General features: G+C 62.5%; 58 protein-coding genes (1 of these 58 running past the window's edge). 23 read left to right on the top strand and 35 right to left on the bottom strand.

Annotation, left to right across the window (positions count from 1 at the left end; all coding sequences use genetic code 11):
- On the bottom strand, positions 1–442 hold the 5' end (the start) of the coding sequence (locus AC57B1_RS16620; RefSeq protein ID WP_496418056.1) for a hypothetical protein. 2237 nt of this gene lie to the left of the window's left edge; 442 of the gene's 2679 nt are visible here — the first part of the coding sequence; it begins with the start codon at positions 440–442; the stop codon falls past the left edge of the window.
- 226 nt (positions 443–668) lie between these two features.
- Between AC57B1_RS16620 and AC57B1_RS16615 the strand changes: the two genes are divergently transcribed.
- Together AC57B1_RS16615 and AC57B1_RS16610 are read left to right on the top strand one after the other, a co-directional pair.
- Positions 669–3953: a hypothetical protein gene (locus AC57B1_RS16615; protein ID WP_496418055.1), complete on the top strand. Its 3285-nt coding sequence runs from the start codon at positions 669–671 to the stop codon at positions 3951–3953.
- Positions 3954–4293: 340 nt separating this feature from the next.
- The gene (locus tag AC57B1_RS16610) at positions 4294–5262 is read left to right on the top strand and encodes a DUF1521 domain-containing protein (RefSeq protein ID WP_496418054.1); all 969 of its coding nucleotides are present in this window, start codon (positions 4294–4296) and stop codon (positions 5260–5262) included.
- 201 nt (positions 5263–5463) lie between these two features.
- Here AC57B1_RS16610 and AC57B1_RS16605 read toward each other — a convergent pair whose 3' ends face one another.
- The 17 genes from AC57B1_RS16605 to sctC are packed head-to-tail and all read right to left on the bottom strand — an operon-like array spanning position 5464 to position 19653.
- Complete coding sequence (locus tag AC57B1_RS16605) at positions 5464–5883, bottom strand: hypothetical protein (RefSeq protein WP_496418053.1); 420 nt, start codon at positions 5881–5883, stop codon at positions 5464–5466.
- Complete coding sequence (locus AC57B1_RS16600; RefSeq protein ID WP_496418052.1) at positions 5880–7199, bottom strand: FliI/YscN family ATPase; 1320 nt, start codon at positions 7197–7199, stop codon at positions 5880–5882. The genes AC57B1_RS16605 and AC57B1_RS16600 overlap by 4 nt, the downstream gene beginning before the upstream one ends.
- 11 nt (positions 7200–7210) lie before the next feature.
- Entirely contained in the window at positions 7211–9289 is a 2079-nt protein-coding gene (locus AC57B1_RS16595) for a flagellar biosynthesis protein FlhA (protein WP_496418051.1), read from the bottom strand.
- 1 nt (position 9290) lies between these two features.
- Entirely contained in the window at positions 9291–10031 is a 741-nt protein-coding gene (locus AC57B1_RS16590) for an EscU/YscU/HrcU family type III secretion system export apparatus switch protein (protein WP_496418050.1), read from the bottom strand.
- Complete coding sequence (locus AC57B1_RS16585) at positions 10028–10750, bottom strand: EscT/YscT/HrcT family type III secretion system export apparatus protein (protein WP_496418049.1); 723 nt, start codon at positions 10748–10750, stop codon at positions 10028–10030. Before AC57B1_RS16585 ends, AC57B1_RS16590 begins: the two co-directional genes overlap by 4 nt.
- Before the next feature lie 2 nt (positions 10751–10752).
- Complete coding sequence (sctS, locus tag AC57B1_RS16580) at positions 10753–11028, bottom strand: type III secretion system export apparatus subunit SctS (RefSeq protein WP_496418048.1); 276 nt, start codon at positions 11026–11028, stop codon at positions 10753–10755.
- Positions 11025–11666: a type III secretion system export apparatus subunit SctR gene (gene sctR, locus AC57B1_RS16575; RefSeq protein WP_496418047.1), complete on the bottom strand. Its 642-nt coding sequence runs from the start codon at positions 11664–11666 to the stop codon at positions 11025–11027. Before sctR ends, sctS begins: the two co-directional genes overlap by 4 nt.
- On the bottom strand, positions 11663–12634 hold the full coding sequence (locus AC57B1_RS16570; protein ID WP_496418046.1) for a FliM/FliN family flagellar motor switch protein: 972 nt from the start codon (positions 12632–12634) through the stop codon (positions 11663–11665). Before AC57B1_RS16570 ends, sctR begins: the two co-directional genes overlap by 4 nt.
- The gene (locus tag AC57B1_RS16565) at positions 12631–13596 is read right to left on the bottom strand and encodes a FliH/SctL family protein (RefSeq protein ID WP_496418045.1); all 966 of its coding nucleotides are present in this window, start codon (positions 13594–13596) and stop codon (positions 12631–12633) included. The genes AC57B1_RS16570 and AC57B1_RS16565 overlap by 4 nt, the downstream gene beginning before the upstream one ends.
- Complete coding sequence (locus AC57B1_RS16560; protein ID WP_091795585.1) at positions 13590–14165, bottom strand: hypothetical protein; 576 nt, start codon at positions 14163–14165, stop codon at positions 13590–13592. The genes AC57B1_RS16565 and AC57B1_RS16560 overlap by 7 nt, the downstream gene beginning before the upstream one ends.
- Positions 14162–15010, bottom strand: coding sequence for a type III secretion system inner membrane ring lipoprotein SctJ (sctJ, locus tag AC57B1_RS16555; RefSeq protein WP_496418044.1), 849 nt, complete (start codon positions 15008–15010; stop codon positions 14162–14164). The genes AC57B1_RS16560 and sctJ overlap by 4 nt, the downstream gene beginning before the upstream one ends.
- Positions 15007–15327, bottom strand: coding sequence for an EscF/YscF/HrpA family type III secretion system needle major subunit (locus AC57B1_RS16550; RefSeq protein WP_496418043.1), 321 nt, complete (start codon positions 15325–15327; stop codon positions 15007–15009). Before AC57B1_RS16550 ends, sctJ begins: the two co-directional genes overlap by 4 nt.
- 1 nt (position 15328) lies before the next feature.
- On the bottom strand, positions 15329–15784 hold the full coding sequence (locus tag AC57B1_RS16545) for a tetratricopeptide repeat protein (protein WP_496418042.1): 456 nt from the start codon (positions 15782–15784) through the stop codon (positions 15329–15331).
- 49 nt (positions 15785–15833) lie between these two features.
- Complete coding sequence (locus tag AC57B1_RS16540) at positions 15834–16262, bottom strand: hypothetical protein (RefSeq protein WP_496418041.1); 429 nt, start codon at positions 16260–16262, stop codon at positions 15834–15836.
- A complete protein-coding gene (locus AC57B1_RS16535) occupies positions 16259–16537 on the bottom strand; it encodes a hypothetical protein (RefSeq protein ID WP_496418040.1) in 279 nt (92 codons plus the stop codon). Before AC57B1_RS16535 ends, AC57B1_RS16540 begins: the two co-directional genes overlap by 4 nt.
- Entirely contained in the window at positions 16515–17609 is a 1095-nt protein-coding gene (locus AC57B1_RS16530; protein WP_496418039.1) for an FHA domain-containing protein, read from the bottom strand. Before AC57B1_RS16530 ends, AC57B1_RS16535 begins: the two co-directional genes overlap by 23 nt.
- Entirely contained in the window at positions 17599–19653 is a 2055-nt protein-coding gene (gene sctC, locus AC57B1_RS16525; RefSeq protein WP_496418038.1) for a type III secretion system outer membrane ring subunit SctC, read from the bottom strand. The genes AC57B1_RS16530 and sctC overlap by 11 nt, the downstream gene beginning before the upstream one ends.
- Positions 19654–20023: 370 nt before the next feature.
- Here sctC and AC57B1_RS16520 point away from each other — a divergent pair, with 370 nt between their 5' ends.
- From AC57B1_RS16520 to AC57B1_RS16470, 11 genes are all read left to right on the top strand, one after another.
- Positions 20024–20467: a ribbon-helix-helix domain-containing protein gene (locus tag AC57B1_RS16520; protein WP_496418037.1), complete on the top strand. Its 444-nt coding sequence runs from the start codon at positions 20024–20026 to the stop codon at positions 20465–20467.
- Between the two features lie 150 nt (positions 20468–20617).
- Positions 20618–21220 carry a hypothetical protein gene (locus tag AC57B1_RS16515; RefSeq protein WP_496418036.1) on the top strand — a complete coding sequence of 201 codons (603 nt, stop codon included), beginning with the start codon at positions 20618–20620 and terminating at the stop codon, positions 21218–21220.
- Positions 21221–21478: 258 nt separating this feature from the next.
- The gene (locus AC57B1_RS16510) at positions 21479–22372 is read left to right on the top strand and encodes a DMT family transporter (protein WP_496418035.1); all 894 of its coding nucleotides are present in this window, start codon (positions 21479–21481) and stop codon (positions 22370–22372) included.
- Positions 22373–22614: 242 nt separating this feature from the next.
- Positions 22615–23226, top strand: a complete 612-nt coding sequence (locus AC57B1_RS16505; RefSeq protein ID WP_496418034.1) for a TIGR00645 family protein — start codon at positions 22615–22617, stop codon at positions 23224–23226.
- 55 nt (positions 23227–23281) lie between these two features.
- Entirely contained in the window at positions 23282–24805 is a 1524-nt protein-coding gene (locus tag AC57B1_RS16500; RefSeq protein ID WP_091795618.1) for a fumarate hydratase, read from the top strand.
- A 183-nt stretch (positions 24806–24988) separates the two neighbouring features.
- Positions 24989–25468, top strand: coding sequence for a bacterioferritin (bfr, locus tag AC57B1_RS16495; protein WP_091795621.1), 480 nt, complete (start codon positions 24989–24991; stop codon positions 25466–25468).
- A gap of 331 nt (positions 25469–25799) precedes the next feature.
- Positions 25800–26687: a glutamate racemase gene (murI, locus tag AC57B1_RS16490; protein ID WP_496418033.1), complete on the top strand. Its 888-nt coding sequence runs from the start codon at positions 25800–25802 to the stop codon at positions 26685–26687.
- 341 nt (positions 26688–27028) lie between these two features.
- Positions 27029–27265, top strand: coding sequence for a (2Fe-2S)-binding protein (locus tag AC57B1_RS16485; RefSeq protein ID WP_091800666.1), 237 nt, complete (start codon positions 27029–27031; stop codon positions 27263–27265).
- 258 nt (positions 27266–27523) lie between these two features.
- On the top strand, positions 27524–28261 hold the full coding sequence (locus AC57B1_RS16480; protein ID WP_408342788.1) for an energy transducer TonB: 738 nt from the start codon (positions 27524–27526) through the stop codon (positions 28259–28261).
- 26 nt (positions 28262–28287) lie between these two features.
- Positions 28288–29019, top strand: a complete 732-nt coding sequence (locus tag AC57B1_RS16475; RefSeq protein ID WP_408296540.1) for a MotA/TolQ/ExbB proton channel family protein — start codon at positions 28288–28290, stop codon at positions 29017–29019.
- 16 nt (positions 29020–29035) lie between these two features.
- Positions 29036–29455: an ExbD/TolR family protein gene (locus AC57B1_RS16470; RefSeq protein WP_091795633.1), complete on the top strand. Its 420-nt coding sequence runs from the start codon at positions 29036–29038 to the stop codon at positions 29453–29455.
- Positions 29456–29555: 100 nt separating this feature from the next.
- Here AC57B1_RS16470 and AC57B1_RS16465 read toward each other — a convergent pair whose 3' ends face one another.
- On the bottom strand, positions 29556–29678 hold the full coding sequence (locus tag AC57B1_RS16465; protein WP_408342786.1) for a hypothetical protein: 123 nt from the start codon (positions 29676–29678) through the stop codon (positions 29556–29558).
- Between the two features lie 130 nt (positions 29679–29808).
- The gene (locus AC57B1_RS16460; protein WP_408342784.1) at positions 29809–30798 is read right to left on the bottom strand and encodes a LysR family transcriptional regulator; all 990 of its coding nucleotides are present in this window, start codon (positions 30796–30798) and stop codon (positions 29809–29811) included.
- 122 nt (positions 30799–30920) lie between these two features.
- Here AC57B1_RS16460 and AC57B1_RS16455 point away from each other — a divergent pair, with 122 nt between their 5' ends.
- From AC57B1_RS16455 to hemP, 4 genes are all read left to right on the top strand, one after another.
- Positions 30921–31799 carry a pirin family protein gene (locus AC57B1_RS16455; protein ID WP_091795639.1) on the top strand — a complete coding sequence of 293 codons (879 nt, stop codon included), beginning with the start codon at positions 30921–30923 and terminating at the stop codon, positions 31797–31799.
- 155 nt (positions 31800–31954) lie between these two features.
- A complete protein-coding gene (locus AC57B1_RS16450; RefSeq protein WP_091795642.1) occupies positions 31955–32353 on the top strand; it encodes an OsmC family protein in 399 nt (132 codons plus the stop codon).
- A 23-nt stretch (positions 32354–32376) separates the two neighbouring features.
- Positions 32377–32859, top strand: coding sequence for an SRPBCC family protein (locus AC57B1_RS16445; RefSeq protein ID WP_091795645.1), 483 nt, complete (start codon positions 32377–32379; stop codon positions 32857–32859).
- Positions 32860–33064: 205 nt separating this feature from the next.
- Positions 33065–33325, top strand: coding sequence for a hemin uptake protein HemP (gene hemP / locus AC57B1_RS16440; RefSeq protein WP_408296532.1), 261 nt, complete (start codon positions 33065–33067; stop codon positions 33323–33325).
- A 334-nt stretch (positions 33326–33659) separates the two neighbouring features.
- Here hemP and AC57B1_RS16435 read toward each other — a convergent pair whose 3' ends face one another.
- From AC57B1_RS16435 to uvrB, 5 genes are all read right to left on the bottom strand, one after another.
- Positions 33660–35066 (bottom strand): 4Fe-4S binding protein, encoded by a 1407-nt coding sequence (locus AC57B1_RS16435; RefSeq protein ID WP_496418032.1) that lies wholly within the window; start codon positions 35064–35066, stop codon positions 33660–33662.
- Positions 35063–35908, bottom strand: coding sequence for an FTR1 family iron permease (locus AC57B1_RS16430; RefSeq protein ID WP_408342782.1), 846 nt, complete (start codon positions 35906–35908; stop codon positions 35063–35065). The genes AC57B1_RS16435 and AC57B1_RS16430 overlap by 4 nt, the downstream gene beginning before the upstream one ends.
- A gap of 77 nt (positions 35909–35985) precedes the next feature.
- Positions 35986–36318: a cupredoxin domain-containing protein gene (locus tag AC57B1_RS16425; RefSeq protein WP_408342780.1), complete on the bottom strand. Its 333-nt coding sequence runs from the start codon at positions 36316–36318 to the stop codon at positions 35986–35988.
- 132 nt (positions 36319–36450) lie between these two features.
- On the bottom strand, positions 36451–36999 hold the full coding sequence (locus tag AC57B1_RS16420) for an iron transporter (RefSeq protein ID WP_091795661.1): 549 nt from the start codon (positions 36997–36999) through the stop codon (positions 36451–36453).
- Positions 37000–37333: 334 nt separating this feature from the next.
- Positions 37334–39427, bottom strand: a complete 2094-nt coding sequence (uvrB, locus tag AC57B1_RS16415) for an excinuclease ABC subunit UvrB (protein WP_408483079.1) — start codon at positions 39425–39427, stop codon at positions 37334–37336.
- 457 nt (positions 39428–39884) lie between these two features.
- On the opposite strand from uvrB, the gene AC57B1_RS16410 reads away from it, so the two are divergent.
- Positions 39885–41084 carry an amino acid aminotransferase gene (locus tag AC57B1_RS16410; protein WP_091795668.1) on the top strand — a complete coding sequence of 400 codons (1200 nt, stop codon included), beginning with the start codon at positions 39885–39887 and terminating at the stop codon, positions 41082–41084.
- Between the two features lie 198 nt (positions 41085–41282).
- On the opposite strand, the gene AC57B1_RS16405 is transcribed toward AC57B1_RS16410, so the two are convergent.
- Both AC57B1_RS16405 and AC57B1_RS16400 read right to left on the bottom strand, forming a co-directional pair.
- Positions 41283–42521 carry a DUF3734 domain-containing protein gene (locus AC57B1_RS16405; RefSeq protein WP_091795671.1) on the bottom strand — a complete coding sequence of 413 codons (1239 nt, stop codon included), beginning with the start codon at positions 42519–42521 and terminating at the stop codon, positions 41283–41285.
- 10 nt (positions 42522–42531) lie between these two features.
- Positions 42532–43329, bottom strand: a complete 798-nt coding sequence (locus AC57B1_RS16400; RefSeq protein ID WP_091795673.1) for a 3-hydroxybutyrate dehydrogenase — start codon at positions 43327–43329, stop codon at positions 42532–42534.
- A 223-nt stretch (positions 43330–43552) separates the two neighbouring features.
- On the opposite strand from AC57B1_RS16400, the gene AC57B1_RS16395 reads away from it, so the two are divergent.
- Positions 43553–44524, top strand: coding sequence for a potassium channel beta subunit family protein (locus AC57B1_RS16395; protein ID WP_496418031.1), 972 nt, complete (start codon positions 43553–43555; stop codon positions 44522–44524).
- Positions 44525–44591: 67 nt separating this feature from the next.
- Here AC57B1_RS16395 and AC57B1_RS16390 read toward each other — a convergent pair whose 3' ends face one another.
- The gene (locus AC57B1_RS16390) at positions 44592–44813 is read right to left on the bottom strand and encodes a hypothetical protein (RefSeq protein WP_496418357.1); all 222 of its coding nucleotides are present in this window, start codon (positions 44811–44813) and stop codon (positions 44592–44594) included.
- On the opposite strand from AC57B1_RS16390, the gene AC57B1_RS16385 reads away from it, so the two are divergent.
- Entirely contained in the window at positions 44742–45587 is an 846-nt protein-coding gene (locus AC57B1_RS16385; RefSeq protein ID WP_408342770.1) for a 23S rRNA (adenine(2030)-N(6))-methyltransferase RlmJ, read from the top strand. The genes AC57B1_RS16390 and AC57B1_RS16385 overlap by 72 nt on opposite strands.
- 115 nt (positions 45588–45702) lie before the next feature.
- Here the strand turns inward: AC57B1_RS16385 and AC57B1_RS16380 are convergent, their stop codons facing one another.
- The 4 genes from AC57B1_RS16380 to cueR form a co-directional block, all read right to left on the bottom strand.
- Positions 45703–46743 (bottom strand): ABC transporter substrate-binding protein, encoded by a 1041-nt coding sequence (locus AC57B1_RS16380; RefSeq protein ID WP_496418030.1) that lies wholly within the window; start codon positions 46741–46743, stop codon positions 45703–45705.
- A 276-nt stretch (positions 46744–47019) separates the two neighbouring features.
- Positions 47020–47379, bottom strand: coding sequence for a hypothetical protein (locus AC57B1_RS16375; protein ID WP_496418029.1), 360 nt, complete (start codon positions 47377–47379; stop codon positions 47020–47022).
- Positions 47380–47606: 227 nt separating this feature from the next.
- A complete protein-coding gene (locus AC57B1_RS16370; RefSeq protein WP_091795685.1) occupies positions 47607–47753 on the bottom strand; it encodes a DUF3563 family protein in 147 nt (48 codons plus the stop codon).
- A 302-nt stretch (positions 47754–48055) separates the two neighbouring features.
- Positions 48056–48478 carry a Cu(I)-responsive transcriptional regulator gene (gene cueR / locus AC57B1_RS16365; RefSeq protein ID WP_408343570.1) on the bottom strand — a complete coding sequence of 141 codons (423 nt, stop codon included), beginning with the start codon at positions 48476–48478 and terminating at the stop codon, positions 48056–48058.
- Between the two features lie 121 nt (positions 48479–48599).
- Between cueR and AC57B1_RS16360 the strand changes: the two genes are divergently transcribed.
- Both AC57B1_RS16360 and AC57B1_RS16355 read left to right on the top strand, forming a co-directional pair.
- Complete coding sequence (locus tag AC57B1_RS16360) at positions 48600–48839, top strand: heavy-metal-associated domain-containing protein (protein WP_496418028.1); 240 nt, start codon at positions 48600–48602, stop codon at positions 48837–48839.
- Positions 48840–48852: 13 nt separating this feature from the next.
- Positions 48853–49773: a dTDP-4-dehydrorhamnose reductase family protein gene (locus tag AC57B1_RS16355; protein WP_408342764.1), complete on the top strand. Its 921-nt coding sequence runs from the start codon at positions 48853–48855 to the stop codon at positions 49771–49773.
- Between the two features lie 114 nt (positions 49774–49887).
- Here the strand turns inward: AC57B1_RS16355 and AC57B1_RS16350 are convergent, their stop codons facing one another.
- From AC57B1_RS16350 to imuA, 3 genes are read right to left on the bottom strand one after another with little or no spacing between them, the layout of a single operon-like run.
- The gene (locus tag AC57B1_RS16350; protein WP_496418027.1) at positions 49888–53472 is read right to left on the bottom strand and encodes an error-prone DNA polymerase; all 3585 of its coding nucleotides are present in this window, start codon (positions 53470–53472) and stop codon (positions 49888–49890) included.
- A gap of 5 nt (positions 53473–53477) precedes the next feature.
- The gene (locus tag AC57B1_RS16345; RefSeq protein WP_496418026.1) at positions 53478–55283 is read right to left on the bottom strand and encodes a Y-family DNA polymerase; all 1806 of its coding nucleotides are present in this window, start codon (positions 55281–55283) and stop codon (positions 53478–53480) included.
- Positions 55183–56022 (bottom strand): translesion DNA synthesis-associated protein ImuA, encoded by an 840-nt coding sequence (gene imuA / locus AC57B1_RS16340; protein ID WP_408342758.1) that lies wholly within the window; start codon positions 56020–56022, stop codon positions 55183–55185. Before imuA ends, AC57B1_RS16345 begins: the two co-directional genes overlap by 101 nt.
- A gap of 347 nt (positions 56023–56369) precedes the next feature.
- Between imuA and AC57B1_RS16335 the strand changes: the two genes are divergently transcribed.
- Complete coding sequence (locus tag AC57B1_RS16335) at positions 56370–56525, top strand: hypothetical protein (RefSeq protein WP_496418025.1); 156 nt, start codon at positions 56370–56372, stop codon at positions 56523–56525.
- The last annotated feature ends 198 nt before the right edge of the window (positions 56526–56723 follow it).

Raw genomic sequence — 56723 nt, 5'->3', positions numbered from 1 at the left:
TCGAGAAATCGATCGCGTAGCCGATCGCATTGCCCAGCGCCTTACCCGCCTGCAATCCGGCAAGGGCTGGGTCCTGTCCACCGTCAGGATTCTGTGTCTTCCCCAAAGAACTGAAGAACCTGCCGAGATTCGACACCATGCCATTGCCCGCATGCCCCATGCGGTTTGCCGAGACCAGGCGGGACGGAAACGAACTGCCTCCCGGCAGCGACGGCCTGTCTTGCAGCGTGTTCAAGGTAGATAGAAGAAGGCCGGTCTTTAAGTTCAGGCTGTTGGAGAACGGCGTCGATACGGTAGGAGAGACCGGGTCGTGCGGGTCGGGCGGTTGGATCGCCGGGAACGGCGGCGTGGCATTTTTATCGGCGGACTTTTCAGTTTGCCGTGGATAGCTAACTGCATATTCGCTATCACGTACGGTACTTCCCATAGTGGACGTCGTCATTTTGATGACCTCTGAATGGAGCGGCACGAGCAATCATTAGGTCACGCCACGTCAGTGCGATGTGGTATCGCGGTACTGCATTCAAATGAGTCACGCCTATCTGAATGCCAGTGCACAATCTATATCCCCTTATGACATGCCACAGGTTCGCCGATGATCTGATGACCACCACGGTGGGCAGATCTTCATCGCGCACCGTTCGTCCACAACTCTTCGAGGTGCGACCATGTCTACCAGTCCGATCAGCAGTTCCGGTCCGCTTGTATCTCCCTATTCGTCCGGCCCGGCCGGCGCTTTCGTACCACCGGTTCCCGATCCGCGTGCCGCGCTGGCGGGACCACCCCTGCAGTCCGCACCGCGTGAGCCCGACAGGCGGGGCGCTCACAAGCCGGTTTCAACACACGCATTGCTGCGGAAGCACGCCGCCAGCCCGACGTTGCAATCATCGGTGACATCGCCGGCCGCGCCGCAGTCGCCCCCAACGTCGGCGGCGCGGTTTGCCGCCGACATGGTCGGTCGATACGATGGCGGCACCCAGTCACGCAACCATGGCGCCGACCTGAAGAGCGCCATGGTCCTGTGGAAGACGGCCAGGCTCGCGATGACCGGCCTGCCGCGCGACGAGGTCCAGGTCAGCCAGGATGAGCAGGAGCTTGCCTCCGCGCTCGCGCAGATGGACCCGGCCACGCGCAAGCAGTTCGAGCAGCGCGCCGAGGCGTTACGCACGGTGCCGCAAGATGGCTATGAAGCGGCAAGCTCCTCGTTGCATCAGGACGTCGACCAGGAAATGCGCCGCGTCGAGTCGGACCCGGTCAGTCGCATGAACGCGGTATTCAATGCGCCGGTCGGCATCGGGTTGCTGGGCGAGGACGGCCAGAAACAGATGGCCGCGTTGCTCAACGAGGCGACGAAGATGAATACGCCGGGCGCCACGCCCACCCAGTGCGAGCAGGCCTATGCGGGAGCCGTTGGGATCAAGTCGCGGATGCAGGATCAGATCCTGCAGAAATCGCAGGACATTCATGCGACCCAGAAGAAGCTCTGGGATGAGTCCACCGCGCGGGTGAACCAGATTCTCGACGACACAGGAAAATACAGGATTCCGAACGACATGGAAAAAGACACGCCGGAGACGCTAAAACTGCCCAGCTCCTCCGACGATCCGCAATGGGACAGGGACACGCGGCTGCCGGCCTATGCAAAGACGTTCCCGTACCAGTCGGTGATGGAGAAACTTCTCTCGCCCGACGGCTACTCGCGACAGGAGCGTAGCCGTTCAACCGCGCGAACGCTCCCGCCCGAAGATCGCACGCGCGATCTGCTCACCTTCCAGCAGGGCATGTCGGAACCGGGCTCGGACATTCACCAGCGCGTCACGAAGCTGGAGCAGCAGGCGCTCTCGACGATGGCCAGTCCCGGCCCCGATCTGGACGCCGGCACGCCGGCCACGACCCTGAGCAGCGTGGCGGCGCATCCGCCGAAGTACGACCAGAACTACGTACAGAACCTCGCGGCCGGCTATCAGGGCGCGCTACAGGACACCGACAAGCAGATCCGTACGATGCTGAGGCAAGACGCTGGCGGTCCTTTGGACAAGGCGCTGTACGCGATCGGCCGGTTCGTCGCGGACCTGTCGCCGATCCCCGGCATGGATTGGTTGGCCACGAAGCTGCTCGATGCCAGCTTCCCCAATCAGGGCGGGCTGACCGGTCAGCAGGTGAGGAACATCGATCTGGGGGCGATGTTCACCGGCTTGCTACTCGGCAGGGGCGAGCCCGAGGCGGGCGAGAGCGCGCTGAAGCCGGTGCTGGGCGGGTCTGGTGAGGGCGCGCTGAAGCTGAAGCCAGGCCCGACGGGCAACCCGTCGCCTACGGTTCAACCGCCAGTGAGCGGCGCGACCGCAGGTCCCGCATTCACGCCAGGCGGCATGCCCGAAGCCTATGCACTCAAGAACATGCCATCTTCGTACAGTCCATCGGCTACGCCGGGCGTGTATGTCGATGCGGCCAACGGCCAGAAATTCATCCTCGCCGACAACCAGGCGTTCGCGGTGAAATACGACAAGGACAACACCACCTACCGGATCTACGACCCCGCCAATCCGACCCGTCCCACCTATCCCGTGCGTCACGATTCAGGGTCCGGGAAGTGGGAAACCCATCGGGATGTTGGGCTGCAAGGGGGCACCCCTATATCGATGGGAACGAAACTAAAAGCCAAAGATTTGCTTTGCGACGGGTGGATGCAGAAGGACGTCGCGACACTATTGGGTATCAGCCCAAACTCTGTCAGTCGCATTCAGAGCTCTTTTATTAATCCGGATCCCTGGACGATGCCGCTGTGCTCAGAACCCTTCCGACAGGAGGTCATTGCCCAACTGAACGCCGGCGCCCCGCGAGAGCAGATCGCGCGCGATAAACATATCCAACCCGAAACCGTCGATTACATCGACCAGCATTATCGCCGGGACAGGCACGCGCCTCAGCAGGCAACCGGCGCCCAACAGCCGACCGCTTCGGCCGCGCCGCACGGACGTGCATCGCCGCAACCGGGCACCTCCACTGGGGGACGAACCGATGTTCCGACTGGCCTGATGAACCCCGTCCAGACGAACATCGGGACCGAGGCCGGGAAGGTGGAAACCCCTCAGGGTCGCAACCTGAAACGCGGTATGACTCTCTCGAATGTGCCGCCGCATATAAGGCTAAAAGCTGAAGCCCTGCTTGAGGATGGGTGGACGATTATGGACACCAGCAATGAAACGGGCATGAGCAGATCCTCCGTCGGCCGGTTGAGTACGAGTACGGACCTCTCGAGCCGCCCGGCGCGGCCGCTCGCTTCCCTTTCAGTCGTAAGTGCGGTCATAAGCCGGCTGGAAGCTGGCATTCCGCGAGAGCAGATAGCACACGATATGCATATCCAACCCGAAACCGTGGATCGCATCGACCAGGACATTCGTTCCCAATATAGGGCGCACCCGTCATTGCTTGCGCAATTCACGCAAGTAGATCCCAGTATCCCACCACCCGAAACTTCGACCGGGTCTGAAGGACCCGCGTCGCCGCAACCGGGCACCTCCACTGGCGGGCACACCGACCGATCGGCAAAACGCCCGCGCGTCGACTCGCCACAACCCTCCGGCCGGGAAGCAATGACATCGGAAGTGCTCAGGCAGGTCGCAGACCAGATTCCGGCTGAACAGATCGCAAAGAACCTGGGCCTGACGCCGGAGGCCATCGACGAGACAATCGAGCGCTATGTGATGGACGAAACCCGGAAGCTGTACGAAGAGTTCCTGACCGAACAGGCTCGTCAGCCCATCGCCGCGGCACACACGCCATTTGTACCGCCCGCCACCCGGCAGGACGTGATCCATCGACTGAACAATGGACAAACGCCGGCCGACATTGCCGCTCATTCCGGTCTGACCGCGCTGCAGGTTGACCAGATCAAGGATCAGTACTTGCACGAGGAGCTCGAGCATTTCAACGCGGATTTACTCAGGCAATAGAACGGAGCGACGCCGGAGCATTGAACGCATTAACCACTGCATCGGCGTCTTCCTGAAATGCATCAACCGAAAACCTTCGACTGAACTGCGGCATCTGACGCGTCCGTCCACGCAATTCGATTCCCTGTGCCAGGCCAGCCGTATCAGCTGAACGGATGGCACTCGCTGCCGATCCGGCGACGCCTGCGCCGCTTGATTGCTCCTGGAATCGAATTAAATCGCTCCGTCCCTCCAGCCATGGCAGTGGGTCGGCCTACATCCACTAACTCACGACGGGCACCTCCTGAACAGGAGCACCATCAGAACAATTTTCATCTCATCGCTCACCCTATAAATAAGTATGCCGAACGACAATTCAATCTCTTTACCATGTCGTACACGGAGCCAATTCCACACCGTCGGCGACGCGGTTCCGTCAATCTGGTCAAGCCGACTTTTTTATTTCCGGAACATCGACATGTCAACAACGACGCAAGCCCACTACAACTCCTTCGCCGTCTATAACAGCGCGAACAATCATTCGCAATTTGCAGCGCAGTCGCAGCGTTTCGGTGCTAACTCGTTCGGCGGCCGCGGCCCGTCGGAACCGATGTCCAGAATGCGGGGCAACTTCTCGCAGACGTCGTTCTCCATGACCAGCCACAACTCGCCGCACGGCTCGAGCAGCACAATCACCGCGCAATCGACGAGCATCGGCCGCGGCTATGGCCAACCGCCCGCACCGGGTTACCATCGCGGCGAGTCGTACAGCCAAAGCGATATGGAAATCAACAGCCGCTCCGTGAAGAATTCGCGCGATTGCGATCGCACGCCGCCGCGCAACGACCGCGATAGGAGTTCATCGCAAGTCAAAGTCGACGGCTTCACCGACGGCAAAACTGGCACCATTCACACCGAGCCCTTCGACTTTAAATTCTCGAAGGCCGACTCGTCGATCTCCATCACCAACAAGCAAACCGGCGTGACGAATAAAATTTGGGGCGACCCGCATTACGATAAGCAGGGCACATTCAATGGCGCCTTGGACTTCAAAATTCCAGGCGGCCACCTCACAGTCGACCCGAAGGCAGCCAAGAACAATTCGAAGGTCTCCTACGCGGACACGGCGACCCTAAGCATGGGAAATAAGACGTACACGATCGGCAACATCAGTCAGGAGAGCAGCGCACCGCTCACCGTGCAGGAGAGCCGCGGCCGCTCCGCACCGCATGGCTACACGCTCGAGGCCACCATGGGCGCCGCCGGCTTTGTCGATCCGCACACCGGCAAAGCGCCGACGCAGGCCGATTTCAACCGCTACGCAGCGTAACTCTCCCGATTCTGGACAATACTCACCGGCGCGGCCGCAGCCCTCCGCCCGGTGAGTGAAGCGTGAGAGCCGGCCCGAGGTCGATTGCCGCCCACCGTGCCAGCGTGGTTCACGCGATGCAAAGAAGCCGGACGTCCTCGAGACAGTCCGGCTGCGTTGCTTCCCGCGATCCGTGGGACCGTCTCGACAATGGCCTTCACGCTATCCGCTTTCACGCAGCCGCATCAAACATTCACGAGCACGCGTATCGGCCTCCTCCTGCCGCACCGTCTCGCGTCGCCAGTTCGTCAACGCTCGCACCACTTCCTCGCATGCTCGCGTATGCGCCGCCTCGGCTTCGGCCAGTTGCCCGCGCAACGCCGGCGTGAGCGCGTCATGCGCACGCAGCGTCGCATGCCACTGCCGGTTTGCGCTCAGATCGCGCCGGCACGACGCCAGCACCCGTAGCCGTTCCTCCACATGCCGGTCGAGCGCGGCGATCCGCTCGGCCACCACACCCGCTGCGCGACGCTCGCTGCGGCGCGCGTCCACCATCTCCCGCAGCCGGCGCTGAACGCGCAAGCGGCGCACGCGCGCGAGCACGCGCCAGAACGCCGCCAGCCTGACAACGCTATGTGTCATAGCGGATGAGCGCCATCGCATAGCGCATGCAACTGCATGCGCGTGTCCTCCCAGCCGCAACGCGTGTCGTACGGCTGACGCAGAAAGCGCTCGATCGCCGCGCGCCGGTCGATGGCCCGGTCCGTCTCCACGTCGTTACCACGCTGGTACTCACCTATCTGCAGCAATAGTTCGACCTCTTCATAGCGCGCGAGCCAGTCGCGCACACGATTCGCTCTCGCCTGATGCGCGGCATCGGCAACGCGCGTCATCAACCGGCTTCGGCTGCGCAGAATATCGATGGCGGGATAGTGACCGGCCGCACCGAGTTTCGACGAAAGCTGGATATGCCCGTCCAGCAGCGAGCGCGCTTCTTCGGCAACCGGATCGGACAGGTCGGCCTCATCCGCGAGCACGGTATAGAACGCGGTGATGCTGCCCTGCGCCGTCACGCCAGCCGATTCGATCAGGCGCGGCAACTGCGCAAACACGCTGGGCGGAAAACCGCCTCGCAGCGGCGGTTCGCCGACCGCCAGCCCGAGCTCGCGCAGCGCGCGCGCATAACGCGTGAGCGAGTCGAACAGCAACAGCACGTTGCGTCCGCTCGCGCGCAGTCCCACCGCGACCTGCGCCGCAAGTTCCGCCGCCTTGATCCGTTCCGCGGCGGGACGATCAGACGTCGCGGCGATCACAATGGTCGACGCGCGCCGCCGCTCGAGGTGGTCGTGGATGAATTCGGCGACTTCGCGCCCGCGTTCGCCGATCAAGGCCACCACGACCGCATCGGTCGATGCGCCGTTGGCGATCATGCCCATGATCGTGCTCTTGCCGCCGCCGGCGGGCGCGAAGATGCCGGTGCGCTGCCCGACGCCGCAGGTCAGCAATCCGTCGACCGCGCGCACGCCGGTAGCAAACGGCGTCGTGATGACCGGCCGTTCGAGCGGATTGAGCGTCGCCCCACTCCCGTCTTGCGCCGCCGCACTGACGAGCGGTGGCGCAGAACCACCATCAAGCGGATTACCCAGACCGTCGACCACGCGGCCGAGCAAACCTGCCGCGTCGAACGTGCCCCATGCCGAGCCGCAACCTTGCACCTCGGTGATATCCGACAGGCCGTTCAAACCGGCAAGCGGCATGACCAATGCGCCATCGTGTGCAAACCCGACCACTTCGCCGTATTGCGCTTCCAGCGTATCGGGCCGCACGAGGCGCACCTTCTCGCCGATCCGCAACGACACACCCACCACCCGCGCGATCACGCCGCGCGCTTCGACCACCCGGCCGCGCAACGTCGGTGCCGACGAGAACACCGGCGCACTCTTCTCCAAAGACGGCATGCCGTTCCCCTTCATGCGGCACCCAGCGTCGCGACAGCCTGGACGCGGTAGACGTCGAGCGGAATCTCTTCGATGGCCAGCACCTCGACGCGCCGGCCGAAGTCCTGCAATAGCCGCGCCAGATGCGGACGCAGAATCGCGTTCGTGACGATCAACGCGATTCCGTCCAGTTCAGCCATGAAAACCCGTTGCGCACGCTCCAGCTCTTCCACGGAAAGCACGCATTGCGGCTCACCGTCGACACCGCTTCTGATCTGCGCCTCCAGCTCGGCCTCCCATGAAGGCTCCAGCACCGCCGCGAAAATCGTCCACGAATCGAGGTCGGCGCGGCCGCGCGCGATCTGCGGACCGAGCTGGATGCGCGCCTGGCGCACCATCCGGTCAATCGTGCGCTCGCCCGCCGGCACGCGCACCACGGCTTCGAGAATCGCGCGCAGATTGCGGATCGCCACGCGTTGCTGGAGCAATTGCCGCAGCACGCTGGCGAGCTGGACGGTGCTCACAGCCTGCGCCGCCTGACCAACCAGCTCACGAAATTCGATCGACAGTTGGTCGAGCAGAAAGCGCGTCTCCTGAGTGCCGAGAAAATCAGCCGCGGAGCGCTCGCACACCTCCGCGAGGTGATCGCATAGCGCCTCGTCCACACTCGCCTTGTGGATCTCGGGATCGTCGATCGAGGCCGCCGTCGCGCTCGGCACCCAGACCGATCTCTCCGCGCGCGGCCGATAGCCCGCAATACCCTCGAATGTGACGCGGTTTGCGTCGCCGCTCACCAGCATATGCGCGTCGACCAGCGTGCCGCTGGCAAACGGCACGTCCTCGATATCCACGACGTAGCGCTCGGGTTCGAGCCGCGCATCGCGCAGCAGCGCGAGACCAGGAAACGGCACGCCGAGGTCGACCATCAGCTTGCGGCGCAAATGTCCGAGCCGCCGGTTCAGCGCCTCGGGCCGCAGTGCATCGAACGCGCTCAGGCCGAGTCGCAAGCGCAGCGCAGCGCTCGTGCCCAACTCGACATCGTCGAGAATACGCGGCACATAGTTGCCGCCGTCGCGCGTCATGCCTGGCATCAGCGCGCGTTGCGAGTTGTTGGCGACCGCGGCGTTGCGCATCAGCGTGATGGCGAGCGCGAGCAGCAGGCCGCCGGCGACCATGAACTGCACATGCGGAAAACCCGGAATCACCGCTAGCGAAACACACGCGACGCCGGCCATGGCCATCGCTTTCGGATGCTCCGCCAGTTGCCTGTAGATATCGCTGCCGAGATGAGCGTCGGCGCCGTCACCGGCACTCACTCTCGTGACGAGAATGCCCGCGGCGACCGAGACGATCAGCGAAGGAATCTGCGACACCAGGCCGTCGCCGACAGTCAGAATCGTGTACGTGTGCAATGCGTCGCCAAACGAAATGCCGCGCTGCGCGATGCCGACCGCCAGTCCACCGACGATATTCACCAGCGCGACGACGAGGCCCGCCACCGCATCGCCCTTGACGAATTTCATCGCGCCGTCGAGCGAGCCGTAGAAATAGGTTTCGCGTTCGAGCGACGCGCGCAGACGGCTCGCCTGCGCAGCCGAGATCACCCCGTTGCGCATGTCGGCGTCGATACTCATCTGCCGCCCCGGAATGCCGTCGAGCGTGAAGCGCGCCGCCACTTCCGCGACGCGGTCTGCGCCCTTCGCCACGACAATGAACTGGATCGCCGCCAGCACCACGAAGACCACGAGCCCGACCGCCACATTGCCGCCCACCACCAGTTCGCCGAACGCGCCGATGATCTGGCCGGCGTGCGCATGGAGCAGGATCATTTTGGTCGAGGCGATGGCCAGCGCGAGACGCAGCAGCGTGGTGATCAGCAACAGCGACGGAAAGCTCGCCAGGTCCGCGGCCTTCGACACATACAACGTAGCGCTCAGCATCGTCAGACCGGAGGCGAAGCTCACGCAGATGAACAGATCGAGTATGAACGGCGGCACTGGCACGATCAGCAGTGCGAGGACCGCCAGAATGCCCACGCCGACGGCAAGGTCTGCGTGACGCGCAAGAAAAGCCGACAGATCGTAGCGGCTGAGGATGGAACGGTTCGACATGTTATTGACCAAGCTCCCGATGAAGCGCTCGACGCCGGCTCTTTATGTAGGGGTCGCCTTCGTCGTCGCGGTATTCGCGTTTGATTTCGTTCTTGTCCATGCGCAGACCGCGCAGCCACAAAAAGCGCTGGATAAAATAGTCGGCAACGCTGGGCACGATCTGCGAGGCGGCCATCAAGGCCAGCAGATGCGAGTGCGACATTGCCGTATTGCCGAGATGGACCGGCAAGGAAAACGTCCATGCCGACGCAAGCTGCCGTAGGCAGGCCTTGATGGCCTCTGCGAACAGAAGCAGCAGGATCGTGAACTGGATGATGGTGAGCACGCTGTCCCACACGAGGCGCAGACTGAAGATCTGCTTCAATCCATTGATCGGGTTCAGCCGCTTGAGGTCGGGCACGACGCGCTTGAATGCCAGCAGGCCGCGCGTTTGCATCAGTTCGGGCACCAACACCGCGAGTGCGCCGACACCGAGCGTCGTCAGCACCGGCGCAATGAAAGCGTAAAGCGCGCCGCCCGTCGACGCGAGCAGATCGCCGAATTCGCGCGATGCGTCCAGCGTCGTCACGTGCACGATCAGGCGGCTGCCGAGTGCGTACAGATGCGGACCCTCGATAAACAGATACAGCCACCAGCACAGGCCACTGAAGGCCACCGTCACATGCGTGCTCTTCGTGATCTGGCCGTCCATCCGCGCGCGGCGGATCCGCTTGGGAGTTGGCGCTTCGGTCTTGTCGCTCATTGCAGATGGATCACATGATCGAAAGCGAGGCGCAACTGCTCGAACAACGCGGGCACGCCGAGCACGGCGGCGAAGGTCAGAACCGCGGCTTTCACGGTGCGCGCGTTCGCAAACGGATTGAGCCGCTTCGCATGCCGTGACATGAGCCCGAATGCTACGTCGACAAGCAACAGGAGGCCGAGCAACGGGCTCGCAAGCCGCACGCCTTCGGTCAGCGTGTCGGGCAGATTGCGCAGCGCCAGTTGCCGGAACACATCGAGCAGGTCGGTGCGCCATTGCCCGGGAGGCCATAGCACCCACGCATCCGTGAAGAAGCCGAACAGCAGCGGCAAGCCCGGACCTGTAAACAGCATCAACGCGGCGAACCGCAGAAACAGTTGTTCGAACAACGCCGCTTCCTGCTGGAAGTGCCGGTCGTACATCGCAGCGCTCCCATAGCCGCCCTGCTGATCGAGTATCGCGCCGGCGGCGCCGGCGGCATGGAAGATCGTGCCAAGCAGCAGGCCGAGCACGGCACCGGTCGCGACTTCGACGATCATCGCCAGCAACAGGTTCGGCGGGCAACCGACCTGCTGCGGCAGCATGGCAACGGCGAACATGATCGGCAGGCGCAACTTGGTTCCTAGCGAGTCGCTCTGGCCGAAGGGGATCATGCGAAGCGCGACGGCCGGCCGGATCGTGCAGAACGCAAAGCCTTCGAGATAAGGGATATATTCCATGCTCAATGCAAGCGCCCTGCCGCGATATAGATGAACACGTGCGCGAGGAAGCGCGCGAGTTCGCGGTTCGCCCATGGCGCGGTGACGATCAGCACGAAGCCGACGCAGATGATCTTCGCGCCATAGGGCAGGCTCTGGTCCTGGATCTGCGTGATCGACTGCAATAGCCCGATCAGCAGGCCGATAACGGTAGCCACGGCGAGCGCGGGCAACGACAACCAGAACACCAGCATCAACGCGTCGCTGGACAAGGTGGGGAGAGACGGCAGGCCGTTCATTTTGCATAGCCGACGATAAGGCTGTGCATGAGCTTCGACATGCCCGACGCCGACACGAACATGAACAGCTTGAGTGGAATCGACACCGTCGTCGGCGAGAGCATCATCATGCCCATCGCACTCAGCACATTGGCGACCACCAGATCCACCACCAGAAATGCGATGTAGAGCAGGAAGCCCGCCTCGAAGCCGCTCGATATCTCGCTGATCATGAATGCCGGAATCAGCAGCTGCAAATCGGTTTCGCGCGCATCGCGCTCCGGATCGATCCGCTTCGCGGCGCTGACGAGAAACTGCCGCTCGTCGGGCCGCGAGTGCTTCAGCATGAAGTCGCCAAGCGGACCGCGCACGGCCCGCACGATTTCGACGGGGCGCGGCATGGATGCCTGGCCGCCTTCGGTATCGAGCGAGGCCTCGATCTTCGACACCGTCGGCGCCATGACCACCAGCGTCGCCGCGAGGGCGAGGCCGGAGATCACGAGATTGCTCGGCGCCTGCTGCACGCCGAGCGCCGAGCGCAGCAACGTCAGTACGATGCTGAATTTCGTGAACGATGTGGTCATCGTGACTGCGATTGGCAAAAGCCCCAGCATGAAAAACAGGAAGATGTTCTGTAGCGGATCGAACTGGTCGTTCATGCCGGCAGATCCTCCTGCGTGAGCCGTGTGACGCGCACGCCGAGCGCACCTTCGATATCGATCAGTTCGCCGCGCGCAAACGGAATGCCCTGGCATAGCAGGGTGACCTTGCGCTCGCGAGCCGGCAGCCGGAACGCGACGATCGACCCTTCGCGCAAATGCGCCAGTTCGGCCACCGACAACGACAACGTACCGAGCACCGCTTCGAAGGCGAAAGTGATCGAGTCGATCGGCAACAGTTCGCTGGTGACTTCGACGGGCGGGGTTTCATCAGTCATGACATGCTCTATCAAGGTGTACTCCTGAGTAAATTTCAAAAGGATCCGGCATGTTCCAATTCGCAATGGCACACGCAGGTAAGTCGAATGACGATCGAACAGCAACGCATCGCCCACCGCGATCCTGCGCAGCCGCGGCAGCGCCAGCCACGGACCGGGCAGGCAAACCGGCAGGCGCACGTACAGGCGGTTCAGCAATGCGTCTCTCGACGGCACGGGCGGTATGCGCAGTCGCAGCCAGGCATCGACCGCCGTGCTGCGTACTGAAAAATGGGCAGCACGGCCGCTCGCCGTATGGGTGACGGCGAGGCCGTATGCGCCCTGCTCCGGCACGGCGTCGAACGCAACGCTGGTCAGGTCGATCGTGAAACCGAACAGACCTTCGAGCGCGCACAGCCAGTCATTCAATGCGTCGGCGACATGCAGGAGCGCAGCCTCGCCGCGTGCGTCGATCACCGAAGGCGCGAGTTCCGGCAGCAGCGCGCCGGCGTCGCACCCGGCGCTGAACGGCGCCTGGCCCCCGAAACCGGACACCCGCAGCGGATAGGACGCGCGGCACGGCTCGAATTGCAGCGTGAAGCGCCGCGTGCCCACCGACACCGCGTGTGGACTGCCGAAGTGGCGAATCGCCAGGTTGGTGCGCTCGACGTCCGCGAGCGCGACCGTTTCCATGTCGTGCCAGAGCGTCACACCGCCTCCCGCACGAATGAACGCCGGACGACACGGACTGAGCGCGGTTTGGGTGGCGATGTCGTTGACGTCGCTGATGTCGCTGATGTCTGCGATGTCTGCGATGTCTGCAATGGCGGCAATGGCGGCGATGCCAGCGACGTCGGCGACGGCGATGGCGATGGCGATGGCGATGGCGATGGCGATGGCGACGGCGACGGCGATGGCGACGGCGACGGCGATGGCGATGGCGACGGCAATATCGCCCACATCGGCGCTGCCAACGGCGCCGCGAGCACGGCCAACGTCTGCCGCACGCCCTGCTCGATCGTGTCGAGCGCCGTACGCCCCGAACCATCGGCGAAGTCATACTCGCGCAGCACCGCCGCCACGCTGTCGCGGATCCCACGCTCCAGCGCCCGCAACTGCACTTTCAAGCCGGCGTCGATCACGCCGGACTCGGTTTCGACGACGCACGAGCGAGCCGGCAGTCCCGCATCGGCGAGCACGCTGCATAGCGGCGCGCCGAGGTCCTGCTCGAGGGCGGCGATCAGGCGCACCGCGTCATCGAACTCGGCCGGTGCCACGCGGACCGACACGAGCCGCTGCGACTGCGCGACCGTGATCGAGCGGCGCAATTGATGCTTCAACGCGGCCGACGGCGGCAGTTCGCCGACAATGTCGCTCACCGCGCCGAGCACGATCTGCGTGAGCCTCTCTTCGAGACGATGGGCGGCGAATGCCACCGCGCTCGTGCGTCCGACATGTTCGCGCAGCGCTGCCGCCGTCCCGGCCGCGTGGCCATGACGCCACGCGCGGCGCTTGAGTTCGCGCACCCGCGTGCCGAGGCGGCGGCGCTCGTGTGCCGCCTCCGCTGCGCGGTCGGCATCGACTGCGCGCAGGCCGTCGAGCGACGCCAGTTCATGCGCGCTCAGATGTCCGTCCGATTCGATGCGCCAGGCACCCAGTCGACATATCAGCATGGATGGGCTCCCATCAGACGGCGCGCCTCGGCGACCAGCTCACGCGCTTCGGCGGAAGATAAATTGCTCACGCGATAACGCGACGCGGTTTCCGACATCTCGCGCGGCAAGCGCAGGCTCCACCAGAATGCATAGCGCGAGTCGGCGGTGGCTTCGAGCGCGAGTGCGAGGCCGACTGCCGTCATGTCGCGCCGGCTGAATAGCGAAGGCGCCGGTTCGACGAGCAGATCGGCAGTCTGCGCACGCGGGTGCCGCTGAATCGCACCGAGCAGGCGCGGCGCAATCCCCGCCGCAAAGGCGGCACGAGCCTGCGCGGCGACCACGCGGCGCAGCGAAGGCGCGAACGCAAGCGCGGCGACGATCCGGCACAGCCGCGCGCAAGCCGGCCGCGGCCAGATCGGCAGCGCGGGCGGCACGTCGGCCAGCGCCACCTGAACCAGTTGCGGATAGCTTCCAAACAGAAACGCATGCGCGATGCGCGCGGTACGTTCGTCGCGGATCGGCTTGCCGTGTTCGAGCCAGCTGTGATGCGCCCAATAGGCCGGGGCACAGGTGTAGGCGCGCCTCATGCCTCGCCTCCGGCGTGCTTGGCGCGCTCCGAACGCGCACTTGTGTCCGACACTTCGGCGCCCTTCTTCGGCTTGAACCATGTGCGCCTTCCCGAGCGCCACAGCCAGATCGAGCCGCTCATCAGCGCCACCAGCAAGGCCAGCACGCCCAGCATCGCGGTGGCGCGCGACGGCGTATAGCCGGCGCTCTGCGCGCAAGTCGTCGCGGCGACCACGCCCGCTGCACTGGCGACGCCGTCATCCGCCGCGCAGTCGGCGGGAAACGTCAGCACCGGCGTGACCGCGACGAGCGTCAGCGATACGCGTGCCGGCGTCAGCCCTTCGACACCGCCCGCGACCAGCGCGCGAATCCGGTCGCGCATCGGTTCGAGGTTGTAGTCGCTGCGATAGCGCATCATCACGGAAGCCGACGGCAGCGTGTCCTGCGCCGGGTCCAAGGGATCCTTTTCCGGTAGCACGATATGCACGCGCGCCAGCAGCACGCCGTCCATTTTTTCGAGCGTCTCGGAGATTTCCTGCGAGAGCCCGTACACGTAGCGGACGCGGTCTTCCTCAGGGCTCGAAATGAGCCCCTGGCGGCTGAACAGTTCACCGAGATTCGGGTGGCCGCCGCGCGGCAGCGCATAAGCGCTCGCCAGTTCGGTGGCGACCACGGCATCGGCGTCGTCGACCGAGATGTTCCACGTGCGGTCCGGGTTGCGCTCCTTGTAGCCGTTGATGCCGTGATGGCTCAGCGCGGCGACGATGTGGTTCGCCTGGTCCTCGTCCAGGTCTTCGAAAAGCGAGGTTCTGCAGCCGACGAGGAGCAGCAGCACCGGCAGCAGGATCAGGGCGCGGCGCATCATTTTTGCGTCAGATTGTCGATCGCGTGGCTGATCTTCTCCGCGACGTTCGTCGTGAATTGCACCCGCACGCTAAAATTAATCATGTCGGCCTGCAAGTCCAGCATCTGCAGGGTCGATAAGCTGCCGGATGCGCGGTGATGCAGATGTTTGGCCACCTCGTACTTCGATGCGTCGTAGCCGTTCTGCACGTCGCTGAGCAAACGCTCGTACATCGGGTGTGCGTCGCCCGATCCGAGAGTAAGCTGGGGAGTGGCGGAAGGCATGGCGGACCATGCATCGACTGGCGCCGGCAACGGAGTAAAAGAATTGGTAGTCATGTCAATGGCCGCGAATAGTTAGTCGTTCAATCGTTGAAAACAAAGCCGCGCGGTGCGTCGTCTGTGCAGCGCGCACGGCACGGGTATAAGGCGCGCATTCGGGTAGATTCAGCAATGCCGTCGCCATCGAAAACGCGCTGGGATCGTCGTCGTTTGGCACCGCCATCAGCGTTCGTGTGCCGAGCGCGTAATGACCTTCGGCCAACTGGCACGCACCCAGCCATGCGCATGCCGCCGAGCTGTCTGGCTCGAGATCCACCGCCCGACCGAGCAGCCGGGAGGCAGCGCGATAGTTCGCCCGATTGAGTTCCACGAGGCCAAGCCCGAGATACGGGAAGGCGCGCCGCGGATACAGCAATCCCAACCGTCCGAACAGATAGCGGGCCTCGTCGAAACATCGATGAGCACAGGCATAGTGGCCAATCGAAATGAGTAGTTGCAAGGTGTCGTCCTGCATCTGCAATAGCTCCGGAAGACGCCGCGAGGGCGTCTTCGCACCGCTTTTTTTAGGAGGTCTTAAGTGCGCCCGCGGCCTCAGTTGCCACGTGACCAGCGTCCGAGATCATGTTGATAGCCAGCGAATGAGTTGTCTGGACGTCCGACAATGCCGCCTGCGCGTCCATCATGGAGGCAGGACCCGGAGCGCCGCCTTGTCCGCCTTGCGCGCCTTGTCCACCTTGCGCGCCCTGCCCGCCCGCCTGCGTCGCTTGTTGCGAGTCGGCTTTAGCCGCGTTCGCCGCCGAATTAAATTTATCGACCGACTTCAGATAAAGCTCCTTGACAAGGTCTTTAACGCTATCGACTTTAAAGTCGCCGCTAAAGGAACCGTCCCCACCACCGCCATTACGGTTAAATACCGAATTGACGCCACCATCGCCTGCGGCGTGGGGATTGATACCCGGGTTCGCATGGACCAGCGGATTTACACCATTCATGATTTCTCTTCCTTAAGGTTGTCGCGCGCATTTGCGAAGTTCACACTTCGCTCCACAACCTGCCGAGCCGCGCGCAAACACTCGACAAGCAAAACCATTTCTTTTTGCAATTCCCGTGAAACAGTTGGCAATGCGCTGTTCAGGCAGCCGATCTCATGCGTCAGGCGGGCGACGATTTCTTCTCGACCGGTCCCTCCGGGTTGAGCAAGCTTCTCCTCGAGAGATAGCTCGCCGAATGAGCCACGCGTACTTCTAGCGGCATCTTTCTGTGTCATGCGCGGCACTCATAAAAAATTCGTAGATCGAACCATCGTCGAGCGTCACCTCCGCCGCACAGGCCGAGATCCGCGTGATTCGCCCGACAGGCAATCGCGCACCGACGAAATAGCGCTGGCCTTGTGCGTCGGTCAGCCAGGCCGCGTGACTGCCGGCGAGAAGATTCATCCCCAGTGCGTCGAGAGGCACGCGCACCTTTCTACCCTCCTGCGCATGGCCGGGGAAGGTGAGCTCGCGCAGCCCGTCGATCTCAGCGCGCGCCAGCCTCGTGACGCGTGCGTAGTCCCACGACTCAGGCGACACGAACCCCGGCGCGCCGGGCAGTACCACAGTGAACGCACCGGGTTCGGCGGCCCGCACCTCGGCGCCGCGGTAATAGCGCGCGAGAAAATCGCCGACCTGCTCCTGCAATTGCGAAAGCACGATCACGCGCATGACCGGCGCCCGCTGCCGTGACCACGCCCGCGCGGTCAGCGCGGACAGATCGGCAGGCGTCTGCACGTAGCCCTCGTAGACGAGCGCGCCGGACTTCGGATCGGGATGCGTCTTCACCAGCCGGAACGTGTCGTCGATGCGCTGAGCGTGCGGCCTGCCCGTCATCGGGTTCGACGTGATCCACGCAAGCAGCACGAAGGCAACCGGCGCCGCAAAGACCGTCGCCTTCGCAACGGGCGACGCGCCGGACCAGCGTTTTGCGCAATAGGCGAGCGGCGCATGGCGCAATAAATAGGCGCGCTCGGCGTGGCCCGCCATCGTCGGAGTCGGCTCACCGCGGCCGCCGAACTGGAAGGTGACCGCGCCCGCCGAAAACCACGCGCCGCGCCGCAATAGCACGCGCCGCCCCGGCGCCAGTCGCCGGCCGAACACCGTCACGCCCGGCTGGTGCGCGACCAGCCCGAGCGCCGCGCCGCGCAACTCGACGGTGGCGTGCAGCCGCTCGACCCCCTCGTCGATCACCATCAGATCGGCGTCGCCGCCGCTGCCGATCCGCAGCGGCCTATCGGTGGACAGCGCGATGCTGGCACCGGTATGCACGCCGTCTTTCACGAGGATCATTGCGTCAGCGGTCATTGCGGTCCTCCCAAGGCATCTTGCGTGTCGATTGCCATGCGGGCAGAGGCGGCGGCAATGGCAACGGCGTGACTGGCGGAGGCGCGGTCGAAGCAGCACCGCGCGACGGCGCCCGCAGCGCGGCAGCGACCGCCGGCGGGATATTGGTGGCCGCCGGGAGCGGGGGCATCCTCGCGTGTGCCGCTTGTGCCGCTTGTGCCGCTTGTGCCCCTTGTGCCCCTTGTGCCCCTTGCGCAAGCGAACCCGCTTCTGCACTCGCGACGCCGGGCAAACCGGAGCCCGGTGCAAAGACCGCCCCCACTCCTGCGGGCGCCATAGCCGGCCCCGCCATGACCGCCCCGCCCGCCGCCTCGCCGGTGCCGGCCGCACGCTTGAGGCGCGGCGTGATCAGGATCAAGCGTTCGAGACGCTGCCGGGTCGTCTGGGTGTCGCGAAACAGCGCGCCGACGTAGGGCACGTCGCCGAGCACCGGCACTTTCGACGTGCTGCTTTCGCTGCGCTCGTATTGATACCCGCCGACCAGCAGACTCTCGCCGTCGCGCACGATCGCCTGAGTGACGATCGAGTGGTTGTCGACCTTCGGAATGCCGTCGACCGACATCGATGTATTGAACGCGCCGTCATCGATCTGGATGTTGAGCCGGATATTGCGGCGCGGATCAGCGGCCGATTCGACGCTCGGCGTTACCTTCAGCGTGAGACCGGTATCAATGTTGTACAGATCGACGTCCTGGTTGCCCGCCACCCGCACATAGACCGAGCTGTGCGAAGTCAGCACCGCTTCCATGTTGTTCAGCGTGAGGACTTGCGGGCTCGACAGCACGCGTGCCTGGCCGGCGTCTTCCAGCGCGTGAATCTGCGCGAACAGGTACTGCGCCGAGTTGCCAACCAGAGTGGCGAGATTCAGTCCGGACGCCACGCCCGCCGCTGTTGCAAGCGCCGGCGCTCCGAAGCTCAACGGCGCGTTGATGGTGCCGGAGGACCCGCTGATACGCCCGTTCGAACCGCCCCATGCCACGCCGAGCGAACGCGCCGCGCTCGACGACACGTCGATCACGACAGCGTCGATCTCGACCAGCTCCTGCGGCTGGTCGAGCATCGCGATGGCGCGCTCGTAGTTCGGCATCATCGACGCGAGGTCGTTGATCACCACCGAGTTGGTGCGCGGGTCGGCAATGATGTTGCGTCGCGCAGGCGTCACGCTGGGCTGATCGGTCCGGCTCGTCTCAGTCGTTGCCGTATCGGGCAGCGGCGGTGGCAAGCTGTCGCCATCGGAAGGCGCGCCGCCGGCCAGACCCAGGCCGCGCAGGCTCGGCAACGGCGGCGGACCGCTCCGCGCGCTGCGGGCGTCGGCGCGAGCCTCGGCGCGCGAGCGGACTGCGCGCGGCGCGGTAGCTTGCCAACTGTCGATCATGACCCGCCGCAACAGCGAGGCCACCCCGGGCACCACCTGGTCCTGCGAGCCCACCGAATAGTGCATGTCCTGCGCCTGCGCGTAGCGCAGCGGGAAAATGCGGATTTCGGTCTGATCGAACGACGGCTCAGCGGTGCTCTGCTGCTGCGCCTTGTCGATCGCATCGGCCACCGCTTCCACAAAAGCCGACGGGCCGGCAACCTTCGCGGTCGTCGCCGAGTATCTGATCGGCAGGCGCGGGTCGTCCAGATCGAGGTTGCGCAGCAACGCCGCAACCGCTTCGCGGGTCATCGGCGCAAACGGAATCACCCGGCTACGCACGCCGGCAGCGGTTGCGACATGCATCGACTTGCCGTCGAAATACCAGACCAGGCCGTAGGCCTCGACCAGCTGCATGAACACGTTGCCGGGCGTGTCGTCGAAACGGCCGTTGACCGCGCCCTTCACGTCGCGGGCAATATTCGCGGACAGTCCTTCCACCGCCAGCACGTCACGCAGCATGTCCGGCAACGGCGTACCGTTCGCCGCGTAGTGAATCGGCGCGCCGTGCCACGCAGGCGTGACGGCCTGAGCCTGGGAGACCTGCAGCACAGCCCACACCACCGCGAGCCGGCCTGCCATTTGAAACATGGCAGCGCCGGTCACGCACGATGGCGCGGACTGCGGTCCACCACCGCCCTTCTTAATGGGCGAATCATTGCGGCTCGTGATAAGCATCGAAAATTCCTGGCTACGTTGTATTGATTACGCCAGTGAAATTTAATAGCTCCGGCATCACGGATGGTCATATATATGCATGACTTCATCTGCCGATTTCAAATACCGCCATTCCAACCGCTTTTTATTGAGTGTGCGCAAATCCGGATCGCTCCGCTCATGGCCTTTCAATTGATCTTATCCGGGCTGCATATCTTGAAAATAGGACGGAACTTCAGATAAACGTCGTACATCTTTATGACCCAGTGGGAATATTGCGGGGAGAAGATTCACTAGCCGTCACTTGAATTCATCCGAACATGAGAAACAACCCGCGCGACTTACATCGCAGATGCATAGCCATCTTGAAATGCATCAGGACATTTACCGCCGTCATGGAGGCTCCGCCTTCTCGTACTCCTACACGCGCACGCACATGCGGATGACCCAGTATTGCAACTTCACCCCGCAGCTTGCCAAGCCGCGGCAGCGCTCCGTCAGAATCAACGGGCTGGCCACCTGTCTTCGGCTCGAGGAGGTGTATTGGCGAATCATCGAAGAGATTGCGCGCCAGGAAGCGGTGACGGTGGGAAAACTGATTTCCAGATGGGCACTTGAAATTGATCTTACCCAGGAAGCCATCCGTAATTTCACCGGCTTTGTCAGAATAATCTGCGTCACCCAGTTGCTGGATAGAAAACATCCGATCAATTTGGATTTGATCGACCCGGATGTGTCAGTTGGTTAACCCGGATAAACCAGAGGAGGTCAATAGAAAACAGCCAGATTTAATTTATGCACTTTTGCGCACCAGCGATCCGGAAGCAGGCGCATAAATTCCACACAACACAGCTGTCCGGTTTATCTATTTCCTTTTATTCGATTTAAGGATTCTGTGATGGAAGCGATCAACAATATCAGCAACACTCGGCAGTTCGATCTGCGTTCAATGGCGCAAGCGCTGGATGCCGGGGCGGCCGGCCGCACCCGTTCCAGTTCGGTCCAGATGTTTTCCACGGAGCACACCGAGGGTGGCCACGGGCCTGTGCGGCAGGACGACATGATGGGTATGCGCCGCCCTATGCGCGCGGACCACGCGAACGGTGGCCATCATCACGCGAACGGTGCCCACCACCCTATGTCGCGCGACGCCGAGATGGCTGCGGGGCGGGCTTCCGACGATGCGGCACGCGACGCAATCGCACGACAGCAGACAATGGCGGCGCCACCAGGCGTCACCGACGCATCACCGAACGGCGCCGACAACATGGCCGCGCAACAACCTCAGGCAACGGCGCCGGCCGGCGCCGCCGACGGAGCACAGAACGGAGCGTCGAATGCTATCGGCGAGTTCTTCCAGACCGTCATGAAGGGCCTTCAGGGACTTCTTTCCGCCGTCATCCCGGGCGCGGGGCAGGCGCTCGGCATGCTCTCGCCCCTGATGGGCATGCTCTCGCCGATGCTGGGTAAGCTCGGTACAGGCGGAACCGGCACCGCTTGACGCAGCGCTGAACGCAGCCGGCCGCCGCCACCCCGTCAAAGTATCGCCGTGGACGCTCCCGGCGGCCGGCTGCCACCCGCCATTTGCACGCGCGCGCCCGCGCGACTTTCAATGCAATCCACGCTCCGGCAAAGCCGCCTCCGCTCCCCGCATAGCAAGCGTCGCGTCCGGCAATGACAAAGACAACGCCACTTGACGGGCTCCCCGGCGCCGTCCGGTAAACTACGCGCCCCACGCCCGCCCTCCCCGGATTCCAGCTTGAATCGTTACGCCCTGCTCCTCATTACCTCGATGCTGTTGGTCGGCACCAATGTCGGCATCGGTAAATCAATCGTCGAGTTCGTCCCCGTCCCCCTCTTCGCGCTGCTGCGCTTCGTGATCGCAATGGCGGTGCTGTGGCCGCTTCTGCGCGTGGCCAAACTGCGCCGCGTGAAGCGCGATGAATGGCTCAACCTGTTCCTGCAGGCCTTATTCGGCACGTTCGGCTTTACCCTGCTGATGCTCGGCGGCGTGCAGCGCACCAGCGCCGTCGCGGCCGGCGTCATTACGAGCACGATCCCGGCTGTCGTCGCCTTGCTCTCGTGGCTGATTCTGAAAGAGCGACCGAACGGCCGGGCGCTTGCGTCGATCGCACTCGCGATTGTCGGCGTGCTGGTCATCAATCTGGCGCACGTGGATCACAACGCGGCCGGCGAGAGCTCGCTCGCCGGCAACCTGATGGTCCTCGGCGCCGTATGCTGCGAGTCGCTCTACATCATCCTGTCGCGCCGCCTCACGCAGACGCTCGCGCCGGTCGACATCTGCGCCTACACGCATCTCTTCGGCCTGCTGCTGATGCTGCCGCTCGGCGCCGGCGCATGGCTCGAATTCGATTTTCGCGCAGTGCCGTTCAGCGTCTGGATGCTGGTGTTGTGGTACGGACTGTCCGCCAGCATCTTTTCGTTCTGGTTATGGATGAAGGGCATCCGCCATGTCCCGGGCAGTCTCGCGGGCGTGTTCAGCGCCGTGCTGCCGGTGGCGGCGGCGGTTTACGGCATCCTGTTTCTGGGCGAGCGGCCCAGCTTCGCGCACGGCATCGCGCTCGCCTGCGTGGTCACGGGGATCGGGCTTGCGAGCCTGAAGCTCAAGCGACTGCCGACGGTGGCCTCGTGAGGACTGCCCGCCGCGATGCAGCAAATTTAGCCGACGCGTTACAATAGCGCGCCTGACGCGAGGCTCCCAAGGCCTCGGCTGGCTGTGCATCGCGCCGTGTGCGCCGTCCATGCCGGGTTTGCTTGCCGGGTTTGCTTGCCGGGTTTGCTTGCCTGACTGGCGTGCATATCGCGTATTGCGCCTGCCGGCCCGGCGCATTTTGGTCCGTGTTCCGTCACCTGCGTCTCATCCGACTCTTGCCCATGTCCGCTCCGCGAACCGAGTCCGCCCAACAGCGCCGCCCCACGCGCCCGCTGCCCGCCATCATCTTCATGAGCCGCTGGCTGCAGGTGCCGCTTTATCTGGGCCTGATCGTCGCGCAAGCCGTCTACGTCGTCCTCTTCCTCAAGGAAGTCTGGCACCTCGTCACGGCATCCCTGACGCTCGACGAAACCAACATCATGCTGGTCGTGCTCGGCCTGATCGACGTGGTCATGATCTCGAACCTGCTGATCATGGTGATCATCGGCGGGTATGAAACATTCGTGTCGCGCCTCGGCGTGGAGGGTCATCCGGACGAACCGGAATGGCTCGACCATGTGAACGCGGGCGTGCTCAAAGTCAAATTGTCGATGGCGCTGATCAGCATCTCGTCGATCCATCTGCTGAAGACCTTCATCAGCCCCGACCAGAATTCGACGCATACGATCATGTGGCAGGTGATCATCCACGTGGCGTTCCTCGTCTCCGCAGTCGTGATGGCGCTGGTCGACCGCCTCACCACGCATACGCATCCCAAGCATTTCGAAGAGCCCACGGTGCTGCACGCCGTGGGTGCCGCTAAAGGTTCCACTCCCCTGAAGGCGCACGACTGATCCGCCCCGCCCGGCGTGTCCGACAACAAGCGCCCCTGTCTCCACTGAGCTAGCCATGACCGTCATCAAACAGGAAGATCTGATTCAGAGCATTGCTGATTCGCTTCAGTACATCAGCTATTACCATCCGCTCGACTACATCCAGGCCTTGGGCCGCGCCTACGAGCTCGAACAGAGCCCGGCGGCGAAAGACGCCATTGCGCAGATTCTCACCAACAGCCGCATGTGCGCCGAAGGCAAGCGCCCGATCTGCCAGGACACCGGCATCGTCACGGTGTTCGTGAAGGTCGGCATGGACGTGCGTTGGGACGGCGCGACGATGGGCGTCACCGACATGATCAACGAAGGCGTGCGCCGCGGTTATCTGAACCCGGACAACGTGCTGCGCGCGTCGATCGTGAGCCCGCCCGAAGGCGGCCGCAAGAACACGAAAGACAACACGCCGGCCGTGATCCACTACGAGATCGTGCCGGGCGACAAGGTCGACGTGCAGGTCGCGGCCAAGGGCGGCGGCTCGGAAAACAAGTCGAAGTTCGCGATGCTGAATCCGTCGGACTCGATCGTCGACTGGATTTTGAAGACCGTGCCGACCATGGGCGCGGGCTGGTGCCCGCCGGGCATGCTCGGCATCGGCATTGGCGGCACCGCTGAGAAAGCGATGGTGATGGCGAAGGAATCGCTGATGGATCCGATCGACATTCAGGACGTGATCGCACGCGGCCCGAAGGACTGGATCGAAGAATTGCGCGTGGAACTGCACGAGAAGGTCAACGCGCTCGGTATCGGCGCACAGGGTCTCGGCGGTCTCGCCACCGTGCTCGACGTGAAGATCATGGCCGCGCCGACGCACGCCGCGTCCAAGCCGATCGCGATCATCCCGAACTGCGCAGCCACCCGTCACGCGCATTTCACGCTGGACGGCTCCGGCGCGGCCAAACTCGAAGCGCCGTCGCTCGACGCATGGCCGAACGTGCATTGGCAGCCGGACACGGAGAAGAGCAAGCGCGTCGACCTGAACACGCTCACGCCGGAAGAAGTCGCCGCGTGGACGCCGGGCCAGACGCTGCTCCTGTCGGGCAAGATGTTGACGGGCCGCGACGCCGCCCACAAGCGCATTGCCGACATGCTGGCTAAGGGCGAAAAGCTGCCCGTCGACTTCACGAACCGCGTGATTTACTACGTCGGCCCGGTCGATCCGGTGCGCGATGAAGCCGTCGGCCCCGCAGGCCCGACCACGGCAACGCGCATGGACAAGTTCACCGAGACGATGCTGGCGCAAACCGGCCTGATTTCGATGATCGGCAAAGCCGAGCGCGGCCCGGTCGCGATCGAAGCGATCAAGAAGCACAAGGCCGCTTACCTGATGGCCGTGGGCGGCGCAGCGTACCTCGTGTCCAAGGCGATTCGCAGCGCGAAGGTGCTCGCGTTCGAAGACCTCGGCATGGAAGCGATCTACGAGTTCGACGTGCAGGATATGCCGGTCACGGTGGCCGTCGATTCGAACGGCACCTCCGTGCACCAGACCGGCCCGAAGGAATGGCAAGCCAAAATCGGCAAGATTCCGGTCGCGACGGTTTGATTCGCCGCTAACGCCTGTCACGTATGTCGAAGAGCCGGGACTGCGGTCCCGGCTTTTTTGTTGCCGCGCGCAACGCGACACGCGACGCCTGAAACAATGTCAAAAGATATGTCTGTTCCCTTGGCTTTTTCAGGTATGGCGTTTATTGTTGTTGAAAATTCAAAGTCCCACAAAGGAAATACCATGCAAGGCGACAAGAAAGTTATCGAGTACCTGAACTCGCAACTGAAGAACGAACTGACTGCGATCAACCAGTACTTTCTGCACGCGCGGATGTATAAGCACTGGGGCCTCGAGAAACTCGGCAAGCATGAATACGACGAATCGATCGGCGAAATGAAGCATGCCGACTGGCTGATCGAACGCATTTTCATGCTCGACGGTCTGCCGAACCTGCAAGACCTGCACAAGCTGCTGATCGGTGAGGAAACGAAAGAGATCCTCGAATGCGATCTGAAGCTCGAACAGATTTCACAGAGCACCTGCAAGGAAGCGATCGTGTATTGCGAATCGGTTCGTGATTTCATCTCGCGCGAAATCTTCACGAAAATTCTCGACGACACCGAAGAACATATCGACTGGCTCGAAACCCAGATCGACCTGATCGACAAGGTCGGGATCCAGAACTATCAGCAATCCGCAATGGGCTCGGTCGAGTCCTGATCGCGCTACGGCGCAGCCGCCCACATCCCGCACGCGCCCCGTTCATGGGTCGGCCCGTTCGCAACGGAGCGGGTACTGGCGGCGGTGCGCTTGGTGGACGCCCGGCGGAAGTGCTCTGGGGAGGCGCCCTGAATGACGTCCCCGTGGGATGTCCTGACGAAGTGCTTCCGGAAAGCGCGCCGAACAGCGTCTCTAATGGGGAGTTCTGCACGAACTCCTCCCCGAGAGGCGCCGCACGGCAAGTCCCACTAGGGCACGCCGCGCGGGCGCTATACTTGCGCACCTTCCCAGGCTTTCCTTGAGCGCCGTGCCGCACGCATCCTCTTCGCCTATGCCCGCAGAATCACCGTCTACGACAACAGAGATGTTCACGTCTGGCGCCGGATCGCGCGCACCGGTCGGCATTTTCGATTCGGGTCTCGGCGGCTTGTCGGTATTGCGGGCGGTGCGCGCACAACTGCCTGACGAGGCGATCCTGTACGCCGCCGACTCGCTCTACGCCCCCTACGGCGAGCGCGACGACGATTTCATCGCCGACCGCACGCTCGCAATCGGCGAATGGCTGGTCAAGCAAGGCGCGAAGGCCTTGGTGGTCGCCTGCAACACCGCAACCGCGCAATCAATCGCGATGGTTCGCGAGAAGCTGCCTATTCCGCTGGTCGGCGTCGAACCCGGTATCAAACCCGCTGCATTGCAGTCGAAAACTCGCGTCGCGGGCGTGCTCGCCACCCAGGTGACGCTGCGCAGCGCGCGCTTCCAGGCGCTGCTCGAACGCTACGCGGCCGATTGCCGCTTTCTTTGCCAACCGGGCCATGGGCTGGTGCAGGCCGTGGAACGCTGCGACGTCGGCTCCGCCGAACTGCGCGAACTGCTGCGCGGCTACCTGCAGCCTATGCTCGACGCGGGCGCGGACACGCTGGTGCTCGGCTGCACGCACTACCCGTTCCTCGACGCGGCGATTCGCGACATCGTCGGCGACCGGCTGGTGTTGATCGACACGAGCGTCGCGATTGCGCGCCAGTTGGAACGGGTGCTGGACCAACACGGCCTGCGCGCTGCGCCGGAAAGCGCGGGCGCTGTTCTGCCCCGCTTTTATTCCACCGGGGACGGCTCGCATCAGCAGCAACTGGCAGCCAGCCTGCTACATATCGACGCGACGGTCGAACAGGTGTCGATTCCCTCGCGGCGCACCGCAGCTCCGAACTCCCAAGCCGCCTGAACGCCTGACCCACGCGGTTTTTTGCCGCGCCGACACGCGCTTTTACAGGAGCGCTGCGAACTCCCGCGCGCCTTTCCAATGGCTTTGGGAACGCCATATGGGACACCTTTTGGGGACGCTTGCAGCGGCGGCTCAGGAGCGCCTTTGGGATGCCTTTGGATGCCTTTGCGACGCCTTGAGGCCGCCTTTTCGCCCCACAGGTCACCGGCCTTCAGACTTCCTCCATTAGACGAAACCCTTCTAAGAGTCTGGTTTTGTTACAAAAAATTGGCCAGGACGCTTGCCAAACGGCTCAAACATAATGATAATAATTCGCATTAACGTTAGCTATGACGCCTGCCATGATTGTCTGTGTCTGCAAGTCCGTTTCTGACCGAAAGATCCGTGCCTCGATCGCGGAAGGCGTCGATTCGTTCGACGAGTTGCAGTTCGAGCTCGGCGTCGCTTCCTGCTGTGGAAAATGCGCGGAGTCCGTCCGCGACGTCATGATGCAGAGCGGCGTATGCGCGAGCCGCTGTGGTTTCGAGCATAATCCCCAGGCTGTCCCGCTGACGTTCTACGAACGCAAGGCCGCCTGAGACCGAGTATCAAGGCGCGGCTGACGCCGCGCTTCGGGTGCCTGCCGCCCACCGCCGTTCTTCGCTGTTCAAGCGTTATCCCACTGCCGTCAGCAAGCCAGTATTCGTACCAGCCAGCTACCCGCTCACCCCTCACAGGAGCTCGAGATGGAATTGCTGATTGGTTTCGTGACTACTTTGTTCATTTCGCTGCTGATTTTTCGAACATGACGACGTCTTGTCTGACGCGCTGCGTGCACTGCGCGCCGCCACGCTGATATGCCGGCCTCGCATACCGTTTCGGCCGGCGCCACGCCGGCTTCGTCCACCCGACCGAACTCACGCGTCCTGACAGCGACCGCACTGGTTGCAGCGATTCACGTCGCGTTGCTGGCCGTGGTGATGACCTTGCGGCACGACCCTGTGCAACCGGTCCTCGAATCGCGCGTGATGACCGCGCAGTTGCTGCCGCCGGCGCCGGTTGCCACGCCCGTCGCGATACAGTCGATTGCACCGCCGCCGCCCACGCCGACGCCGCCGGTTCACACCAAGCCGAAAGTTCAGCCGAAGCCGGCTCCAACGCCCAAGCCGACACCAACGCCTTTACCGGTGGCCGCCGCGCCCTCGCCGACGCCCGTCGCCGCACCCGCTCCCGCGCCGCCCGCGCCGGCCGCACCTGCCGCCCCGCCCGCTCCTGCCGCGCCGGCCGTTAGCCATCAGACGATGGAGGTCAGCGCGCCCAAGAACGTCTCGCACCTTGATTGCGAACTGGTGAAGCCTGATTACCCACCGCTATCCAGGCGGCGTGGTGAAACCGGCACCGCCACCGTGCGGTTCGTGGTCGGCCTGACGGGCAAGCTGGAAGACATCCAGCTACAACAGAGCAGCGGCTTCAGCCGTCTTGACGACGCTGCGCTCGCCGCCGTGCACGCGACTACCTGCAAGCCATTTCTCGAGAACGGCCAGCCAATTCGAGCCGCTTACACCCGGCCTTACAACTTCAGTCTGAGCGACTGAAGCAGATTTCAAAAAAAGGAATTGCAATGCAAAACTACGGACTGGCGCACGTCTGGGCGCAAGGGGATTTCGTGACGCGCGGCATCGCGCTCGCGCTGCTGATCATGTCGGTCATGTCGTGGAGCGTGATCGTGATCAAGGGCTGGAATGTGATGCGCCTGAAGCGCCTCACGAAGAACGCCGAACAGGCGTTCTGGCACTCGGACGATCTCGCCGACGGCGTCAAGAAACTCGGCGCCGGTTCGTCGACCCCGCAGGACAATCCGTTCCTCGCACTGGCGCTGTCGGGTCAGGAAGCGGCCGATCACCATCATCAGACACAGCCGCATCTGCACGACCGCATGGACGTGTCGGATTGGATCACGCGCTGCCTGAAGGACACGATGGACGAAAGCGTCGCCCGCATGCAGAGCGGTCTCGCGATTCTCGCGTCGATCGGCAGCACGGCGCCGTTCGTCGGTCTGTTCGGCACGGTGTGGGGCATCTATCACGCGCTGCTGGCGATTGGCGCGAGTGGCCAGTCGTCGATCGATCAGGTCGCCGGCCCGGTTGGCGAAGCGTTGATCATGACCGCGTTCGGCCTTTTCGTCGCGATTCCGGCGGTGCTCGGCTACAACGCACTGACGCGCGCCAACAAGGCGGTGGTGGCCAAACTGAGCCGCTTTGCGCACGGTCTGCACGCATTCTTCGTGACGGGCGCGCGACTGTCGTCGTCCAAGCGCGGCGACGGCCTGCGGCTCGCCACGCGCACGAACTGATCAGCGAGGCAATCCAATGGCAATGAGCCCCTTCGCCGCCGACGATGACGACGGCCTGATGAACGAAATCAACATGACGCCGCTCGTCGACGTGATGTTGGTTCTCCTGATCGTCTTCATGGTGACGATTCCGGTGATTCGTCACGCGGTCAAGATCGATCTGCCGCATGCAAGCAGCCAGAAGGAAGACACCAAGCCTGCACAGGTGACCGTCGCGGTCGACGCCGACGGCAACGTCATGTGGGACGACAAAAAGGTCGACGACACCGCACTGCGCGCGAAAATTGCAGAGGCCGCGCAAGCGAACCCGCAACCCGAGTTGCATCTCGATGCGGACCGCAAGGTTCCGTACGAAAAAGTGGCGGAAGTGATGTCGGCGGCACAGGCCGGCGGCCTGACCAAGATCGGCTTCGTGACCCAACCGAAAGCGAAGTAATGCGATAAAAGCCCTTTAAAAAAGGGCCGAAAAGTAAAAGGCCTTCATCGCCAGATGAAGGCCTTTTTTTGTGCGCACTCGGCGCCTTCGGGCGGCGGGATCATTTGCCATCGGTCGAAGATTGATAGCTACCTGAATCACCGCATGCGACAGCCGTGATCGACACGGACAGCGCGGTCAGCCCTATCAGGCCCGCTATGATAGCGGCCATGAGTTTTCGCATAAGAGACTCCTTAGCGAAGGGATTTCACTATAGGCCCGGGAGCGCGCGCATTCAAGCAAACGGCCATTGAAAGTACTCATGACAGGCCGCGCTTAAATGCTAAAAGCGATGTTGTCGCGTGTGAGAAGTGCTATGGGGAAATCGCGAACGAAGACAGCGCTGCAGCGGCTTTTTCCTCGCGCGCGGGACACTCGCCCATGATGTGCTTGCCGTCGTCGGGATCGAGCATCTCGACCAGATAATCGACAAACGCACGCACCGCCGGCACCATCCCCTGCCGCGACACGAATACGGCGTACAACTGCGGCGTCGGGAAGGTCCAACCCGGCATGACCGGCGACAATTGCCCCGCTCGCAACGCGGCGCCATACATCATCTCCGGCAACGCGGCGATACCGACACCACCGAGCACCGCTTCGCGAATCGTCATCAGATCCGCGGTGACGAGGCGCGGCTCGTGTTCGTGCGCGTGCCGCGTGCCGTCGGGCGCGATCAGGTTGTAGACGTGGCGTCCATCGCCGGTCGGCACGTCGAGCGTTTCGAAGCGATTCAGATCGGCCGGCAGCAACGGCGGCGCATTCTGTTGCAACAGGCTCGGCGCGCCGACCAGCATCTGCTGCGTGCGCCACAGCGGCCGCACTACGATGTTGGCGTTCTCCGGCGGATCGGAGCGCACCCGCAGCGCGACGTCGATCGAATCCTCGAACAGATCGATCACGCGGTTCGTCACGCGCATGACCACACGCACTTCCGGATAGCGATGCATGAACTCAGGCAGGATCTGCGACAGAATCGTCTGCGAAATCGTGACCGGGACGCTGACGCGCACTGTGCCGCGCGGCGATGAGCGCAGTTGCTGAACGACGTTGACGGCCGCCTGCGCCTCGCTCAGCATCGCCTGACAATGCTGATAGAACAGTTGTCCCGCTTCGGTCAGCGCCAGCTTGCGCGTGGATCGCTGCAGCAGGCGCACGCCGAGCGACGCTTCGAGCTCGGTCAGCCGGCGCGACAGCCGCGACTTGGAGATGCCGAGCACGCGTTCGGCGGCGGAAAAACCGCCATGTTCGACGACCTGCGAGAAATACATCAGGTCATTCAGATTGTGTGAATCGATCTTCATCTCATCGTTCCAGTAATAGAACAATCCATTGCGCGAGGGCGGCTGGCACCCCGGAAAACGGTCCCTATAATAGCTCCATGTTTCAAAAATAACGCTATTCCCCATTTTTTGAGGTGACTTTGATGAGCACGACCCGCACGATCGAACGCACGTTTCCCGCCGTTCGCACGACCGAGGGTGGCGGCTTTATCGTCCATCGCCCGTTTCCGACCCGCATGCTGATGGACTTCGATCCGTTCCTGCTGCTCGACGAAATGGGCCCGATCGACTACGCGCCGGGCGAAGCCAAAGGCGCGCCCGACCATCCGCATCGCGGCTTCGAAACGGTCACTTATGTGCTGGAGGGCCAGTTCGGTCACAAGGACTCGGCCGGCCATTCCGGCACCCTGCACGCCGGCGACGTGCAATGGATGACCGCGGGCGCGGGGGTCGTGCATAGCGAGATGCCGGACCCGTCGTTCGTCCGCACAGGCGGGCGCGTGCACGGCTTGCAGTTGTGGGTGAATTTGCCGCGGCGCGACAAGATGATCGCGCCGCGCTATCAGGAAATGCCATCGTCGAGCATTCCTGTGGCAACGTCCGCGGATGGCAAGGTACGCGTCAAGGTGATCGCCGGCGAAGCGCTCGGCGTCAAGGCCGCGATCGAAACGCGCACGCCGATTCTGTATCAGCATTTCTCGCTGCAACCGGGCGCGACGATCCGGCAGCCGGTGCCCGCCGACTATCGCGTGTTTGCGTATAGCCTGTCGGGCAACGGGTTCTACGGCGAAGGCGAAGCGCGTCAGGAAATCGGTGCGCAGAAAATGGTCGTGTTTCAGAACGACGGTGACTCCGTGACGCTCACGGCCGGCGCGGAGCCGCTCGACGTGCTGCTGCTCGGCGGCGTGCCGCTTAAGGAGCCGGTGGTGCGCTATGGCCCGTTCGTGATGAACACGGAAGACGAGATCCGCCAGGCCGTCGTCGATTACCAGGCCGGGCGCATGGGTGCGATCACGCATTGAGTCCCGGGCGCGCGAAGCACGCGTCGCCCGCGCCGCAACCCAAGGCGCGAAGGCCGGTAAATTCGTTCACAATAGCGATTCAGGCCGCGCGCCACGCCGTTGCGTCATAACGGGCGGTGGAGCGCGGCGATTTCCGTCCCTGTTCAGGAGCGCGCATGGCAGAGCCCACCGTCACCGCCCACATCGGTTCGACGAATTTCCAGGTCCTTTTCGACGACGGCAAGCACACATGGCTTGCCGACGAGCCCGAGTCGCTCGGCGGCGGTGATCGCGGGCCGACACCCGTTTCGTTGCTGCTATCGAGCCTCGGCGCGTGCACGTCGATCACGCTGAAAATGTACGCTCAGCGCAAGGAATGGCCGCTCGCCGACGTACGCGTGACGCTCTCGCTCGAAACCGGCGACGCGGGCACGACCATCGACCGCAAAATCGTGCTCGAAGGCGATCTGTCTGACGAGCAGCGGGAACGGCTCTTGCAAATTGCCAATCAGTGCCCCGTCCACAAGATCCTTACGCACTCGATCACGATCCGTTCAGGGCTCGCCGTCGCTTAACGCTTTCATAGGAAGCCGTCGTTTTGAATTTCGAACACCTTATCCAGATCAACGACCCGTTGAATCCGTTTGTCGAGTCGATGACCCGCGAGCAGTTGTGGGAGGGGCTCGTGCTGCGCGCCGAACAGCCGCAACTGTTCGTGATGGGGCTCGACAGCTGCACGATTCTCTCGCGCGACGGCAACGTGCTCGAGCGGGAGCTGCACTACGGCCAGGCGACCGTACGCGACCGCGTCACGCTGGACCAAAGCCAGAGCGTGCGCTACGACATTCTGCCGACGGCGGACTACGTCGGCGGCTCGCTCACCATGACCATCGAGCAACCGGACGAACTGCAGCTGTTTCTGCGCTTCGAGTACGCGACCACGTTGCCCGAATCGACGGACCCCGACGCGCATCAAACGCAGGAGATCGTGAAGTCGGCGTATCGCGAGAATGATATCGATACGGTACGGCTCATCCGTCAGTATGTGCAGGCCAAGCAGGAACCCGGCTCGCTGCATTGAAATTCGCGGGCGCCCTTCCCGCCCCGCTCGACATCGATTGCAAGGCCGCTGATCGAAGCGGCGGCCTTGGCCAGATTTCTCCGTTTTATCGCCGCCTTGGTCGCTCGACTATCGAAACGAAAATTCGATCAACTTCCTTAACTTGTAAATAGGAATAGTTATCATTTAGAATTAATCCATCGAATCGACCAACAGCTAAAAACCAATGACCGATACTGCGCGCCCTTCGACACTCAGCTTGCGCCGCCCCGCGGCCGCGCTGACCAGCCGTCCGAAAGCCTCCACGGCGGCGGCGACCAGCCAGAAGCCTGGCGCGGATCGCGCCAATGCATCGGGCGAGACGTCGGAGCGGATCGTACGCAGCGACGCGCTGCTGCAAGGACATAGCCACGTCAGCATCGTGCACAACGGCGAGACCTACCAGTTGCGCGCAACGCGCCTGGGCAAGTTGATTCTGACGAAGTAAGGACGAACAGTTGTAACTACCGGGTATTGTGGGGACCACCTCCCAGAGAGGTGTTAGGCATTAGCCAGCCACGACGGCTTGCACGTGAGAACTAGACCCCTTCGTGCAGACACCAAGCCAGCCGTCGCAGCCAGCCAGGCCGCTTTTTTGGTCCTCACTCGATGCGGCGACGCGCAACGGCGTGTGCCGATCATGCAGACAATGAAGAAAGCCGTGGGATGATGCCATCTCCACGGCTTTTCTGTTGGCACGGCGCTCAACGGTGCATCAGATGCATCCAGTCGCGGCGCCGGGTATTGAGTTATTTCGGGCTTGCTTCGGCGTTACCTCAGCCTCACTTCGAAGCCCAGCCCCAGAACATCAACCACCATGCGCTATCGACCACGGCCAGCGCCGCGACGAACCACATCATCGCGAGGCCGCGCTGAACGAAGCGTTCGCTGTAGCGGCGGGTAACGAGCCAGGCCAGCCATGCGCTCCACAGATTGGCAATCGCCAGTATCGCGATGCGCATATCCGACGCCCACCACAACGACACATGTTCCGCGCGCAACAGCGACAGCGTGGTAGCGGACAGACCGAGGAACACGCCCGCGCCGCCAATCGGAATCAGCCCTTGCGTCAGATGATGCAAACGCACGGCATTGAAGCGCCCCAGCATGCGCGTCGCGCCCATCAGCAGCATCAGCAGCGCGGTGCCGTACACAAGCGCCGTGGCGAGGATGTAGCCGATCACCATCGTGCCGTCGAGCCATGAAAACACATCGTTCTGCTCGGGGTAATGCGTGAACAGGAACCACGGCGCATTGGTGTCGAGCGGCCACGTAATGTCGTGATCGACCAGCCAGGTCGCGAAGAACATCTTCAGATCGACGAACCAGCGCGACGCGGTCCAGTGGAACGCGCCGATCGCAATGCCGAGCAGACCGTACAGGATCAACGCGGTGTCCCACGGGTTCGCCTGCTTGTCGCCCAACTGAACCACTTCCGAGGACGGCGCGCGCCACGTCAACGCAATCGCGTCGCGATGCCCGCTGCAACGGCCGCACATATGGCAGGCCGACGCGCCCTTCATATTGCGCAACGGCACGAGCGGCGCGCAATTGATCGGAATCACGCGATGCCCATGCTCGCCGTTCTTGTAGGAACGGCGCCAGGCGTCTTCATCGACTTTGTAGTGAAACGGCGCGAGCCGCGCCAGAAGCGAAAAGACCCCGTTGACGGGGCACAGATACTTGCACCAGACACGTTTCTCGCGCCCGTAGAGCAAGCCGATGATCATCGCCGCGAAGGTCGAACCGCCCAACACCAGCAGCACGGCCTTCGGATACTGGTAGACGCTCACCATCTGACCGTAGATGGTGGTGATGCCGAATGCGACGAACGGCCAGCCGCCCCAGCGCATCCAGTGTGGAATCGCCCAGCCTCGCCCGTATTTGCTGGCGAATTCGGCGAGCGCGCCTTCGGGGCACAGCACGCCGCACCAGACACGGCCGAGCATGACCATCGAAAGCAACACGAACGGCCACCAGATTCCCCAGAAGACGAACTGCGCCGCCAGCGTGAGGTTATTCCACAAGTGCGCCGTGTCGTCCGGCAGCGGCATCACCGTCGGCACCAGAATCAGAAACGCGTAGACCGCCACCACGACCCACTGAATGCCGCGAATCGCTGCGCCGTGGCGCTGCATCCACTGCCCGGCCGCCGCGAGGCGGCCCGGGCGGGTCATCACGGTGCTCATGCCGCGCGCCCGGCGGCTTGTTGTACCGGCTTGCGGTTTGCACGGCGCAACAGCAGATACACCACCGCCCAGTACACCGCGTACGCCAGCAGATTCATCATTGCCGGATGCGCGCGATAGCCGGTGAGCGTGGCGACCAGCGAACCGAAGGTGCCCGAGTCGTCCAGAATCGCCGACGAATTCCACATCTGATCGACGAGTGTCGGCAGGATTTCCTTGTCGATCAGCTTGTCCACGCCGGTCTGGAACAGGCCTGCGCCGAGGAACAGCAGCATGATTTCAGTGACGCGGAAAAACAGCCGCCACGAGAAGAACTTGCCGCCCAGCTGCAACACGTAGAAGGTCAGGAACGCGAGCGCGAGGCCGATCACGACGGCGAGCATCTGGCTGCCGTCCACGTGACCGGACTGGCCGAAACCGAGACCGTACAGGAAGATCACCGTTTCGCTGCCTTCGCGCGCGATCGCCAACGCCACCAGCAACGCGACGCCCCACCAGTTCGAATCGCGCTGGCTCTTTTGCAGCGACTGCTCCATGTCTCGCTTGAGCGAGCGGCCATGCTGCTTCATCCACAGCACCATTTGCACGATCAGCACGCAGGCGATCAGCACCATCGCCGTCTGGAAATAATCCTGCGCGTCACCGGAAAGCACCTCGGTGAAACCGACCAGCGCCGCGCCGAGCGCCACCGCCGCGATCAATCCGGCTGCGACGCCGCCCCACAGGTACGGCAAGCCGCGGCGCGCATCGTCGTCGCCATTTTTCAGCCACGCATACAGAATGCCGACGACCAGCAGCGCCTCGACACTTTCCCGCCATACGACGAACAGAATCTGACCCATCCAAGCTCTCCCTCTACCCTTCTACTGCCTTGGCGAACACACGAACCGCCGACGGCCCGCGCTCGCAGCTGAGGCCATTACTTCGCGACGATGACACCCTGCGCCTGCTGATGAAAATCGTCGAAAAACTTGTACTCGCCCGGTTCCAGCGGCGCGATCACCACGAACGAATCCGCACCGGGCGCCAAAACCTTTTCCTTACGCAACTGAACGCTTTCGAATTCAGCCGCGCCCTTGCCGGTGTTGCGCACTTCGATCTTGATACGCTGCCCCGCCGGCACTTCGATGCGTGCCGGATTCAACTTGCCGTCGTTCATTTCCAGCTTGAAGGTCGGCAGGTCGGCTGCGTGCGCTGCGCACGCCAGTAAAAGCGTGGTGGCGAAGGTTGCGATCTTTCGGTTAATTCTCATCAGCCTTTCCGGAAAACGTGGCGCAGTGCGGGTTCATCAACGACACGCCGCCTGCTGCATGGATTCATTCATCCCATTCACCCACGCGCGGCCACGCGGCAAAGCGCGGCCACACATGACGATGCGCGGCGATCAGTAGCCGCCCTTCTTGCCGATACCGGCGAAGGTGAAGTCGTATTCGAGCGTGATCGGCTTGAACCACGGGCCTACACCGGTTTCCTTGTCGACGTGGCGGCCGAAAGCCATATGGCCCGTTTGCATCGGCGCTTCGACGATCATCTTCAGGTGATACTTGCCTGGGCCTTGCAGCTTGACGTTATCGCCGTAGTGCGGGCCGTCGTTGGCGACCATCGCCATCATGTCGCCCTTTTGCGTCTGGTTCGAACCGGCTTTCGTCAGCTCATAACGCACTTGCAGATACGGCATCCAGTCGCCTTCGGCGAAACCGGTCGGATTGTTCTTGACCGCGTGAATGTCGGCCTCGAGGTGGATGTCCGAGTCCGAGGCCTTGCGCATCATGCCTTCGGGTTCCATCGTGATCGGCTGCAGATAGACCGCGCCGATTTCCATGCCGCCCTGAATCTGCTGCTTGCCGATCGGGTACTCCGCTGCCGTTGCCGACAACGCCGCGACCGCGGCCACCGCTGCTGCGCCACCACGCACAAATGAAGAAATCCGCATTGAAACTCCTTGTTTTTTTATCAGACTCGAATCGAACCCATTGGAACAGTGCGTTGCGCAGGCTTTGATGCAGCAGCCCCAGGCCTTGATATCCACGGCCGATCGGAGCCTAAGCGCTATACGAACGTTAATGCGAACCATTCTCAATATTGGTTGAGTTTATCATCGATCGCGAGGGAGAACAATTCAGAACGCACGCAAAGCCCTATGCCAGCAGGGTCTTAAGGTGCTTTTAAGGAAGTGCGCGATGATGACGAGGCGCGCTGCCGGGCGCGTGCCGGGCAGCGGTCGACAGGGCGCGACGCGGCGCCGCGCCCTGCGACGGAAGGACGCATTATTCGACGCCGGACACGTGATCGCCGACGTTCGCGCCGAATACGCGCTGGCGCAGCAAGGCGAGCTGGTCGCGCGTTTGCGCGGCCTTTTCGAACTCGAGGTTCTTGGCGTGCTCCATCATCTGCTTTTCGAGGCGCTTGAGCTCCTTGGCAAGCTGCTTCTCGGACATGTCCTCGAATTTCGCGCGCGTCTGCTGTTCCTTCAGTTCGGCGCGGGCGTCGTCGACGTTGTACACACCGTCGATAATGTCGCGAATGCGCTTGACCACGCCGCGCGGCGTAATGCCGTTTTCGAGATTGAAGGCGATCTGCTTGTTGCGCCGCCGCTCGGTTTCGTCGATGGCGCGGCGCATCGAGTCGGTGATCCTGTCGGCGTAGAGAATCGCCTTGCCGTTCACATTACGCGCCGCCCGGCCGATGGTCTGGATCAGCGAGCGCTCGGCACGCAGGAAGCCTTCCTTGTCCGCGTCGAGAATGGCGACCAGCGACACTTCCGGGATATCCAGCCCTTCGCGCAACAGGTTGATCCCGACCAGCACGTCGAAGGTGCCAAGCCGCAGATCGCGGATGATTTCAACCCGCTCCACCGTATCGATGTCGCTATGCAGATAACGCACCTTGACGCCATGGTCGGCCAGAAACTCGGTCAACTGCTCGGCCATGCGCTTGGTCAGCACCGTTACCAGCACGCGGTCGCCCACTTTGACGCGCTCGTTGATCTCGCCGAGGACGTCGTCGACCTGGCTGCGCGCCGGCCGCACCTCGATTTCCGGATCGACGAGACCCGTGGGGCGCACCAGCTGCTCCGCCACCTGCCCGGCCGTTTTCTGCTCGTAGTCCGCCGGCGTGGCCGAGACGAACACCACCTGACGCATCTTGCGCTCGAACTCGTTGAATTTAAGCGGCCGGTTATCGAGCGCCGACGGCAGGCGGAAACCGTAGTCGACCAGATTCTCTTTACGTGCCCGGTCGCCGTTGTACATGCCGTTCAACTGCCCGATCAGCACATGCGATTCGTCAAGCATCATGATCGCGTCTGACGGCAGGTAATCGACCAGCGTGGGCGGGGGTTCGCCCGGCGCCGCGCCCGAGAAATGCCGCGAGTAGTTCTCGATGCCCTTGCAGAAGCCGAGTTCCTGCAGCATTTCCAGGTCGAAGCGCGTGCGCTGCTCGAGCCGCTGCGCTTCAACCAGCTTGCCGCCGCTGTAGAAGAATTCGAGCCGCTCACGCAGTTCGTTCTTGATCGTTTCGACCGCGCGCACCACGGTATCGCGCGGCGTCACATAGTGCGACGACGGATACACCGTAAAGCGCGGAATCTTCTGACGCACGCGGCCTGTCAGCGGATCGAACAGTTGCAGCGTTTCGATTTCGTCGTCGAACAACTCGATGCGCACCGCCATTTCGGCATGCTCGGCCGGGAAAATATCGATCGTGTCGCCGCGCACGCGAAACGAGCCGCGCTGGAAGTCGGCTTCGTTGCGGTTGTACTGCATGGCGATCAGCCGCGCGATGATGTCGCGCTGGCCGAGCTTGTCGCCGGTGCGCAGCGTCAGAATCATCTTGTGGTATTCGGACGGATTGCCGATACCGTAGATCGCCGACACCGTCGCCACGATCACCACGTCGCGCCGCTCCATCAGGCTCTTGGTGGCCGATAGCCGCATCTGCTCGATATGCTCGTTGATCGACGAGTCCTTCTCGATGAACAGGTCGCGCTGCGGCACGTACGCTTCCGGCTGATAGTAGTCGTAGTACGAGACGAAGTACTCGACCGCATTGCGCGGGAAGAACTCGCGAAACTCCGAATAAAGCTGCGCGGCAAGCGTCTTGTTCGGCGCGAACACGATGGCCGGGCGGCCGAGCCGCGCGATCGTGTTGGCCATGGTAAAGGTTTTGCCGGAGCCGGTTACGCCGAGCAGCGTCTGGAATGCGAGTCCGTCTTCGACGCCTTCCACGAGCGTGTCGATCGCCGTGGGCTGGTCGCCGGCGGGCGGATACGGCTGGTACAGCTGAAACGGCGAGCCTTCGAACCTGACGAATTTGGATTCGTCGAGCGTATCTTCGGCTTCAGTCAGATGTTGTTCGGACATGTGGGGCGGCGCCTGGCCTTGGGGCAAAGAACTATTCTAACGGGTTGCGGGAATCGAGGATCGAGCGGGTCTGCGTAGGCTTTTCAAGGGTTCGCGCGAGTCTGGCCGGGCGCGATGTTTTGGCCCTTTGGCGCGGTCGCAGGGCATTCGCTCATCGCGGCCAGGTGGCCGTGACGCCCCGTCGCTGCTCGGTTGCGGGCCCGTTTTCCGGTCTCTCCAGACGGCGTTGCGGACCTCGCCGCTCTTTTCAATTGGCGCCGGAGTGCCTGTTTTTCAAGCAAAAAATTCCATCCGTCCGGCCGTGTCGGCCAAAAAATGGTCGCGAATTCGTTACAATGCGAAGCTGCACTCGCTCGCCGTCGTCCGCAGTCTGTCTGTGCCCTGCGCCGGACGCTACTGCTGGCCCGGCCTTCCGCGATCGAAGCCGTCCTCTTTTCACTACTGCTGCCCACCCATCATGTCTCTGTTCTCCGCCGTCGAACTTGCTCCCCGCGACCCGATTCTGGGCCTGAACGAAGCCTTCAACGCCGATACGCGCACGACCAAGGTCAACCTTGGCGTCGGCGTGTACTTCAACGAAGAAGGCAAGATTCCGCTGTTGCGCGCGGTGCGCGACGCTGAAAAGGCCCGCGTCGACGCCGCGCTGCCGCGCGGGTATCTGCCGATCGAAGGTATTGCCGCTTACGATGCCGCCGTGCAGAAACTGCTGCTCGGCAACGACTCGCCGCTGATCGCAGCGGGCCGTGTCGTGACGGCGCAAGCATTGGGCGGCACGGGCGCGCTGAAGATCGGCGCGGACTTCCTGAAGCGTCTGAACCCGAACGCCAAGGTCGCGATCAGCGACCCGAGCTGGGAAAACCATCGCGCGCTGTTCGAAGGCGCAGGCTTCGAAGTCGTGTCGTACCCGTACTACGACGCGCATACCCACGGCGTGAATTTCGACGCCATGTTGAGCGCGCTGAACAGCTACGCCGCGGGCACCGTCGTCGTGCTGCACGCGTGCTGCCACAACCCGACCGGCGTGGACCTGAGCGTCGAGCAATGGAAGCAGGTTGTCGAAGTCGTCAAGGCGCGCGATCTGGTGCCGTTCCTGGACATCGCCTACCAGGGTTTCGGCGACAACATCGAAGCGGACGCTGCAGCCGTGCGTCTGTTCGCCGCGTCGGAACTGAACGTGTTCGTGTCATCGTCATTCTCGAAGTCGTTCTCGCTGTATGGCGAGCGCGTCGGCGCCCTGTCGATCATCACGGCAAGCAAGGAAGAAGCCGCTCGCGTGCTGTCGCAACTGAAGCGCGTGATCCGCACGAACTACTCGAACCCGCCGACGCACGGCGGCTCGGTGGTCGCAGCCGTGCTCGCGTCGCCGGAACTGCGCGCCACGTGGGAAACGGAACTGGCCGAAATGCGCGACCGTATCCGCGCAATGCGCAACGGTCTGGTCGAACGCCTGAAGGCTAGCGGCGTGGACCGTGACTTCAGCTTCGTGAACGCGCAACGCGGCATGTTCTCGTACTCGGGTCTGACGGCGCCGCAAGTGGACCGTCTGCGTGAAGAGTTCGGCATCTATGCCGTGAGCACGGGTCGCATCTGCGTGGCTGCGCTGAATACGCGCAACCTCGACGCGGTGGCCAGCGCGATCGCTCAAGTGTTGAAGTAAAGCATCGAGACGCGCGGGCATTCATTGCACGCGCTCTGCTTGAATTTGCTTGTGGAAACGGCGCCCTTTCGGGGCGCCGTTTTTTTGTGCCTGATTGCCTGTTACTTGCGACGTGAGCCGAGACGTTTGCGATGCGTCATGAATCGCCGCGACGACAGAGATCCACCTCTATTGCGCGCCGCCTGGACCCGCGGCCCTTCAGCGCGAATCCCGATGGATATCGTGCGTGACAAATCCTGCGTCGTTATTCGGCATGTCGAGCCAATCCGGTTGCGCGAGCGAACGACGAATGTCCTCCAGACCGCTTTGCCAATGTTCACGCATCGTCGACAGGCCGAACTGAAAGTCCTTGTAGTGCCCCTCGTATTCCTTCTCGCGGTAGATGAGGTGAATCACGTTGTAGCGCTTCGAACACGACAGATCTTCCGCGAGTTTGCACCACGGATCGTCACGCTGGTCCGACGGCACGCGTTCCAGCACCTCGCGCAACACGTGCCGGAAACGCTGCGACCGTTGCAGCATGTCGGTCACGAGACGTGTGCGGCTCGAATACTGGATGTCCTTCATGCGCCCCTGGACATCGGTGATGTTGTCCGGCACTGGTCCGATCGCACTCCAGAGATCGACCTGAAACGCGAGCGTGTCACGGCGCGGTGTGGACTGGATCACCTCATAGAGCGGCGTGTTCGACATCAAACCGCCGTCCCAGTAAAACTGGCCGTCGATCTCGACCGCCGCGAACCCTGGCGGCAGCGCACCGGAGGCCATGAAGTGCTCGGGCCTCAGTGTGGTGTGCGTGTTGTCGAAGTACGCGAAATTCCCCGAGCCGCAATTGACCGCCCCCACCGAAACGCGCATTTCGCGCGAATTGATCCGGTCGAAATCGCAAAGCGCTTCGAGCGTGGCTTTTAGCGGCGTGGTGTCGTAGTAACTGGCCTGTTGCGGCGGCCCGGACACCGTGGGCAACGGCGGCGGGAAGCGGGGCACGAAAAAGCCCTTCTGCCCCTCGACGATGGCACCCATTGCCTGCGTTGCCGTGAACGCTTTGCGCACGGCTTCGCTGGAGTTGAAAAGCGCGTGCTCGATAAACGCCGGCAACGGCGGGCCGAAAGCCGGCTGGCAGATCGTCTCCCAGAATTTCAACAACCGCTCGACGCGCTTCTCCGGCGGATTGCCCGCAATGATGGCGGTGTTCAACGCGCCGATCGAAATGCCGGCCAGCCAGTTCGGCTCGATGCCGGCTTCGTGAAGCCCCTGGAAGACACCGGCCTGGTAGGCACCCAACGCACCGCCGCCTTGCAGCATCAGCGCAACGGTTTCGTAGTCAGGCAGATGGACGTGCCGGCCCAGGTGCTCAGCGGGCGCCGGACCGGCGCCCTCGCCTTCCCCGTCGCCGGGCGCGGCGACGCGCGCCCGCTTGAGATTGCGTTGCGCCATGGGTGCCTCCTTATTGCATATACCAGCCGTGACTCACAATAAAGGACTGCCCGGTCAGCGCCGCCGTCGGGAAGGTCGACAGGAACAACACGGTCTGCGCGACGTCTTCCACCGTGGTGAAGATGCCGTCGACCGTACCGCCCAGCATGACACGCTTCACCACCTCTTCTTCGCTGATGCCCAGTTCCTTGGCCTGCTCCGGAATCTGCTTGTCGACGAGCGGCGTACGGACGAAACCGGGACACACCACATGCGAGCGCACGTTGTGCTTTGCGCCTTCCTTCGCGAGCACACGCGAGAGGCCCAGCAATGCATGCTTTGCCGTCACATAAGCCGACTTGAGCGGCGACGCTTCATGCGAGTGGACCGAACCCATGTAGATCACGATGCCGCCGCGATCGTCCTTGTACATATGCTTGAGCGCTGCCTTGGTGGTCAGGAAGGCGCCGTCCACGTGGATCGCCTGCATCTTCTTCCAGTCTGAAAACGAATAGTTTTCGATCGGATTGACGATCTGAATGCCGGCGTTGGAAATGAGAATATCGACCGAGCCGAGTTCCGCGGCGACCTTGTCGATACCCTGGTTGACGGCGTCTTCATTCGTGACGTCCATCGCCACACCGATTGCCTTGCCACCGCCCTTTTTGATTTCTTCAGCGACGGCATTCGCCCCGTCCTGGTTCAGGTCGGCGATCGCGACGGCCGCGCCCGCTGCGGATAAGGTCAGCGCAATCTGCTTGCCGATGCCGCTTGCCGCGCCGGTCACCACCGCGACTTTGCCATTCAGATTTGTGTTCAGTGAAGACATCCAGAACCTCCATGCAGTTAGTGAGCAATGAGACCACGGGCCGCGGGCGGCGTGAAGTCGGCCGAACGGTATAGGCCGTTCGGCCGAATGCTGCACTGCGGCCAACGCTGCTATTGTGCATGAACCGTGTGAACTCCATCGGTAAAAAGCATATTGCAGCTTATCTCTTTAAACTGGACGTTTTCAGCGGGATTCCGGTGGCATCACCAACAAGGAGGAATGCATGAATTATCGACGTCTGGGCCGCTCCGGCCTGCAAGTCAGCGAACTGTCCATCGGCTCGTGGGTCACCTACGGCAATCAGGTCGACAGCCGCGCTGCACGTGAATCGCTGGCGGCCGCACGCGACGCGGGAGTCAACTTCTTCGACAACGCCGAGGTGTATGCCGGCGGCCAATCCGAAGAAATCATGGGGCAGGCGCTCAAAGAATTGGCGTGGCCGCGCGTGAGCTATGTGGTGTCGACAAAATTTTTCTGGGGGCTCGCGGAAGCGCCGAACCAGTACCACACGCTGAACCGCAAATATCTTCTGAACGCAATCGATTCGTCGCTCAAACGTCTGCAACTCGACTATGTCGATCTGGTGTTCTGTCATCGTCCGGACCCGAACACGCCGGTGGAGGAAACCGTCTGGGCCATGAGCGACATGATCACTCGCGGCAAGGCGCTGTACTGGGGCACGTCCGAATGGAGCGCCGATGAAATCCGCGCCGCTTATGACATTGCGGAACGGCACCATCTGCACAAGCCGGTCATGGAGCAGCCGCAGTACAACCTGTTCCACCGCAACCGCGTCGAGCAGCAATACAAGCGGCTCTATGAGGATATCGGCCTTGGTCTGACCACCTGGAGCCCGCTTGCGTCCGGCCTGCTGACCGGCAAATACCGCGACGGCGTGCCAGCCGACAGCCGCGCGCAATTGCAAGGCTACGACTGGCTGCGCAAGCAGGTCACCGACGCGGGCAAGAACGACGTGGTCGGCAAGCTCGGCGAAGTGGCTAACGAGTTAGGCTGCACGGTCGGCCAGCTCGCGATAGGCTGGATTCTGAAGAATCCCCATGTCAGCACGGTAATCACGGGGGCGTCGCGGGTCGAACAGATCGGCGAAAACATGAAGTCCGCCGAGGTGGCCGAGCGGATCACGCCTGAGATCAAGGAGCAGATCGAGGCAATTATCGGCGACGCGCACGACTGACAGGGCCGGCCACTGAACGCGTAACATGGATCCGGCGGATCGCAGCCAGTAACGTGTTACGCGGCACTCACTGCAAAGCGCCGGTGCGCGACGCGGCCTCGCGTACAATACGCGACCGCATGCACACCGGCGCCATATGCCCGCTGTGCAGCCGCATTGCATCTGCAGCGCCGAATCCGCCTTGGAGCGGCACGCCCTTTTTCAGCGTCTCCTCATCATGCTCAGCTACCGCCACGCCTTTCATGCAGGCAATCACGCCGACGTTCTGAAACACGCCGTCGTGTTGCAACTCCTGCGCTACCTCGGTCAGAAGGACAAATCCTACTGGTATATCGACACGCACGCGGGCGCCGGTGTCTATTCGCTGAAGGAAGGTTACGCGACCAAAACCGGCGAATTCCAGACCGGCATTGCCAGATTGTGGGAGCGCAACGATCTGCCGCCCATCTTCGCCGACTACGTCGACGAAGTGAGCGCGCTCAATCCGGACGGCCAGTTGCGCTTTTATCCCGGCTCGCCGTATATCGCGTGGCGGCAGATGCGTGAACAGGACCGCATGCGTCTGTTCGAACTGCACACCACCGAGATCGACGTGCTGCGCCACAATTTCCGCGACGCAGGCCGCCGCGCCATGCTGTATGCGGGCGACGGCTTCGAAGGCATTCTCGCCTTGCTGCCGCCGGCGCCACGGCGCGCGCTGGTCTTGCTCGATCCTTCGTATGAGGACAAGCGCGACTACACGCGCACGTTGCGCAGCGTGGAAGAAAGCCTGAAGCGCTTCCCGACCGGCACGTATGCCATCTGGTATCCGCAAGTGAGACGCCCTGAATCGCAGCGTTTCCCCGATCAGTTGAAGAAACTACAGGAGCGCAACTGGCTTCACGTGAGCCTGACGGTCAGCAACCCGCCGGCAGACGGTTTTGGACTTTTCGGCAGCGGCATGTTCATCCTGAACCCGCCGTACACGCTGGCGAAAACACTGAAAGACCAGATGCCCTGGCTCGTCAAGGTGCTCGGCGAAGACAAGGCCGCACAGTTCAAGGTCGAGTATCGCGGCGACTGAATAATTGCTCGGCGCGCGCTGCAAGCGCGGGTAGCTCGCCAAACCACGTGGACCCGGTCGCCGGTCACGCGCAAATATCGCGCGCAGAGCCGGCTGCCCGCTCCGTCATTCCCGCCTACTTGAGCTGCGCCGCGGCCTTGTGGGCGAAGTCGTTGGTATAGGTCGCGTTCAGGTCGATCTTCTTTGGGTCGAGCCGGGTATCGAACGAGGACAGCGCGCGTAACGAGGTCGCCGGGCCGTCCGCCGGCATCAGTCCGTCCGGCGAGTAGGCGTCGCGCACGTTGTGGAAAGCCTCCACATAGAGCGCCGGGTCGTTGAGCAGATAGGCCGGCGGCACCATCTTCAGCAGATCCGCATCGCTCGCGGTCTGCAGCCAATGATCCGCGCGCACGATTGCATTGGCGAGCGCCTGGGTAGTCTTCGGATACTTCTGGATGAAACTGTCCGACGCATAAAGCGTCGCCGCCGGCATCGTCCCGCCGAACACCTCTTGCGTGCCCTTCACCGTGCGCGTATCCACCAGTATTTTGATCGCGCCGGTGCGAGCCAGTTTGGTCATCATCGGATCGACGTTGGAAAGCGCGTCGATCTGCCCGCCGCTCACTGCCGCGAGCACCGAGGCGCCGCTGCCCACACCGATCGCCGAAATCTCGTTGCGCTGCACGCCCGCTTTGCGCAAAGCCACGGTGAGCACGAGATCCGTCGACGAACCCGGCGCACTCACCCCGACTTTCGCGCCTTTGAAGTCCGCCATCGTCTTGAGTTGATCCGCCTTCGATTTCAGCACCGCGACAACGATCTGCGGCGCGCGCCCCATCAATGCGAAGGCCCGGTAGTGCTGCCCTTTCTCCTGCATGAACAGCGTGTGCTCGAATGCGCCCGCGCCTACGTCGGCACTACCGCCCACCACCGCTTCCAGCGCTTTCGATCCACCCGCGAAGTCTTCGAGCGTGACATCGAGGCCTTCGTCCTTGAAGTAGCCCAGCTGTTGCGCGGCGAGTACCGGCAGATAGTAGAGACCCGGCAGACCACCGACGGCCATCGTCAGCGCAGGCTTTTCCGGTGTGTCTTTGGCGAGCGCGGCGGCAGGCAGCGTGGCCAGCGCAAGCAGCGCGACGCAGGCACTGGCGGCCTGTCGCATCCAGTCAGTCGGCATTGAATGTCTCCTTGTTCTGTTTTTCATTCGATTCGGCAACGGCGCGATCGATGTATGGCCAAAGTCACCGGCGAAAGGCCGCGCAATGATTGTCGTCGGACGGTTTCGCCCGCGCCATGCGCCCAAACCCCAATGGCGCGGGCCACCAGGGGTCGTCGCTGGCTCGAAGACACGGATGTTGCCGCGAGCGTCCTCCCGGTGGCCCGCGCAATAGCCGTTCACCGAGGCATTAGTGGAGGTGAAGAAGAACCGCCGGCAACAATCGCGCACGAGCGCTTATTGCGAACGAGGCGCTGGATGAGGCTGTGGCTGTGGCTGTGGCTGAGTTGGCCGCGACGTGGCCCCGCCTACGGGCAGCGGGATATAAGGCGCAACCACGATCGGGATCGACGAGTTCGGCGCCAATTCGGTCGGTGTCGCGATGGGCTGCGCTTCGACGATTGGCTGCCGTGAAAGCGGCGCGGTCTGGAGCACGGTTCCGCTCTGACCGTCGCTGATACCATTTTGCGAGTCGAGAATCATCGGCTTACGCGTGCCGGCCGACGCAGCAGAAGCGCTCGACGCGGCAACAACCATTGCCATCGAGGCTGCAATGGTCAAGACCAGGAGGAATTGGTGCGGGCGGGCAGATGGCATGAGCGGGCCGGTTGAGTTTGAGAAGCCGGATTGCGCAGGAAACGCTTTACCTTACCGCGACGGTAGCTACGAAGCTAGTCGATATTCGCCACGAGTAGCTTCCGGGCGCCGCCCGACCTGAATTTTCAAAGCCCAGATGTGACAAAGCCCCGCATAGACGGGGCTCAACACTTTACTACCATGGCAGCGCAATAGCGCTACCGGGTCACACTTGATGCATTTGAAACTTACAGCGAGTAGCCGCCGGTTTCGAGCGAACGGATGCGCTGTTCGAGTTGGACGATATCCGAAGACGACGCCAGGTACTCTTCACGACGGGTGCGTTCAGCAGTTTCAAACCAGGTGCTCAGCTTTTCAAGTACGTATGCAAACATGATGTTCTCCAAGGATCAGATTGAATCCCCGGTGGATTGGGCATCAGGGATTTCCCGTAAAAGGGTTAACCCGAATTATAGCCCTATGGTGCAACCATGCTAGTGAAATGCCCGCATGACGTGCATTCCGTTTTGGAATGGTGCACGAGTGTGGTGCGTGTAACTTATTGATTTCGCTGCATTCAACTCGACTTTTTTGTCGTGCCTGATCTAGCCCCTTATTTTTAAGCACAATGTTGGTGCTTAAACCACCTGAGCGCCACCTACCGCAGCCTTCGGGTAGCACCGGACCTCGCAAGACATCAAATCGGATGACAACCCTGCCCCGCAACCAGGTCGGAATCGGCGAGCCGCTCGATAATTGGACAATCGGGGCGATCATCGCCGTGGCAATGGTCGGCCAGGTGCGCCAACGTGTCGCGCATGTCGGTCAGTTCGGCAATCCGGCGATCCAGGTCGGCAACGTGTTCCAGCGCAATTTTCTTCACTTCGAGGCTCGCGCGGGAGCGATCATGCCACAGCGCCAGCAGCCGTCGAATATCTTCGACCAGAAAGCCGAGTCGGCGCGCCTGACGGATGAACCGCAGCGAATGAACCTCCTGCGGACCGTACACGCGATAGCCGGCACTCGTGCGCGCTTTCGCCGCCAGCAGGCCGACGCTTTCGTAGTAGCGAATCATTTTCGCCGTGACGCCCGACGCGCGGGCCGCTTCGCCGATATTCATGGCCGTTTCCCCAGTGTGAGAGTCGATCCTACACCTTCCCATAATGGGAAGGTCATCACCCAATTGCGGATCGGCAGGCATAATTCAACTGGCGCACTATCCATTTTCCGAGGCAATCCCAATGACGATCGAATTCCAGGTTGAAGGTATGAGCTGCCAGCATTGCGTCGCGGCGGTCACGAACGCAATCCGCGAACACGATGAAGCCGCGCAAGTCCAGGTGGACCTGAGCGCCGGGCGCGTGACGGTCGAATCGGCGCAACCGGCCGAGACGCTGAAGGCCGCCATCGACGAAGCCGGCTACACGGTGACGAACGTGACAAGCCGCGCAACGACGAACGCGTCCGGCGCAATCCGTTAAGCGAGTTCACGGCATGTTCAAAGTTGCTGTCATCGGCGCCTCCGGGCTGCTAGGCCGCGCGCTCGCAGACGAACTGACCCAACGGGCCGGCTGGCAAGTGGTGGCCACATCGTTTAGTCGGCCGGCGCCGGGCACAGTCGCGCTGGACATTCGCGACGCGCGGGCAGTCGAGCAGTTCGTCGAGCGCGAAGCGCCGGACGCGCTGGTGGTTGCCGCGGCGGAGCGCCGGCCGGACGTGTGCGAGCATGATCCGGCGCTGGCCCGCGCGCTGAACGTCGATGCAGTGCGCACCCTTGCCACGGCGGCAAACCGGCGCGGCGCATGGACACTGTCGATCTCCACCGATTACGTGTTCGACGGCACGCACCCGCCCTACGAGCACGATTGCGCGCCGGCGCCGCTCAATGCCTACGGGCGCAGCAAGCTCGAAGGTGAGCGCGCGCTGACTGAAGCGACCGACCTCGGCTGCGTACTGCGCTTGCCGCTGCTGTACGGGCCGATCGTCGGTTGGGCGGAGTCGGCCGTGACGAGCCTCGTGCCGGCGATCGCGGCATCGGCTGCGCCGGCTGCCCAACCCGCGGTCATGGATGCCTGGGCGATCCGTTATCCCACCTTCACGCCGGACGTCGCGTTCGTGATCCGGCAGATGCTCGAACTGCATGCACGCGGTGACGCGATTCGCGGCATCGTGCAATGGTCGGGCGACGAACCGATGAATAAGTACGAGATCGCGGTTCGCCTTGCCGAAGCGCTGCAACTCGACGCGCACCTGACACCGCAACGCACGCCGATCGATGCGACGCCGCGCCCGCATAACTGCCATCTGGCTTCGACCCGGCTCGAGGCACTCGGGATTGGCCGCCGCACGCCGTTCGATACGGCGATCCGGCAAGTGTTAAGCGCGTTTCCATGGCACGGTGACGCGCGCGCGTAGAACGTCGTGCCTGCGGGTGAGACTGGCCACGCCAGATCGCCGTATTCTGATGTGTACGACGCGGCTGGCGCGACGGTCCGGCGTTAAGGCGCGCTTGCCTGCGGCAAGCCTGCCTCAGTGAAAATCGCGGCTTGCCGTCGCCAGTTCACCGAGCCATTCGCTGTGGTCCTCAAGGCGATGGGCGACGAGATGGATCACCTCGCCCCGGTTTTTCTGTTTCGCCTTGCCTGCCTGATTTTCGCGAACGTCATGGCCGGCATGGTCGCCACCGGTAGCCACACCGTCGTCGCGTTGCAAAACGCCGTACACCGCCAGCAACGATGCGCCCAGCAAAACCTTGCGCTGCTTCTCCACCAACGACGGCCAGACGATCACATTGATCGAACCGGTCTCGTCCTCGATGGAAACGAACACCGTGCCATTTGCCGTGCCTGGCCGTTGTCGCACGGTCACGATGCCGCACGCTCTCGCGAGCGTGCCGTGCTGACAGACGGCGAGTTCGGCGGCCGTGCGAAAACGCTGTCGCGCAAGACGGGCGCGCAATAGTGCGAGCGGATGACGATTGAGCGTGAGGCCGAGGCTCGCATAATCGTCGACGATTTCGCGGCTTTCCGCTGCCTGCGGCAATGCCAACGGTGCTTCGGCGATCGGCGCGTCGCGCAGCAATTTGGGCACCGTATGCTGCGCCGTCACAGCCCACCACGCTTCGCGTCGATGTCCCGCGATACTGACCAGCGCGTTCGCCGCGGCAAGCGCTTCGAGATCGCGCCGCGTCAAGGCCGCGCGGCGCGCCAGATCGTCGACATCGGTAAACTGCGCCTCGTTGCGAGCCGCCATGATGCGTTCCGCGGCCCCTTGCGCCAGACCTTTGATCAGATGCATGCCGATACGCACGGCGGGACCGCGAGCGCCATAGCTGCCGGACGGCTGAAACACGCGAGCCGTCAATCTCCGTGCCGCGCGCCGGATCGTTCTGCTGACCGTCAGATGCCGCAGCGAAAGATCGCGCAATTGCTGCGCAGATAGTACGGTCTGCTGACGATGCAAACAGGTCTCTTCGGCGGAGATCCGCTGCCCTTCATGATCGCGCCTCTCGAATGTCGACTCCCAATCGCTCAAAGTCACGTCGGGCGGCAATACCTTGACGCCGTGCCGCTTCGCGTCCTGAACGAGTTGCGATGGCGAGTAAAACCCCAGCGGTTGACTGTTCAGCAAACCCGCCAGAAAAGCAGCCGGTTCATAGCGCTTCAACCACGCGCTGAGATAGACGAGCAACGCGAAGCTCGCCGCATGGCTCTCTGGAAAACCATACTCGCCGAAGCCTTCGATCTGTTTGCAGATGCGCTCGATAAACGCCGGCTCATAGCCACGCTTGAGCATCCGCTCGTTCAAATCCTTCTGATACTTCGCAAGATTGCCACTGCGCCGCCATGCGGCCATGGCACGCCGCAACTGATCGGCCTGCTCACCGGTATATTCGGCAGCAACCATCGCCAGATGCATCACCTGTTCCTGGAAAATCGGCACCCCGAGCGTACGTTCGAGCACGGGACGCAGTTCGTCCTTCGCGTAGTCGACCGGTTCGAGTCCCTGCTTGCGGCGCAGATAGGGATGCACCATGCCGCCCTGAATCGGCCCCGGCCGCACGATCGCCACTTCGATCACGAGATCGTAGTACTTGTTGGGCTTCAGGCGCGGCAGCATGCTTTGCTGCGCACGTGATTCGATCTGGAATACGCCGATCGTATCGGCATGGCCGCACATTTCGTAAACGGCCCGATCCTCGCGCGCAATATCCTGCACCCTGAACTGCGGAAAACCGCGCCTCAAGGCGACGAACTCCAGCGCGCGCCGGATCGCCGACAACATGCCGAGCGCCAGCACGTCGACTTTCAGCAACTTGAGCGCGTCGATATCGTCCTTGTCCCATTCGATCACGCTGCGGTCTTTCATCGTGGCGTTTTCGATCGGCACGAGCCGCGACAGCTTGTCTTTCGCGATCACAAACCCGCCGACGTGTTGCGACAGATGACGCGGAAAAGCGCGCAACTCTTTGGTCAAGCGAATCAGATTCTGCGTGATGTGCGAGTTGGCGTCGAAGCCCGCTTCGGCCAGATATCTGGCGACCGCATCCGTGCCGTCCCACCATTGTTGCGACTTGCTGATCCGCTCGATCAACGACGCCTCGAGACCCAGCGCCTTGCCCACATCCTTCAGCGCGCTACGCGCGTGATACGTAATCAGCGATGCAGTGAGCGCCGCCCGATGGCGGCCGTACTTCGTGTAGATATATTGGATCACCTCTTCGCGCCGCTGATGCTCGAAGTCGACGTCGATATCAGGCGGTTCGTTACGCGCGCGGGAGATGAATCGCTCGATCAGCATGTTCATATGCACCGGATCGATTTCCGTCACATGCAGGCAGTAACAGACGATCGAATTCGCCGCCGAACCTCGCCCCTGACAGAGAATGTTTCTGGAGCGCGCGAAACTCACGATATCGTGCACCGTCAGAAAATACTTTTCGTATTTCAGATCGGCGATCAGTGCCAATTCTTTTTCGATCTGACCGATTCGCTTCAGGTCCATGCCTTTGGGCCAGCGCTCCATCGCGCCGGCCATGACCAGCTTGCGCAGATAACTCGATGGCGACTCGCCGGCGGGCACCAGTTCTTCGGGATACTCATACTTGAGTTCATCGAGCGAGAAGCGGCATAGCGCAGCGATACGCAGCGTTTCTTCCAGCGTATCGCGCGGATACAGTTTGCCGAGCCGTACACGCGTACGCATATGCCGCTCCGCATTCGCTTCGAGCGCGTGACCGCACGCCGATAGCGGCGTGACGAGGCCGATGGCGGTCATCGTGTCCTGCAAAGGCTTGCGCGATCGCGCATGCATCAGAACGCCACCTGCCGCGACCAACGGCAACCCACTCGCTTTTGAAATCATGCGCAAGGCGTCGATCTGAAGATCGTCGCTACCTGTCTGCCAGAGTTCCAGTGCGATCCACGCCCGTTGTGCAGCGAACGATGCAAGCCAATGCGCGCAACGCAGCGTATGCGAGAGCGTCGCCGTACGTTGCGGCACGAGCATCAGGACGCAATCGGGCAGCGTCTTCAGATGTGCAAGATGGGGCAACGCATCGGTAAAGTCGGACGGACCGAGCCGATAACTGCCTTTGTCCGCGCGCGATCGAGCCAGTGTGATCAACTCGGAAAGATTGCCGTAACCGTTGCGATTGGTTGCTAGCGCAACCAGGGTGCAGAAGGGTTCGCCGGTATCGTCGGTCAGATTGAGTTCGCTGCCGATGATTAGATGAGGGAGGGGTTTTAATGCCTCCGGCTCCGCGGCTTCCCCGGTTTCACGTTCTGCTGCTCCGGTTTCCGACGCGCCTTCCGAAGGCACTTTCGATTGCGCCGCCTTTGCCTTTGCCTTGTCCTCGCGCTCTTTTTGCTGCCGGTCCCGCTCGTCCTTGAGCTCCCTCAACGCCGTATGAGCTCGAACGACGCCTGCCAGCGAACATTCATCGGTGATCGCGAGCGCGCTATAGCCGCGCGACATCGCCTGCTCGACGAGCTCATGAGGATGCGAAGCGCCACGCAGGAAAGAGAAATTCGTCAGGCAATGCAACTCCGCATACGCCGGCAAATGGGTGGCGAGTGCCTGTTGCGCAAGGAACGATGGCGGCGATAGGGGCATGATGTTCAGCCGAACAAACCTTGCAGATACCACTCGCCACTAAGACGTTCGCGGTAGACCCAGAACATATGACCGCGGTCATCGGCCGCGACGTAGTAATCGCGCTCGACAGTGTTGCCGTCCCACCACCCTGCTTCGATCCGTTCGGTACGCGTGAGCATTTTCAGCGGCCGACGATAGATCGGCCGCTGGTCGCGCATCATCAGGCGCAATGGCTTATCGAGCATCCAGACCGGGCGAGGTTGAGAAGGCAACGCGCTGTCGGGTAAGTCGAGGGATGCCTGCGCGTTACCGGGTTGCGGTGTGGATGTGTTGGTGTTTTTTGCGCTATTTGTTCTGGATAGGAGTTGGGTTGCTTGCGTGGCCTGCGTGGCTTGCGTGGCTTGCGTGGCTTGCGTGGCCTGCGTGGCCGTCTCGCCGTCTTCATGCTTTTTTTCCGCCGCAGCGTGCCGCAACTCATCGGTCAGCCAGGTTTTGTCCGCTTTGACTTTCGACCGGGACTTAGCCGGCGAGCGCTTCTTGCGTGAAAACGCTTGCGCCTGGTAGGCTTCGACGCGCATTGCCCGCTCGGGACGATGATCGTCCCGCACCGACATCTGCAGCACATTCTCCGGCCCCAACCGCGCGCTCAAGCGTTCAAGCAGACGCGCAATCGAATCGCCGTCCGATTCGGGCATGGGAAACAACGTGTCCGACTGCCCGGCATATTCGCTGATCTGATCCGCCACCAGCTTCAACTCGATAACCGGTGCCGCCAGCACCGTCTGATTCAACTTTTCCCGCAGCAACCAGATCAAGTGCTCGGCATCGCGCGACGGTATGGCCCAGCCAACCTTCAGGCTCGATGTCTTCGGCGCATGACGGGATGCCAATTCATGCTCAAGCAGCAACGTATAACCGCTGAGCGCCGCATGATGCGCGCTCAGCCAGCCGGCCAACTGCACAATCAGCCGACGCGCGGCGAACAGCAGGGCATCCGCGTTATCGACCCGCGAGGGTAACTCCAGTTGCGCGTGGAACGACGCCGGCGCACGAAACGACTCACGTGGATCCGGACGCGTGCCATACGCCTGCGCCAGCAGATCCAGAACACCGCTGCCGAAACGTCGCACGACACCCGAGCGTGGCAACTGACGCAAATCGGCCAGCGTCGCGCAGCCGACATGCGAAAACGCATCGCGATGCGCCGGCGTGACCGGCAGCAGCGATACGGATAAACCATCCAGCACACGCACGAGTGAAGTCTCCTTCACTACATGCCAGCGACGCCCCTGCCGAACGCAGCGCGCCTGCGCCAACAGCCACGCCCCCCAGGCGGTCGGCGCACAGGCAATACGCGCCGTATAGCCGAACTCCGCCACCGTGGCAGACACCCGCGACAACAACGCGTGCAAGCCGCCGAACAATCTCAACCCGGAGCCGACTTCGAGCAACAGGGTATGCGCGTCGGCTAGAGACACTTTCGGTGTGTACGCGAGCAATGCAAGCGCGATTGATTCGAACGACTGAGCTTCGCGGACGGGATCGGCGGCAAGCAGTTCAAGCTCCGGCGTCAACGCCAAAGCATAGGAACGCGATTGACCCGCCTGCACACCGGCGCGCAGGGCGTCGAAATCCGGCATCAGAATGTGCGCATGATCGGCTAATGCGTAACAACGCCCCTCACGGATTTCTTCGACATTGTGAGGTTGGTCTGCCTCGTCGCGCGACTCACGTCGATTCGGCTTCGCGAGCGAACCATCCGGGAGCGGCGTAAGAGGCTTCACCGCTTCCAGTGACAAGAGTGGCAATGTGACTGCGATCCACAGCATGTTCGATCTTGAGTCCTTGATGGCTGCCGACTCCGTTTTCCGGCAACAAACCGCTTTGTAAAGGCAAAACGAGCCGAAGAGGTTCAGCTGGCGGCGGCCCCCGGCGCTTGAAGATGTCGATCGACAAACCGATCTCCTGCAGCCATTGACGACGGTTGATCGTCTGCGCATTGGCCGGCAAGAGCGGCTCGCAAATCATTCGCAATGGTGCTGGGGAAGATTGCCTGGCTGCCTCGACAGGCCGGATCAAAAATGCCAGCGACGCCGACTCCTGAGCCGCCACTTGCAGGCGCCGGACCTTGTCGGCCCGCGCATTCGGCAACCAAACCAGGACCGCGCCGATGCCATCTTGCTTCAAGGCCTGTGCGGCGGCCCACAGGGCCTGGTCTTCACTCGAGCGCACCCATAAGACTCGCTCGACATTAACGCCCCAAGCCCTCAATGCGGCGGCGCATGGTTGATACGGAGGCGCCACAAGCATGACATGCCGCTCGGCTTGCTTCGTCAGATGACAAAGCGCATGAGATAGCAGACGTACTTCACCCACGCCACCATGTTCGATCAACAATTCCGTCAACCCACCGGCCGACCAGCCTTGTCCCGGCAACAACCGATCCAACGCGGCATAACCGCTGGAGATCACGCGCGAGTCTGCCTCGGCAAGCTCATTGCCCTGCCACACCTGACGCCGCAATTGAGACGACAGCGCGGTCGTCGCCAGCTGAATCGCTGCTGCCATAGACACGCTCTTGAATAGGGAATGCTCCGCCCTGCCCGGCACCGGGCAAGCACGAGTCGACGATCTATCACTGTATATTTATACAGTATTTTGAGATGAATGTTAAGTCAGAGGGAGACTACGCGATGTGCGTATGAGAAGCTTGAGGGATGGGACGAAACTGTTTTTTGTGGCAGCTCTACATTTTCTTACAAGAGCTATTTTTGCTTTAATTTGAGCGATTTGAAAGGATGAAAATCGAGTATGGGTACCGAAACGATCACATGAAACTGAGGCGTTGCTTGCAGAAGTCGACAAAGCGCAGATGAGCGATGGCACGGTGCCTGTCGGTGCGAGCAGCGGCGGGGATGTCGTGCCACAGTGAAGCAGCGGTGACGTTGAGAGCGCCGCTGGCTGTGCCGGGGGCGGCTGCAGTGCGGGTGAGCCGCGCAGGCGTGGAGGCGGGACGGGCGTATCTGGAGCTGACGGGCTATGCGAAGGCGGTGCGGCCGGGCAAGGAGTGAAGGCCCGGGTCCGCGCGGGTATTCCGGGCGTTTTCCGCGTCTATTCGTGTTCGTCCGTGTTTATCCGCATCTGCCGGGCGTCTGCCGTTTGCCGGCGACGGCCGTAAACGCAGAAACCCCACCTTTATGGGGTGGGGTTTCTGATGCTGCTGGGGAGCCTGACGATTACCTACTTTCACACGGGAATCCGCACTATCA

The organism is Paraburkholderia sp. BGA-UO-ETr-F21, assembly GCF_059567925.1.
Note: the sequence above shows the minus strand (reverse complement) of the source record. Positions and strands in the feature narration are given on the sequence as shown.

Coding starts and splice junctions, on each gene's coding strand:
- AC57B1_RS16615 (WP_496418055.1), top strand. CDS start 669: ATGTCTACCAGTCCGATCAGCAGTTCCGGTCCGCTTGTATCTCCCTAT.
- AC57B1_RS16610 (WP_496418054.1), top strand. CDS start 4,294: ATGCCGAACGACAATTCAATCTCTTTACCATGTCGTACACGGAGCCAA.
- AC57B1_RS16605 (WP_496418053.1), bottom strand. CDS start 5,883: ATGACACATAGCGTTGTCAGGCTGGCGGCGTTCTGGCGCGTGCTCGCG.
- AC57B1_RS16600 (WP_496418052.1), bottom strand. CDS start 7,199: ATGCCGTCTTTGGAGAAGAGTGCGCCGGTGTTCTCGTCGGCACCGACG.
- AC57B1_RS16595 (WP_496418051.1), bottom strand. CDS start 9,289: ATGTCGAACCGTTCCATCCTCAGCCGCTACGATCTGTCGGCTTTTCTT.
- AC57B1_RS16590 (WP_496418050.1), bottom strand. CDS start 10,031: ATGAGCGACAAGACCGAAGCGCCAACTCCCAAGCGGATCCGCCGCGCG.
- AC57B1_RS16585 (WP_496418049.1), bottom strand. CDS start 10,750: ATGGAATATATCCCTTATCTCGAAGGCTTTGCGTTCTGCACGATCCGG.
- sctS (WP_496418048.1), bottom strand. CDS start 11,028: ATGAACGGCCTGCCGTCTCTCCCCACCTTGTCCAGCGACGCGTTGATG.
- sctR (WP_496418047.1), bottom strand. CDS start 11,666: ATGAACGACCAGTTCGATCCGCTACAGAACATCTTCCTGTTTTTCATG.
- AC57B1_RS16565 (WP_496418045.1), bottom strand. CDS start 13,596: ATGCTGATATGTCGACTGGGTGCCTGGCGCATCGAATCGGACGGACAT.
- AC57B1_RS16560 (WP_091795585.1), bottom strand. CDS start 14,165: ATGAGGCGCGCCTACACCTGTGCCCCGGCCTATTGGGCGCATCACAGC.
- sctJ (WP_496418044.1), bottom strand. CDS start 15,010: ATGATGCGCCGCGCCCTGATCCTGCTGCCGGTGCTGCTGCTCCTCGTC.
- AC57B1_RS16550 (WP_496418043.1), bottom strand. CDS start 15,327: ATGACTACCAATTCTTTTACTCCGTTGCCGGCGCCAGTCGATGCATGG.
- AC57B1_RS16545 (WP_496418042.1), bottom strand. CDS start 15,784: ATGCAGGACGACACCTTGCAACTACTCATTTCGATTGGCCACTATGCC.
- AC57B1_RS16540 (WP_496418041.1), bottom strand. CDS start 16,262: ATGAATGGTGTAAATCCGCTGGTCCATGCGAACCCGGGTATCAATCCC.
- AC57B1_RS16535 (WP_496418040.1), bottom strand. CDS start 16,537: ATGACACAGAAAGATGCCGCTAGAAGTACGCGTGGCTCATTCGGCGAG.
- AC57B1_RS16530 (WP_496418039.1), bottom strand. CDS start 17,609: ATGACCGCTGACGCAATGATCCTCGTGAAAGACGGCGTGCATACCGGT.
- sctC (WP_496418038.1), bottom strand. CDS start 19,653: ATGTTTCAAATGGCAGGCCGGCTCGCGGTGGTGTGGGCTGTGCTGCAG.
- AC57B1_RS16515 (WP_496418036.1), top strand. CDS start 20,618: ATGGAAGCGATCAACAATATCAGCAACACTCGGCAGTTCGATCTGCGT.
- AC57B1_RS16505 (WP_496418034.1), top strand. CDS start 22,615: ATGTCCGCTCCGCGAACCGAGTCCGCCCAACAGCGCCGCCCCACGCGC.
- AC57B1_RS16500 (WP_091795618.1), top strand. CDS start 23,282: ATGACCGTCATCAAACAGGAAGATCTGATTCAGAGCATTGCTGATTCG.
- bfr (WP_091795621.1), top strand. CDS start 24,989: ATGCAAGGCGACAAGAAAGTTATCGAGTACCTGAACTCGCAACTGAAG.
- murI (WP_496418033.1), top strand. CDS start 25,800: ATGCCCGCAGAATCACCGTCTACGACAACAGAGATGTTCACGTCTGGC.
- AC57B1_RS16485 (WP_091800666.1), top strand. CDS start 27,029: ATGATTGTCTGTGTCTGCAAGTCCGTTTCTGACCGAAAGATCCGTGCC.
- AC57B1_RS16480 (WP_408342788.1), top strand. CDS start 27,524: ATGCCGGCCTCGCATACCGTTTCGGCCGGCGCCACGCCGGCTTCGTCC.
- AC57B1_RS16475 (WP_408296540.1), top strand. CDS start 28,288: ATGCAAAACTACGGACTGGCGCACGTCTGGGCGCAAGGGGATTTCGTG.
- AC57B1_RS16470 (WP_091795633.1), top strand. CDS start 29,036: ATGGCAATGAGCCCCTTCGCCGCCGACGATGACGACGGCCTGATGAAC.
- AC57B1_RS16465 (WP_408342786.1), bottom strand. CDS start 29,678: ATGCGAAAACTCATGGCCGCTATCATAGCGGGCCTGATAGGGCTGACC.
- AC57B1_RS16460 (WP_408342784.1), bottom strand. CDS start 30,798: ATGAAGATCGATTCACACAATCTGAATGACCTGATGTATTTCTCGCAG.
- AC57B1_RS16455 (WP_091795639.1), top strand. CDS start 30,921: ATGAGCACGACCCGCACGATCGAACGCACGTTTCCCGCCGTTCGCACG.
- AC57B1_RS16450 (WP_091795642.1), top strand. CDS start 31,955: ATGGCAGAGCCCACCGTCACCGCCCACATCGGTTCGACGAATTTCCAG.
- hemP (WP_408296532.1), top strand. CDS start 33,065: ATGACCGATACTGCGCGCCCTTCGACACTCAGCTTGCGCCGCCCCGCG.
- AC57B1_RS16435 (WP_496418032.1), bottom strand. CDS start 35,066: ATGAGCACCGTGATGACCCGCCCGGGCCGCCTCGCGGCGGCCGGGCAG.
- AC57B1_RS16430 (WP_408342782.1), bottom strand. CDS start 35,908: ATGGGTCAGATTCTGTTCGTCGTATGGCGGGAAAGTGTCGAGGCGCTG.
- AC57B1_RS16425 (WP_408342780.1), bottom strand. CDS start 36,318: ATGAGAATTAACCGAAAGATCGCAACCTTCGCCACCACGCTTTTACTG.
- AC57B1_RS16420 (WP_091795661.1), bottom strand. CDS start 36,999: ATGCGGATTTCTTCATTTGTGCGTGGTGGCGCAGCAGCGGTGGCCGCG.
- uvrB (WP_408483079.1), bottom strand. CDS start 39,427: ATGTCCGAACAACATCTGACTGAAGCCGAAGATACGCTCGACGAATCC.
- AC57B1_RS16410 (WP_091795668.1), top strand. CDS start 39,885: ATGTCTCTGTTCTCCGCCGTCGAACTTGCTCCCCGCGACCCGATTCTG.
- AC57B1_RS16405 (WP_091795671.1), bottom strand. CDS start 42,521: ATGGCGCAACGCAATCTCAAGCGGGCGCGCGTCGCCGCGCCCGGCGAC.
- AC57B1_RS16400 (WP_091795673.1), bottom strand. CDS start 43,329: ATGTCTTCACTGAACACAAATCTGAATGGCAAAGTCGCGGTGGTGACC.
- AC57B1_RS16395 (WP_496418031.1), top strand. CDS start 43,553: ATGAATTATCGACGTCTGGGCCGCTCCGGCCTGCAAGTCAGCGAACTG.
- AC57B1_RS16385 (WP_408342770.1), top strand. CDS start 44,742: ATGCTCAGCTACCGCCACGCCTTTCATGCAGGCAATCACGCCGACGTT.
- AC57B1_RS16380 (WP_496418030.1), bottom strand. CDS start 46,743: ATGCCGACTGACTGGATGCGACAGGCCGCCAGTGCCTGCGTCGCGCTG.
- AC57B1_RS16375 (WP_496418029.1), bottom strand. CDS start 47,379: ATGCCATCTGCCCGCCCGCACCAATTCCTCCTGGTCTTGACCATTGCA.
- AC57B1_RS16370 (WP_091795685.1), bottom strand. CDS start 47,753: ATGTTTGCATACGTACTTGAAAAGCTGAGCACCTGGTTTGAAACTGCT.
- cueR (WP_408343570.1), bottom strand. CDS start 48,478: ATGAATATCGGCGAAGCGGCCCGCGCGTCGGGCGTCACGGCGAAAATG.
- AC57B1_RS16360 (WP_496418028.1), top strand. CDS start 48,600: ATGACGATCGAATTCCAGGTTGAAGGTATGAGCTGCCAGCATTGCGTC.
- AC57B1_RS16355 (WP_408342764.1), top strand. CDS start 48,853: ATGTTCAAAGTTGCTGTCATCGGCGCCTCCGGGCTGCTAGGCCGCGCG.
- AC57B1_RS16350 (WP_496418027.1), bottom strand. CDS start 53,472: ATGCCCCTATCGCCGCCATCGTTCCTTGCGCAACAGGCACTCGCCACC.
- AC57B1_RS16345 (WP_496418026.1), bottom strand. CDS start 55,283: ATGCTGTGGATCGCAGTCACATTGCCACTCTTGTCACTGGAAGCGGTG.
- imuA (WP_408342758.1), bottom strand. CDS start 56,022: ATGGCAGCAGCGATTCAGCTGGCGACGACCGCGCTGTCGTCTCAATTG.
- AC57B1_RS16335 (WP_496418025.1), top strand. CDS start 56,370: ATGTCGTGCCACAGTGAAGCAGCGGTGACGTTGAGAGCGCCGCTGGCT.